The organism is Streptomyces yokosukanensis (assembly GCF_001514035.1).
GTDB classification, from domain to species: domain Bacteria; phylum Actinomycetota; class Actinomycetes; order Streptomycetales; family Streptomycetaceae; genus Streptomyces; species Streptomyces yokosukanensis.
This window is the reverse complement of record NZ_KQ948226.1, coordinates 1-56300: the sequence shown is the minus strand read 5'-3', so window position 1 is coordinate 56300 and position 56300 is coordinate 1. Positions and strand designations below refer to the sequence as shown.

51 protein-coding genes and 3 pseudogenes (1 of these 54 running past the window's edge) are annotated in these 56300 nt (G+C 72.9%); 24 read left to right on the top strand and 30 right to left on the bottom strand.

From position 1 onward, the window contains the following. Window positions 1–229, top strand: the 3' end of a protein-coding gene (locus tag AQI95_RS36900) for a glycoside hydrolase family 2 TIM barrel-domain containing protein (RefSeq protein WP_067134586.1). The gene continues 2867 nt to the left of window position 1, outside the view; only the last 229 of its 3096 coding nucleotides appear in the window; its start codon lies off the left edge, out of view; the stop codon is at window positions 227–229. Between the two features lie 21 nt (window positions 230–250). Here AQI95_RS36900 and AQI95_RS36895 read toward each other — a convergent pair whose 3' ends face one another. Continuing rightward, window positions 251–973 carry a 2OG-Fe(II) oxygenase gene (locus AQI95_RS36895; RefSeq protein ID WP_067134742.1) on the bottom strand — a complete coding sequence of 241 codons (723 nt, stop codon included), beginning with the start codon at window positions 971–973 and terminating at the stop codon, window positions 251–253. Window positions 974–984: 11 nt separating this feature from the next. Next, a complete protein-coding gene (locus AQI95_RS36890; RefSeq protein ID WP_067134583.1) occupies window positions 985–1494 on the bottom strand; it encodes a methylated-DNA--[protein]-cysteine S-methyltransferase in 510 nt (169 codons plus the stop codon). A 227-nt stretch (window positions 1495–1721) separates the two neighbouring features. On the opposite strand from AQI95_RS36890, the gene AQI95_RS36885 reads away from it, so the two are divergent. From AQI95_RS36885 to AQI95_RS36870, 4 genes are all read left to right on the top strand, one after another. Further along, entirely contained in the window at window positions 1722–1961 is a 240-nt protein-coding gene (locus AQI95_RS36885) for a hypothetical protein (protein WP_067134581.1), read from the top strand. Between the two features lie 3 nt (window positions 1962–1964). Beyond that, window positions 1965–2342 carry a toxin Doc gene (locus AQI95_RS36880; protein ID WP_067134579.1) on the top strand — a complete coding sequence of 126 codons (378 nt, stop codon included), beginning with the start codon at window positions 1965–1967 and terminating at the stop codon, window positions 2340–2342. Window positions 2343–2689: 347 nt separating this feature from the next. Then, window positions 2690–4408: an RICIN domain-containing protein gene (locus AQI95_RS36875; RefSeq protein WP_067134577.1), complete on the top strand. Its 1719-nt coding sequence runs from the start codon at window positions 2690–2692 to the stop codon at window positions 4406–4408. Between the two features lie 415 nt (window positions 4409–4823). After that, the gene (locus AQI95_RS36870; RefSeq protein WP_067134574.1) at window positions 4824–5258 is read left to right on the top strand and encodes a subtilase-type protease inhibitor; all 435 of its coding nucleotides are present in this window, start codon (window positions 4824–4826) and stop codon (window positions 5256–5258) included. Window positions 5259–5668: 410 nt separating this feature from the next. Here AQI95_RS36870 and AQI95_RS36865 read toward each other — a convergent pair whose 3' ends face one another. Continuing rightward, a complete protein-coding gene (locus AQI95_RS36865) occupies window positions 5669–7183 on the bottom strand; it encodes an MFS transporter (protein ID WP_067134572.1) in 1515 nt (504 codons plus the stop codon). Window positions 7184–7380: 197 nt separating this feature from the next. Here AQI95_RS36865 and AQI95_RS36860 point away from each other — a divergent pair, with 197 nt between their 5' ends. The 5 genes from AQI95_RS36860 (at window position 7381) to AQI95_RS36840 (ending at window position 11099) form a co-directional block, all read left to right on the top strand. Beyond that, window positions 7381–7725: an ArsR/SmtB family transcription factor gene (locus AQI95_RS36860; protein ID WP_067134569.1), complete on the top strand. Its 345-nt coding sequence runs from the start codon at window positions 7381–7383 to the stop codon at window positions 7723–7725. Between the two features lie 6 nt (window positions 7726–7731). Beyond that, window positions 7732–8259: an SRPBCC family protein gene (locus AQI95_RS36855; protein ID WP_067134568.1), complete on the top strand. Its 528-nt coding sequence runs from the start codon at window positions 7732–7734 to the stop codon at window positions 8257–8259. Between the two features lie 227 nt (window positions 8260–8486). Further along, complete coding sequence (locus AQI95_RS36850; RefSeq protein ID WP_067134566.1) at window positions 8487–9338, top strand: SDR family NAD(P)-dependent oxidoreductase; 852 nt, start codon at window positions 8487–8489, stop codon at window positions 9336–9338. 6 nt (window positions 9339–9344) lie between these two features. Then, window positions 9345–10289, top strand: coding sequence for a DMT family transporter (locus tag AQI95_RS36845; RefSeq protein ID WP_067134564.1), 945 nt, complete (start codon window positions 9345–9347; stop codon window positions 10287–10289). 66 nt (window positions 10290–10355) lie between these two features. After that, window positions 10356–11099: a polysaccharide deacetylase family protein gene (locus tag AQI95_RS36840; protein ID WP_067134562.1), complete on the top strand. Its 744-nt coding sequence runs from the start codon at window positions 10356–10358 to the stop codon at window positions 11097–11099. 32 nt (window positions 11100–11131) lie between these two features. Here AQI95_RS36840 and AQI95_RS36835 read toward each other — a convergent pair whose 3' ends face one another. Further along, window positions 11132–12178: an MGDG synthase family glycosyltransferase gene (locus AQI95_RS36835; RefSeq protein ID WP_208614363.1), complete on the bottom strand. Its 1047-nt coding sequence runs from the start codon at window positions 12176–12178 to the stop codon at window positions 11132–11134. Window positions 12179–12392: 214 nt separating this feature from the next. Between AQI95_RS36835 and AQI95_RS36830 the strand changes: the two genes are divergently transcribed. Further along, window positions 12393–13241: a ribonuclease BN gene (locus AQI95_RS36830; protein ID WP_425264946.1), complete on the top strand. Its 849-nt coding sequence runs from the start codon at window positions 12393–12395 to the stop codon at window positions 13239–13241. A 30-nt stretch (window positions 13242–13271) separates the two neighbouring features. Here the strand turns inward: AQI95_RS36830 and AQI95_RS36825 are convergent, their stop codons facing one another. The 5 genes from AQI95_RS36825 to AQI95_RS36805 form a co-directional block, all read right to left on the bottom strand. Next, a complete protein-coding gene (locus AQI95_RS36825) occupies window positions 13272–16088 on the bottom strand; it encodes an NHLP bacteriocin export ABC transporter permease/ATPase subunit (RefSeq protein WP_067134556.1) in 2817 nt (938 codons plus the stop codon). A 1-nt stretch (window position 16089) separates the two neighbouring features. Beyond that, window positions 16090–18324 (bottom strand): NHLP family bacteriocin export ABC transporter peptidase/permease/ATPase subunit, encoded by a 2235-nt coding sequence (locus tag AQI95_RS36820; protein ID WP_067134554.1) that lies wholly within the window; start codon window positions 18322–18324, stop codon window positions 16090–16092. Continuing rightward, on the bottom strand, window positions 18321–19127 hold the full coding sequence (locus AQI95_RS36815; protein WP_067134552.1) for an HlyD family efflux transporter periplasmic adaptor subunit: 807 nt from the start codon (window positions 19125–19127) through the stop codon (window positions 18321–18323). Before AQI95_RS36815 ends, AQI95_RS36820 begins: the two co-directional genes overlap by 4 nt. A 101-nt stretch (window positions 19128–19228) precedes the next feature. Continuing rightward, entirely contained in the window at window positions 19229–19444 is a 216-nt protein-coding gene (locus tag AQI95_RS36810) for a hypothetical protein (protein WP_067134550.1), read from the bottom strand. A gap of 455 nt (window positions 19445–19899) precedes the next feature. Beyond that, window positions 19900–20313 carry a PaaI family thioesterase gene (locus tag AQI95_RS36805; protein ID WP_067134548.1) on the bottom strand — a complete coding sequence of 138 codons (414 nt, stop codon included), beginning with the start codon at window positions 20311–20313 and terminating at the stop codon, window positions 19900–19902. 199 nt (window positions 20314–20512) lie between these two features. On the opposite strand from AQI95_RS36805, the gene AQI95_RS36800 reads away from it, so the two are divergent. Next, complete coding sequence (locus tag AQI95_RS36800) at window positions 20513–21955, top strand: S1 family peptidase (protein ID WP_067134546.1); 1443 nt, start codon at window positions 20513–20515, stop codon at window positions 21953–21955. A 201-nt stretch (window positions 21956–22156) separates the two neighbouring features. Here the strand turns inward: AQI95_RS36800 and AQI95_RS36795 are convergent, their stop codons facing one another. Beyond that, the gene (locus tag AQI95_RS36795; protein WP_425264950.1) at window positions 22157–24307 is read right to left on the bottom strand and encodes a SpoIIE family protein phosphatase; all 2151 of its coding nucleotides are present in this window, start codon (window positions 24305–24307) and stop codon (window positions 22157–22159) included. Between the two features lie 379 nt (window positions 24308–24686). Between AQI95_RS36795 and AQI95_RS47565 the strand changes: the two genes are divergently transcribed. Beyond that, entirely contained in the window at window positions 24687–25295 is a 609-nt protein-coding gene (locus AQI95_RS47565) for a response regulator transcription factor (protein WP_067134544.1), read from the top strand. 22 nt (window positions 25296–25317) lie between these two features. Here the strand turns inward: AQI95_RS47565 and AQI95_RS36785 are convergent, their stop codons facing one another. The 4 genes from AQI95_RS36785 to lanKC all read right to left on the bottom strand — a co-directional run bounded on the left by AQI95_RS36785 (window position 25318) and on the right by lanKC (window position 31697). Continuing rightward, a complete protein-coding gene (locus AQI95_RS36785; protein WP_159056642.1) occupies window positions 25318–27069 on the bottom strand; it encodes an ATP-binding cassette domain-containing protein in 1752 nt (583 codons plus the stop codon). Beyond that, a complete protein-coding gene (locus AQI95_RS36780) occupies window positions 27069–28826 on the bottom strand; it encodes an ABC transporter ATP-binding protein (RefSeq protein WP_067134542.1) in 1758 nt (585 codons plus the stop codon). The genes AQI95_RS36785 and AQI95_RS36780 overlap by 1 nt, the downstream gene beginning before the upstream one ends. Window positions 28827–28926: 100 nt before the next feature. Then, on the bottom strand, window positions 28927–29043 hold the full coding sequence (locus AQI95_RS36775; protein WP_067134540.1) for a SapB/AmfS family lanthipeptide: 117 nt from the start codon (window positions 29041–29043) through the stop codon (window positions 28927–28929). A gap of 50 nt (window positions 29044–29093) precedes the next feature. After that, a complete protein-coding gene (gene lanKC, locus AQI95_RS36770) occupies window positions 29094–31697 on the bottom strand; it encodes a class III lanthionine synthetase LanKC (protein WP_067134539.1) in 2604 nt (867 codons plus the stop codon). A 195-nt stretch (window positions 31698–31892) separates the two neighbouring features. On the opposite strand from lanKC, the gene AQI95_RS36765 reads away from it, so the two are divergent. The 3 genes from AQI95_RS36765 to qcrB all read left to right on the top strand — a co-directional run bounded on the left by AQI95_RS36765 (window position 31893) and on the right by qcrB (window position 36265). Further along, window positions 31893–34385, top strand: coding sequence for a SpoIIE family protein phosphatase (locus AQI95_RS36765; protein ID WP_067134537.1), 2493 nt, complete (start codon window positions 31893–31895; stop codon window positions 34383–34385). Window positions 34386–34499: 114 nt separating this feature from the next. Next, the gene (locus AQI95_RS36760) at window positions 34500–34775 is read left to right on the top strand and encodes a hypothetical protein (RefSeq protein WP_067134535.1); all 276 of its coding nucleotides are present in this window, start codon (window positions 34500–34502) and stop codon (window positions 34773–34775) included. Next, window positions 34772–36265 carry a cytochrome bc1 complex cytochrome b subunit gene (gene qcrB / locus AQI95_RS36755; RefSeq protein ID WP_079071776.1) on the top strand — a complete coding sequence of 498 codons (1494 nt, stop codon included), beginning with the start codon at window positions 34772–34774 and terminating at the stop codon, window positions 36263–36265. The genes AQI95_RS36760 and qcrB overlap by 4 nt, the downstream gene beginning before the upstream one ends. On the opposite strand, the gene ctaF is transcribed toward qcrB, so the two are convergent. Together ctaF and ctaD are read right to left on the bottom strand one after the other, a co-directional pair. Beyond that, window positions 36201–36584, bottom strand: coding sequence for an aa3-type cytochrome oxidase subunit IV (gene ctaF, locus AQI95_RS36750; protein WP_067134533.1), 384 nt, complete (start codon window positions 36582–36584; stop codon window positions 36201–36203). The two genes, qcrB and ctaF, sit on opposite strands and share 65 nt — an antisense overlap. Next, the gene (gene ctaD, locus AQI95_RS36745; protein ID WP_067134531.1) at window positions 36581–38245 is read right to left on the bottom strand and encodes an aa3-type cytochrome oxidase subunit I; all 1665 of its coding nucleotides are present in this window, start codon (window positions 38243–38245) and stop codon (window positions 36581–36583) included. The genes ctaF and ctaD overlap by 4 nt, the downstream gene beginning before the upstream one ends. Window positions 38246–38432: 187 nt before the next feature. On the opposite strand from ctaD, the gene rfbB reads away from it, so the two are divergent. Continuing rightward, window positions 38433–39404: a dTDP-glucose 4,6-dehydratase gene (gene rfbB / locus AQI95_RS36740; RefSeq protein ID WP_067134530.1), complete on the top strand. Its 972-nt coding sequence runs from the start codon at window positions 38433–38435 to the stop codon at window positions 39402–39404. A 62-nt stretch (window positions 39405–39466) separates the two neighbouring features. Here rfbB and AQI95_RS36735 read toward each other — a convergent pair whose 3' ends face one another. Genes AQI95_RS36735 through AQI95_RS36725 form a run of 3 tightly spaced genes read right to left on the bottom strand, consistent with a single transcriptional unit; the run spans window position 39467 to window position 41905 of the window. After that, the gene (locus AQI95_RS36735) at window positions 39467–40057 is read right to left on the bottom strand and encodes a hydrolase (RefSeq protein WP_067134528.1); all 591 of its coding nucleotides are present in this window, start codon (window positions 40055–40057) and stop codon (window positions 39467–39469) included. Window positions 40058–40064: 7 nt separating this feature from the next. After that, the gene (locus tag AQI95_RS36730) at window positions 40065–41471 is read right to left on the bottom strand and encodes an MFS transporter (RefSeq protein ID WP_067134526.1); all 1407 of its coding nucleotides are present in this window, start codon (window positions 41469–41471) and stop codon (window positions 40065–40067) included. After that, complete coding sequence (locus AQI95_RS36725; protein ID WP_067134524.1) at window positions 41468–41905, bottom strand: MarR family winged helix-turn-helix transcriptional regulator; 438 nt, start codon at window positions 41903–41905, stop codon at window positions 41468–41470. Before AQI95_RS36725 ends, AQI95_RS36730 begins: the two co-directional genes overlap by 4 nt. Before the next feature lie 144 nt (window positions 41906–42049). Between AQI95_RS36725 and AQI95_RS36720 the strand changes: the two genes are divergently transcribed. Continuing rightward, window positions 42050–42538 (top strand): metallophosphoesterase family protein, encoded by a 489-nt coding sequence (locus AQI95_RS36720; protein WP_425264949.1) that lies wholly within the window; start codon window positions 42050–42052, stop codon window positions 42536–42538. A gap of 120 nt (window positions 42539–42658) precedes the next feature. Here the strand turns inward: AQI95_RS36720 and AQI95_RS36715 are convergent, their stop codons facing one another. After that, on the bottom strand, window positions 42659–43762 hold the full coding sequence (locus AQI95_RS36715) for an XdhC family protein (protein WP_067134521.1): 1104 nt from the start codon (window positions 43760–43762) through the stop codon (window positions 42659–42661). A 24-nt stretch (window positions 43763–43786) separates the two neighbouring features. Continuing rightward, a pseudogene (locus tag AQI95_RS36710) lies at window positions 43787–44047 on the bottom strand (AAA family ATPase); the annotation flags it as partial. A gap of 266 nt (window positions 44048–44313) precedes the next feature. Between AQI95_RS36710 and AQI95_RS36705 the strand changes: the two are divergent. Next, the gene (locus AQI95_RS36705; protein ID WP_341849496.1) at window positions 44314–44994 is read left to right on the top strand and encodes a serine/threonine-protein kinase; all 681 of its coding nucleotides are present in this window, start codon (window positions 44314–44316) and stop codon (window positions 44992–44994) included. Here AQI95_RS36705 and AQI95_RS49330 read toward each other — a convergent pair. Beyond that, window positions 44964–45080 (bottom strand): annotated as a pseudogene (locus AQI95_RS49330) (IS5/IS1182 family transposase); the annotation flags it as partial. The gene AQI95_RS36705 and the pseudogene AQI95_RS49330 overlap by 31 nt on opposite strands. 89 nt (window positions 45081–45169) lie before the next feature. After that, the gene (locus AQI95_RS36700; RefSeq protein ID WP_159056641.1) at window positions 45170–46252 is read right to left on the bottom strand and encodes an SDR family NAD(P)-dependent oxidoreductase; all 1083 of its coding nucleotides are present in this window, start codon (window positions 46250–46252) and stop codon (window positions 45170–45172) included. Between the two features lie 134 nt (window positions 46253–46386). Between AQI95_RS36700 and AQI95_RS36695 the strand changes: the two genes are divergently transcribed. Continuing rightward, window positions 46387–46845, top strand: a complete 459-nt coding sequence (locus AQI95_RS36695) for a MarR family winged helix-turn-helix transcriptional regulator (RefSeq protein ID WP_067134513.1) — start codon at window positions 46387–46389, stop codon at window positions 46843–46845. A gap of 115 nt (window positions 46846–46960) precedes the next feature. Here the strand turns inward: AQI95_RS36695 and AQI95_RS36690 are convergent, their stop codons facing one another. Both AQI95_RS36690 and AQI95_RS36685 read right to left on the bottom strand, forming a co-directional pair. Then, complete coding sequence (locus AQI95_RS36690; protein ID WP_079071774.1) at window positions 46961–47407, bottom strand: GlcG/HbpS family heme-binding protein; 447 nt, start codon at window positions 47405–47407, stop codon at window positions 46961–46963. A gap of 24 nt (window positions 47408–47431) precedes the next feature. Then, window positions 47432–48400, bottom strand: coding sequence for an NADP-dependent oxidoreductase (locus AQI95_RS36685; protein ID WP_067134509.1), 969 nt, complete (start codon window positions 48398–48400; stop codon window positions 47432–47434). Window positions 48401–48564: 164 nt separating this feature from the next. On the opposite strand from AQI95_RS36685, the gene AQI95_RS36680 reads away from it, so the two are divergent. Beyond that, window positions 48565–48942 (top strand): winged helix-turn-helix transcriptional regulator, encoded by a 378-nt coding sequence (locus AQI95_RS36680; protein ID WP_067134506.1) that lies wholly within the window; start codon window positions 48565–48567, stop codon window positions 48940–48942. Between the two features lie 210 nt (window positions 48943–49152). Here AQI95_RS36680 and AQI95_RS50230 read toward each other — a convergent pair whose 3' ends face one another. Next, window positions 49153–49254 carry a hypothetical protein gene (locus AQI95_RS50230; RefSeq protein ID WP_341849493.1) on the bottom strand — a complete coding sequence of 34 codons (102 nt, stop codon included), beginning with the start codon at window positions 49252–49254 and terminating at the stop codon, window positions 49153–49155. Between AQI95_RS50230 and AQI95_RS48485 the strand changes: the two genes are divergently transcribed. The 3 genes and pseudogenes from AQI95_RS48485 to AQI95_RS50435 form a co-directional block, all read left to right on the top strand. Then, the gene (locus AQI95_RS48485) at window positions 49231–49482 is read left to right on the top strand and encodes a hypothetical protein (protein WP_067134504.1); all 252 of its coding nucleotides are present in this window, start codon (window positions 49231–49233) and stop codon (window positions 49480–49482) included. The two genes, AQI95_RS50230 and AQI95_RS48485, sit on opposite strands and share 24 nt — an antisense overlap. 243 nt (window positions 49483–49725) lie before the next feature. Next, window positions 49726–50493: a dienelactone hydrolase family protein gene (locus AQI95_RS36670; RefSeq protein WP_067134502.1), complete on the top strand. Its 768-nt coding sequence runs from the start codon at window positions 49726–49728 to the stop codon at window positions 50491–50493. 90 nt (window positions 50494–50583) lie between these two features. Beyond that, window positions 50584–50880: pseudogene (locus tag AQI95_RS50435) on the top strand (TetR-like C-terminal domain-containing protein); the annotation flags it as partial. A 329-nt stretch (window positions 50881–51209) separates the two neighbouring features. Here the strand turns inward: AQI95_RS50435 and AQI95_RS36665 are convergent. The 4 genes from AQI95_RS36665 to AQI95_RS36650 form a co-directional block, all read right to left on the bottom strand. Further along, on the bottom strand, window positions 51210–52427 hold the full coding sequence (locus tag AQI95_RS36665; RefSeq protein WP_067134501.1) for an FAD-dependent oxidoreductase: 1218 nt from the start codon (window positions 52425–52427) through the stop codon (window positions 51210–51212). Window positions 52428–52667: 240 nt separating this feature from the next. Continuing rightward, the gene (locus tag AQI95_RS36660; protein WP_067134497.1) at window positions 52668–53882 is read right to left on the bottom strand and encodes an FAD-dependent oxidoreductase; all 1215 of its coding nucleotides are present in this window, start codon (window positions 53880–53882) and stop codon (window positions 52668–52670) included. Between the two features lie 500 nt (window positions 53883–54382). Continuing rightward, window positions 54383–55372: an MBL fold metallo-hydrolase gene (locus tag AQI95_RS36655; RefSeq protein ID WP_208614357.1), complete on the bottom strand. Its 990-nt coding sequence runs from the start codon at window positions 55370–55372 to the stop codon at window positions 54383–54385. 192 nt (window positions 55373–55564) lie between these two features. Continuing rightward, the gene (locus AQI95_RS36650; RefSeq protein ID WP_107121860.1) at window positions 55565–56095 is read right to left on the bottom strand and encodes a carbonic anhydrase; all 531 of its coding nucleotides are present in this window, start codon (window positions 56093–56095) and stop codon (window positions 55565–55567) included. Window positions 56096–56300: the final 205 nt, after the last annotated feature.

Genomic DNA, 56300 nt, shown 5'->3' with positions numbered 1-56300 from the left:
CACGGTGGACGGCGTCCACGCGCTGCCCGCGCAGGTCGAGGTGGCGGTCTGGGACGGCCGCACCCATGTGCCGGTGACGGGCGCGCAGACGGACTGGGCCACGGTGTCCGACAGCCCGACGGTGATCACCTTCGACGCGGTGCGCGGCTCCCGGCTGCGGCTGACCCTGACCAGCGCCTTCCCCGGCGAGGCGAAGGGGGCGGTCCGGATCAGCCGGCTGGAGACGTAGCACCGGCGCCGGGAGGACCGCTCACGCGGCGTCGTGGAACACCAGCCCCAGGGTCCGCCGTCGCCCGGAGCGTACGGTGCTCACCCCGTGCCGCATCGCCCCGGCCGACCAGCCGCGACGGGTGCGCACGGGGCGCTCCCGGGTGGTGAACACCAGGCCGTGTCCCTGCCGCAGGATGCTCGCCGTGCCCCGGGACTGGGCGCGCGGACGCTGTTCGACCATGAGGAACTCACCGCCGGTGTAGTCGGTGCCGTACGCGTCCAGGGCGATCACCACCTGCAACGGAAAGACGAGTTCGCCGAAGACGTCCCGGTGCAGGGCGTTCCAGTCGCCCGGCCCGTAGCCGAGCAGGATCTGCGCCGAGCGGTCCTGACCGGCGGCATGACAGCGCTCCAGCCATTCCTCCAGCGAGTCGGGCCAGGGCGCCGGGCGGTCCAGGCGGGCCGCCCACTCCCGGGCGACCGGCAGCAGCCGGGGGTAGAGCGCGGCACGCAGCGCGGCGACCGGCGCGGGCAGATCGTGCGTGAAGTACCGGTACTCGCCGGAGCCGAACCGGTGCCGGCCGAGGTCGACCGTCGTACGGAACAGCTCCGGCTTGTCGTAGAGCGCGGCCAGATCGGCGCACTCGGCGGGGGAGAGCAGCGCGCCGGTGGGCGCGCTGCCGTGCTCGTCCAGCTCCGCCGCGAGCGCGGCCCAGTCCATACGGGCCGTGCGGCGGTCGGCCTCGGCCGGGGTGAACGTCATGACGGCCGCCCTCACATCAGGGCCGGCTGCAGCGCGCCCTCGTGCGTGAGGAGCCACAGCTTGCGCTCCACCCCGCCCGCGTACCCGCGCATCGAGCCGTCCGCGCCGATCACCCGGTGGCAGGGGCGGACGAGCAGCAGGGGGTTGTCGCCGAGGGCCCGGCCCACCGCGCGCAGGTCGGCGCGCGGCAGGTCCAGCCGGCTGGCCAGCTCGCCGTACGTGGTGGTCGTGCCGTGGTGGACGTTCTCCAGGGCCTGCCACACCGCCCGCTGGAACGGGGTGCCGGTGGTGTCGAGCGGCAGCTCGAAACGGGTCCGGCGGCCCGCGAAGTAGGCGTCCAGCTGCCGGTGCGCCTCGGCGAACGGCCCGTCGTCGAGGTCCTCCTGACGGACGGCGGGCACGCCGCGCTGCCCGGGCATGCTGAGCGAGGTGAGCGTGAGCCCGGACGGCCCGGCCGTTCCGGTGAGCAGCAGGTCGCCCAGCGGGCTCGGGTGGACGGTGTGGACCGTACGTGTGCGCATCGGGGTGCTCCTTCTGTCCCGCGGCCGACCCCACCTCACGTGCTGTCTTCCGCGTCTTCCGCGTCTTCCGCGTCTTCCGCTTCTTCCGTGCTGTCGAGTCTGCTGCGTGCGGCGCCGGGTCACCGGCGGGAATCGGACATGGCTCTCGGACCCCTCAGGTACCGGGGAAAAGGGCACTTGACCTGGCGATATTTACGGGTAAGTACCCGCGCGGTACCGTGAGAGGCATGCCAGCTCTCAATGTGGAGTTCAGCGATCGGGAACTCGAGGACCTCCGGCAGATCGCCAAGGAGCGCGGTACGTCGATGAAGGCCCTCGTGCGCGAGGCCGCCGCCGCCGACATAGCCCGGCACCGGGCCCTTCAGGAGGGCGCCGCAGCCTTCCGGCAGTTCTTCGCCACGCACGCCGAGGAGTTCGCGGCGGCCTTTCCCGACGACGAACCCCCCGCGAAGGACGAGGCCGCCTGACGCATGCCCTCCGTCATCCACATCGACGTCCCCTGGCTGCTCCAGCGCCACGAGGAGGTCCTGCCCGACCAGCCCGCGGTCGACGACTTCTCCGCGCTGGTCGCCGCCGTCGCCCGGCACCGCGTCGATCCGCCCCGCCTCGGCGTGGACTCCGACCCCGCCTGGCGGGCCGCCGCCCTGCTGCACACCCTGGCCCTGCTCAAGCCGCTGCCCGCGGCCAACGCCCGTTTCGCCTGCGCGACCGCCGTGGCCTACATGTTCGTCAGCGGTGTCGGCATCGACCCGCCCTACGGCGCCCTCGTCGACCTCACCCGCGACCTGATCTCCGGCAAGACCGATGTGTACGGCGCGGCCGACCGGCTGCGCTCCTGGCAGATCTGAGCCGCCCCCGGATCAGGGCGCACGGGGCCGCCGGCCGAGAGCGAAGCGTGCGGACCCCCGCCGCTGTGTGCGTACGCTTCGCGCGGAGCGCATGAAATGCCGAATGCGGCCGCATGCGAGCAGGGCGGGAACCCGCTTTCTGACTTTCTTTCAATAGCGCCGATGTCGTGCGGGCGCCTTGTTGCTCGTGTGGAAGTTGTGCAAGGGTTGCAATGCCCGTGCGGGGGGTAAAATCCCGGGTTCTTACGGCAGTTGCGGAACTTCACCGGCCGAACGCCGGTCCATTCCCCTCCCCGCGCGCCGCAGAGGTACGCATCGACGCAATACGCACCAAAGGAATCCGCTCTGTGCCCACCCCCCACCCCCCTCGCCCTCCCTATCCGCCGCCCGGCGGCGATCCCGGGGAGCCCGACGAATCGCTCGCCGGCCCGCTGCGGGCCGGATCCGACGCGGAGGCCTCCCGGTCCGCCGCCCTGCTCATGGCCCGGCACTGGCAGCCGGCGCAGGACTACGCGGTGGTCTGCCTGGCCCTTTCCGGGCCGCTCGCGCACATGGTCACCGCCACCGCCTTCCACCAGGTCCTCGGTCGGCTCGCGCTCGGCGAAGCAGCCGAGGCGCTGCGGCCCCGGCTGCTCGTGGCAGTCCGGGACACGGTCGTCAACTGGTCCGGCGCCGACCACGTCACCGCCGTACTGCCCGGACTCGCGAAACCGGCCGGCGGTCGCGGCATGCGCGCGGCGAAGACCCTGATACCGGAAAACCGATCCCTCTCCGACCGCTCATTTCACGCCCTTCCCCGACTGGAACAGGCACTGCTCTGGCACATCGAGGTCGAGGCAGAACCGATAACCGTTCCCGCCGGGCTGCTTGGTGTCGACGTCGACAGCGCGGCGGTCGCGCTGGAACAGGCGCGGGAGAAATTCCGGGAGGGCCTGGTGCGCGCCCACCGGGAACTCGCGCCCGGCAAGGAATGCCGTTACTACAACCGTCTGCTCGACGCGCCGATCCGCCGCGGCGGCTCCGGCGCCCTGCTGCCCGACGTCCAGCAGCATCTGTCGGCCTGCTCCTACTGCCGGCATGCCGCCGAGCAACTGGGCCACGCGGACGCCGCGTTGGGCGTGCTGCTCGCCGAGGCGGTGCTCGGCTGGGGCGCCCGCCGCTACCTCGACTCCCGCCCCGGCCGCCGCCCGGGAGCCGCTCGTGGCGGCTCCCGGCGCTCCGGCGGACGTCGGCGCGGCGGCGACAAGCCGGGCCTGTTCGACCGCGCCGTCCTGCCCGGAGTGCGACGACGCGGGGCCGACCGGTCCCGGGCGCGGACCCCGGGGACCCGCGGCCGGCGGCGCGGAGCGGACGAGCCCGGACCGCTCGCCCGGATCCCCGGCACCGCCTGGTCCTCCAGGACGCTGCTCACCGGAGTCGGCGTGGCCTCGGCCGCACTGCTCGCGACCGTCCTCGCGATCAGCCTGTGGCCGGAGGGCGGCGACGGCACCGACCCGGTCGCCTCCACCGGCGCCGGCCCCGGCTCCACCGGCCGGTCCGTGCCCCCCTCCGCCACGGCTCCCGGCACCGCGGCGCTGCCCGCCACCGGCCGCTCCGGCCGACTGCGCAACGCGGCCGCCGACCTGTGCCTCGACGTCAAGGGCACCCCGGACGCCGGGGTGGGCGCGGTCCTCGCCGTCTGCTCCTCGGCACGCACCCAGCAGTGGACGTACGAGGCCGACGGGCTGCTGCGCAGTGCGGCCGACTCCGGTCTGTGCCTGGACTCGCACGCCGACGCGGGCGTGGTGATCCTCGGCACCTGCGCCGACGCCGGTTCGAAGCGGGCCGACGACGTGCGCTACGACCTCACCGTGCAGGGCGAGTTGCTGCCCCGCTGGGACCGCACCCTCGCCGTCGCCACCTCCGCGGGGGCCGCGGGGGCCGACCTCGTCGTCAAGGTCCGGGACGGCTCCGCCGGGCAGCGCTGGGCGACCGACGCGTCCTCGGCGACCCCCGGATCCCTCTCGATCGCCGGCCCGGACGGCCCCGCCGCCCGCCCGGCGAGGCGGTCGGCGAAGAACACCTGAGGCGCCGCCGGCCGTGTCGACGGGGATCCGGGCGGCCGGTCGGCGGGAACCGTCCCCAATGGGGAGGAATCGACCGCCGGCCGAGCCCCGCGCGACCTCGTCGCGGTGATCATTTCATGAACACAATGAGTCATGAGGGGGCTTGAAGGGGTCACAGCCGGAATGTTTCAGGACGATTAACGAAGCGCTGATTTTCGGCCATCTGGCGGAGTCGAGAGGGCGGAACCCGCGTAGTTCCTGGGTCACGGTGTGTGGATTCCGTGACTTCACGCCACTGCTTCAACACGAAAGGTTACCGAAATCCATGTGTGCGATGTGAGTTTCGACGGCGGACTCGGCAGAGTGGCGCTCGCCGCTCCGGTCCCGACCGGGCCCGGGGCGGCACCACGACTGTTTGAGCGGAAGGATGCACACAATGCGGAACACCGCGCGCTGGGCAGCGGCCCTCGGCCTGACGGCCGCCGCCGTCTGCGGACCCCTGACCGGGGCCGCCGTCGCTGCACCGGGCGCCGCCCCGTCGTCGCTCTACGCCCCCTCGGCGCTGGTTCTCACCACCGGCCACGGCGGCGACGCGACCACGGCCACTCCGGAGCGCGCCGTCACCCTGAGCTGCGCGCCCACGGCCTCCGGCACCCACCCGGCGGCGTCCCAGGCCTGCGCCGAACTACGCGGGATCGGCGGCGACTTCACCGCCTTGAAGCCCGCCGGCGGGGTGTGGTGCAACAAGCTGTACGACCCGGTCGTCGTCACCGTGCAGGGCGTCTGGCAGGGCAAGCGCGTCTCCTACGAGAGCACCTTCGGCAACTCGTGCGAGCGGGACTCCATGGGCGGCGGCGTCTTCGCCTTCTAGAGACTGCGGGATCGCAGAGGTCTCCGCGTGTACAGGATCAGGTCCGCAACTGGGGAGTGCGGCCCCTGGAACGGGGTACCTGCGATCTCGCGCCGGGACCGACGGGCGGAGTGGGGCCGCCCGCCGGCTTCCGGGCACACAGCCGCTCCCCGGGGGGCCCGTGGGGGGCCTTCCGGGGAGCGGCGAAAAACAACCGGTTTCATGCGGTGTCCATGGCCTTGGGCCGGTGACTCGTGTCGTGTCCGAGGAACCGGCGACCGTGCGCACGGGTACGGAGAGCGACACATGGAGGGTCCGACGGCCCTCCTCGGAGGCTCTCCGGGGAACGTGCCGGGGCGGCGCCGCGACGACAGGCCGAGGGGCCGCCGTCTCCCTGCTGACGGCGGCTCCTCGGGTTCGGTTTCCGGCTGTCACATGTGGACGACCGGAGCGGCATCCGCGTCCTGCGCCGGCACTCCGCGCCGGTAGAGCAGGAAGGCGATCAGCGTGCCGGCGGCGAAGAGGACCGCCGACCACCAGAAGGCGGTCGTGTAGCTCTCCATCGTCGCCTGGGCCTGCACCGCCTTGCTGGTGGCGTCGCGGCCGGAGAGGTAGTCGGTGGCGGCGCTCGCGGCGAGGGTGTTCAGCAGCGCCGTGCCGATCGAACCGCCCACCTGCTGCATGGCGTTGACGGTCGCGGAGGCCACGCCCGCGTCCTCGGCCGCGACCCCGCCGGTGGCCAGCTGCATGGCCGGCGGCATGACCATGCCGAGACCGACGCCGATCACGATCAGCTGGGGCAGCACCGCGCTCACGTAGTGCGAGCCGAGGCCGATGCCGGTCAGCCAGGCCATGCCGGCCGTGGCGATCGCGAAGCCCAGCGGGATGACCGCCTTGGGACCGATCCGGGGCAGCAGGACCGTGGTGCCGACCTGCGCGGTCACCATCAGCGCGCCGACCATCGGCAGGAACGCCACACCGGTCCTGGTGGGGCTGAAGCCGAGGTTGAGCTGCAGGTAGTAGGTCAGGAAGAGGAACACGCCGAACATGCCCGCGCCGGTGATCAGCACCGCGAGGTAGGAGGCCGCGCGGTTGCGGTCGAGCAGGATGCGCAGCGGCAGCAGCGGGTGCGAGGCCCGGGTCTGCCATACCGCGAAGGCTGCCAGCAGCACACCGCCCGCGATCAGGAAGCCCCAGGTCAGCGGCGAATTCCAGTGGTGGGTCTCGGCGTTGGAGAAGCCGTAGACGAGGGCGAACAGACCGGTGGCGACGAGGACCGTGCCCGGCACGTCCAGCTTGGCGTCGGCCGCGTCGCGGTGGTTGCCGAGCAGGATCCAGCCGCCCGCGAAGGCGACGACCGCGATGGCCACGTTCACGTACAGGGTCCAGCGCCAGTCGAGCGCGTCGGTCAGCACACCGCCGAGCAGCAGGCCCACGGCGCCGCCGGCGCCGGCGATCGCGCCGTACACGCTGAAGGCGCGGGCCCGTTCCCGGGCGTCGGTGAACGTGGTGTTGAGCAGCGACAGCGCGGCGGGCGCGAGGAGCGCGCCGAAGGCGCCCTGCAGGGCACGCGCGAGGACCAGCATGGTGAAGCCGTTCGCGGCGCCGCCGAGCGCGGAGGCCGCGGCGAAGCCGACGACGCCGACGAGGAAGGCGGGCTTGCGGCCGAACAGGTCGGCTATCCGGCCGCCGAGCAGCAGCAGGGAGGCGAAGGCGAGGGCGTACGCCGTCACGATCCACTGCCGGTTCCCGTTGGAGAAGCCGAGGTCCGTCTGGGCCGAGGGCAGTGCGATGTTCACGATCGTGGCGTCGAGGACGACCATCAGCTGGGCGACGGCGACGACCGCGAGGATCCACCAGCGCTTCGGCGAGGCCGCGCTCTGCTCCTTCGCGTCGATCGCGACGGCGTCGGCTCGGGAGCCGTCGGCCAGGGTCTTCTGGGACATGAACCACTCCAGGGAAGTCGTTCGGGTGCGGAAGTAAACGGCACGTAAACGAAACTGTTTCGTACACATTGAGGTTAGAGCACTCTCAGCGAAACGGCAACGTTTCGATGGGTTTTCGGGCCGAATGCGTCTCGTAATGTCTGTCGAGCGACTCGTATTCCTTGACGGGTATATGTCTGTCGAGGCATATTGCCTGCATGTCCGATGCCGCGCTCTGGTCCGCCCTCGCCGACCCCCACCGGCGGGCGATCGTCGCGCTCCTGCTGGAACGCCCCCGGCCCGTCGGGGAGATCGTCGAGGCCTGCGGACTGAGCCAGCCGAGCACGTCCAAGCATCTGAAGGTGCTCAGGGAGGCGGGCCTGGTCCGGGTCAGACAGGACGCGCAGCGTCGCGTCTACGCCCTCGACCCGGCACCGATCGCCGCCCTCGACGCCTGGCTGGAGCCCTACCGCAGCCTGTGGAGCAGCAGCCTGGACGCCCTGGGCCGGCGCCTCGACGCGACGTCGGACGACACCCGGCACCCCCCACCCGCGAAGGACTGAAGCACCATGCCCGTCGACCTCACCGGCACCTATCTGACCCTGGACGACGGCCGACCCGCCGTCCGGTTCAGCCGCACCTACGACCACCCGGTGGACCGCGTCTGGACGTTCGTCACCGATCCCGACGAACTGGAGCAGTGGTTCCCGTTCCGCGCCGAGATGGAGCTGCGTCCCGGTGGCACCGTCCGCTTCACCGGCGACCCGAACATGCCCGACTTCACCGGCCGGATGCTCGCCGTCGACCCGCCCCGCCACCTGTCCTTCGAGTGGGGCGGCGACGAACTCCACTTCGACCTGGAAGCCGTCGGCGAACAGCGCACCCGGTTCACGCTCACCAACGTCCTCGGCGGGACGAACACCGCCGCCCGCAACGGTGCCGGCTGGGAGGTGTGCCTCGCCGCCCTCGACGCCAAGGCGCGCGGCGAACGCTTCGAGGGCGCGCACGCCGGGCCGACCGCGCCCTGGAAGCAGTTCTACGACGGTTACCTCGACGCCGGAGTCCCCTCCGGCGCACCCGTCCCCGGCATGGACTGACGGCCCGACCGGGGGGATGGGCGGCCTCGTCCCGGTACCTCGCATCCCATCGTCGTCCCGGACGCACCACCCGGCGACTCGGGCCCCACCCGTCCCCGTGTGGCGGGCGTTCGTCGGGGGCTCCGCCGTGCACGCTGTTCGAGTGTGTGGCGCCCTGGATACACAGCCAAGGGTCGGCCCCTTCCGTTCGCGAGCCCGTGCCCCCACGTCGCAGTGAGGTCGTGACCATGTCCCACGCCCCGCCCCCCGCAGGACCGTCGAACCGCACCGGGCCGGTCGCGACCTCCGGTCCGGCGGGCTCCGTCCTCCCCTCGGCCGGGAGCCACGCGGGCCGGGGCGGCACCGCCCTCGTGACGGGCGCCTCCTCGGGCATCGGCGCCGCCGTCGCACGCCGGCTGGCCGCCGAGGAGGGCTGGCGGCTGCTGCTGAACGGACGCGACGCCGCCCGCCTGGAGCAGGTGGCCGCCCCGCTCGACGCCCTCGCCCTGACGGCGGATCTGACCCGGCCGGGCGCCGACCGGCTGCTGACCGAGCTGGTCCTCGACCACGCGGGCCGCCTCGACCTGCTGGTGGCGAGCGCCGGCGTGGGCTGGGCCGGCGACTTCACCGGTATGCCCCACGCCCGTATCGACGAGATCGTCGCCGTCGACCTGCTGGCCACCCTGCACCTCGTGCGCGCCCTGCTGCCCCATATGGTCGCGGCCGGGTCGGGGCGCATCGTGCTCATCGGATCCGTCGCGGGCAGCGTCGGCGTGCGCGGCGAGGCCGTGTACTCGGCCGCCAAGGCAGGCCTGGCCGCCTTCGCCGACGCCCTGCGCTACGAACTGCGCCGCACCGGAGTGGGCGTCAGCCATGTGATCCCCGGCGCCGTCGACACACCGTTCTTCGCCCGGCGGGGCGCCCCCTACGCCCGGACCTGGCCGCGGCCGGTGCCGCCCGAGCGGGTGGCCGACGCCGTCTGGACGGCCGTCCTGCGCGGCCAGGACGAGGTGTACGTCCCCGGCTGGCTGCGTTTTCCGGCCCGGGTCCGCGGTGTCGCGCCGGGGCTCTACCGGCGGCTCGCCGCCCGCTTCGGGTGAATGCCCATGACCGCCGTCACGGTGCTGCTCGCCCTGCTCGCTGCCTTCACCAACGCCTCCGCGTCCGTGCTCCAGCGCCGCGCCGCCGTACAGGAGCCGTACGAGGACGGCGAGCCCGGCGGGGCGGGCTCCGCCGTGCGCCGGCTCGGCCGGTTGCTGCGGCGCCCCTACTGGCTGGCGGGGGCGGCGCTGCTGGGTGTCTCCGGACTGCTGCAGGCGGGGGCGCTGGCCGTCGGCAGCCTGTCCCTGGTCCAGCCCCTGCTCGCCACCGAACTGCTGTTCACCCTGGTCGTGGGCGGGGTGGTCTTCCGGCGCCGTCCCGGCCTGCGCACCTGGCTGGCCTTCGCCGCTCTGGCCGCGGGACTGGCCTTCTTCCTGCTGGCCGCCGCCCCGGGCGCGGGCCGCCCGACCGCGCCGCCCCGGGCCTGGCTGCTGGGTGGCGGCGGGGCGCTCGGCGCGGTCGTGCTCCTCGTGGCCGTCGCCCGCCCGACGAAGGGCGCGCCGCGCGCCGCACTGCTCGGCCTGGCCTCCGCCGTCTGCTTCGCCACCACCGCCGCGCTGCTCAAGGAGGCCGTGGGGCGGCTGGAGCGGGGACCCGCGGCGATGTTCGCGCACTGGTCGCCGTACGCCACGGTGGGCGCCGGACTCATCGCCTTCCTGCTGCTGCAGAGCGCGTTCGGCGCGGGTTCGCTCACCGCCTCCCAGCCGGCCCTCACCCTCGGCGACGCGCTCACCAGCGTCGTCCTCGGCTGGGTGCTGTTCGCCGAGACCGTCCACCTCGGGCTGCGGATGCTGCCGGAGGCGATCGGTGTCGCGCTGATCGGGGCGGGCAGCGTCGGGCTGGCCCGGGCGCCGGCCGTCGGACGGGCGTGGGACGCGTCCGCGCGGGACGGCACCGGCACGGGGAGAGCAGGACACCCGGACCGGGTACAGCACCGGAAGCCACCGTGAGCAGCCAGGTAGATCAGGTAGCCAGATGGATCACGTAGCCAGGTAGATCAGGAAGGCAGGTCAGCGATGTCCCCGAAGTCCGGTCGTCCCTGGCGGACGGCGGCCGTCCTCGCGCCGGTCGCCGTCGCCGCCGCACACATCGCGCCGGCGGCCACCTGGCTGCCGGGCGTACGGCTGCCGCTGTTCCCGCGGCTCGCCGGCCTCGGCGGGGGCCGGCACATCGCGCTGACCTTCGACGACGGCCCGGACCCCGAGTCCACGCCGCACTTCCTCGACGCGCTGGACGAACTCGGCGTACGGGCGACCTTCTTCCTGCTCGGAGAGCACATGGTGCGCCATTCCGCGATGGTCCGGGAGACCGCCCGGCGCGGCCACGAGCTCGCGGTGCACGGCTGGACCCACGAGCGCCCCTGGCGCCCCGCACCCGCCCGCGACGCCGAGCAGATCACCCGGACCGTCCGCGCCCTGCGGGACATCTCCGGGCACCGGCCGCACTGGTACCGCCCGCCCTACGGCATCCTCACCTCCGGACGCTGGCTGGCCGCCCGGCGTGCCGGGCTGCGGCCGGTGCTGTGGTCGGCGTGGGGCAGGGACTGGACGGCCGACGCCACCCCGGCCTCCGTACGGGCCCGGATCGCGGCGGACCTGCGCGGCGGCGGCACCGTCCTGCTGCACGACTCCGACCGGCTCGCGGCCCCCGGCTGCTGGCGCGCGGCCCTCGGCGCACTGCCCGGTCTGGTACGGGACTGCCGGGAGGCCGGCCTCTCGGTCGGTCCCCTGCGCGACCACGGCCTGACGCCCCAGGGATGACGGCACGGGGACGGCACGGGGGTGCGCCCCCGTCACAACCGGGCCACGTACGCCATCGGGTCGCCCCGGAACAGCCTGCGCCCCCGGGCCACCCGTTCCGCCCGCTCGCTTCCGCCCTCCGTGAGCCTGCCGAGGGCCGCGAGCAGCCCGGGCCCGTCCGGGGCCGGTGCCGAGACCCCGAGATCGGCCATCCGCCGCACCCCGTCCAGCCCGTGGCCGGGCAGCGGCCGGTACCCGATCACGGGCAGCCCGACGGCCAGGGCCTGTACGGAGGTCTGGCCGGCCGCGTTGTCCACCAGGGCGTACGCGGCCGACAGCAGACCGGGCATGTCCTCGACCCAGTCCAGGGCGAGCGCCCCGGACACCCGCGACACCCGCTCCCGCAGCTGGGCGTTGCGACCGCACAGCACCACCGGCAGCCAGCCGGCCCCCGTCAGCAGCCGGGCGGTGGCGTCCGGGCGGGACGCGGCACCCCAGGCGCCCGCGGACAGCAGGACCGGCGGCCGACCGGGAGCCTGCCCGGCGAAGCGCTCCCGCCACCGGTCCGCCCCGGGCGCCGGCGAGCGGAACGCGGGCGCCACCGCGGGGCCCGTCGTCACGGCCGGTGCGCCGAGCGCCGTCCGCACCTCGGCCGCCGCCGAGTCCGTGAGACACAGGTAGCGGTCGTTGCCCGGGTGCAGCCACTGCCGGTGCACGGCGAAGTCGACGAGGAAGACGGCGCTCGGCACCCGCAGCCGGCCTCGCGCCCGGAGATCGCCGGTGAGCTGTGCGGCCAGATGGAAGACGGACACCACCACATCGGCCTCCAGCCGCTGGACGAGGTCCATGAGCCGGCCGGCGGCGAGCCGGGCCAGCGGCACCCCGCTCGGACGCGGCCCGCCGCCACCGCGCAGGAACGCGGCGTACACAGCGCCGTACGCCCAGGGGACGTGCCGTACCGACGCCTGGTACGAGCGGCGCAGCCCGTCGCCCAGGCCGCAGGGCAGCAGCCCCAGGACGTCGGCCACGTGCGGTTCGGCGCCGGAAGCCGCCGCCCGGCGCGCCAGTTCGGCCGCCACGGTGTCATGACCGGCCCCCATGCTCGCGCTGAGGATCAGCGGGCGCCGTCGGCCGCGCGGCGTGGAGGGCACCTCGGCAGGAGTACGCACGGGTTCCGATTCTCCGGTGCGCGCGGCCGCGAACCCCCTCACCCCGCCGCCGTGTCGCCCGGCCGCCGACATCCGGGACGGCACCGGTGCGAGTTGCCCGCAGCGCCCCGGGGTGGATGAATCGGCTCAGGAGAGCGTGTGGGTGGTGAGCACGGGAGGAGCCGTGAGGTGGTGGCGGCGCGGCCTGCACCGCGCCTGGGAGTGGCTCAGGGCCGGTGCCCTGCTCGAACACGGCCGCGAGCTGGAACTGATGCACCGGGCCATGGGGTTCGCCACGCTGGCGCTGGTGACGCTCGCGCCGCTGCTGATCGTGGTCGCCGCCGCCGATCCGCTGGTGCGGGGCGGTTTCGCCTCCTGGCTCACCGACGGCATGGGCCTGTCCGGCCGCTCCGCCCATGTCCTCACCGACGTCATCAGCCCGCCGCGCAACGTCATCGGCACCACCAGCGTCTGGAGTGCCGTCCTGCTGGCCGTCTTCGGCGTGTCCTTCGGCGGCAGCGTGCAGAACGCCTACGAACGGATCTGGGGCCTGACCTCCGGCCCCTGGCACCGGGTCTGGCGGCAGGCGACCTGGCTGGTGGTGCTCACCGCCTACCTCTACCAGGAGGTGGCGACCAAGGAGGCGCTGCACGGGGGGCAGCGGATCGCGCTGTCCACGGTGAGCGGCATCGTCTTCTTCTGGTGGGGGCAGCGCTTCCTGCTGGGCGGCCAGATCCGCTGGCGCGCCCTGCTGCCGGGCGCGCTCGCCACCATGGTCGGCCTGGTCGGTCTGCGCGCCTTCTCCCATCTGGTCTTCACCCCGCTCATCGTCACCAACGCGCTCAGCTACGGCGCGGTCGGCACCGTGCTCGTGGTCGAGTCCTGGCTCATCGGCGTCGGGTTCGTCATCTACGGCGGCGCCCTGTTCGGCCGCTGGTTCACCGAACACCACTGGACGCCCGGCCACCACGACCGAGCAGACACGGCGCACCGGCCGGGCCGGGGGAAGTACTGAGCATGCCCGGCCCGCCCGCCGCGCCGGATGCTACGTCAGCTGCCGGCGCACCAGCTCGTGCAGACGGCCCGTGGTGTCGGCGAGCAGCTCGGCCGGGCTGCCCTGCTGGACGACCTTGCCGTCCTCCATCACGACCACCCGGTCGGCGTCCAGGACCGTCGACAGGCGGTGCGCGATGACGACGCGGGTGGCGTTCAGCTTGCGGGTGCTGTCGATGACGATGCGCTGGGTGTCGTTGTCCAGGGCGCTGGTGGCCTCGTCGAAGAACAGGATGCGCGGGCGCCGGATCAGGGCCTGGGCGATCATCAGGCGCTGCCGCTGACCGCCGGAGATCGCGCCGCCCGCGGCCACGATCGTGTGCAGGCCCATCGGCATCCGTTTGATGTCCTCCGCGAGCCCCGCCATCTCCGCCGCCGCCATCGCCTCCTCCGGCGTGTACGGCTCGGTGCCGCAGATGACGTCCAGGATGGAGCCGGTGAAGGGCTGCGCGTGCTGCAGCACGACCCCGCACTGGCGCCGGACGGCCGACTGGTCCAGTGCCGCGAGGTCCTGGCCGTCGTACAGGACGCTGCCGGAGACGGCCCTGTCGAAGCCGATGAGCAGCCTCAGCAGCGTGGACTTGCCGCAGCCGCTCGGCCCGACGACCGCCACGAACTCACCGGGCCGCACGGCGAAGGACACGTCGTCCAGGACGAGCGGGCCGTCGTCGGTGTACCGGAACGACAGCCGCCGGGCCTCCAGCGCACCCGTCAGCGGACCCGGCCGGGTGCTCGCCTCCCGCACCTCGGGCGTCGCCTCGAAGACCGGCTTGATCTCCTCGAACAGCGGCAGGGCGGCCACCGCGGAGACGAAGGAGCCGGTCAGCTGGGTGACCGACGTCAGCACCATCGTCACCGAGGTGTTGAAGGTGAGGAAGTCCGCCGCCGACATCGCGCCCTTCGCCGGGCCCGCCAGCAGCATGAACATCAACAGCGTGCACACCGGCAGATAGATCCCGCCGAGCACCGTCGTGAGGTTCTTGATCCGGCCGGCCTTCTGCTGCAGCTCCCGGCTGCGCGCGAACTCCCGCGCCCAGGCCGCGTAGGCGTAGTTCTCGGCCGCCGCCACCCGCAGCTTGGGCAGTCCGCGCAGGGTCTGGAAGGCCTGGTTGTTCAGCTTGTTGCCGAGCACCGTCAGCTTCCGCTGCCAGCGCACCTGCCACAGCCCGAGCCCCAGGAAGACGGCCGCGATGACGACGAGCATGCCGATCGCCGCCGTGGCCATCGTCGGGCTGTACCAGAACAGCAGGCCCAGGTTCATCGCACCGACCGTCACGGACTGCGCGACGACCGGGCCGACCCCCGCCAGCAGCCGGCGCATCGCGCTGATACCCATGGCGGCGCTGGCGAGTTCACCGGTGGAGCGCTGGGTGAAGAACCGGGTGGGCAGCCTGAGCAGCCGGTCCCAGACGGCGGGCTGCAGCGCGGCCTCCATCCTGCCCTCCAGACGCAGGATGGACAGGTTCTCCAGCAGCGTGAACGCCGCCGCCACCACCCCGCTCACCATCACGGCCAGACACACCTGGACGATCAGGCCCTCCTGCGCCCTCGGCACGTACTCGCCGAGCACCTTGCCCGTGGCGATCGGCACCAGCGCGCCGATCGCCACCGTCACCAGGCCCGCGACCAGCAGGCCGAGCAGATCGCCCCGGGTGCCGCGCAGGCTGAACCGCAGCAGGCCGAGCGGCGAGAGCGCCTTGTCGGGCAGCGGCCGGTAGAACATCACCGCGCGCGGCTCGAACTCCTCCGCGTTCGCCTTCTCGATCGGTGTCTCGCGTCCGGTGCCCGGATGGACGGCCACGTACCCGCCGCGCCGCCACAGCAGCGCGACCGGCGCCCCGGACAGCGCCCGGTGCCCGACCAGGGGGCCCACGTTCTCCCGCCACCAGCGGCCCTGCAGCCGTACGGCCCGGGTGCGCACCCGGGAGGCGAGCGCCACCCGTTCGATCGGGTCGAGGCGTTCGCTCTCGGTGCCGCTCTGCGCGGGCTGCGCCAGGGTGATGCCGGCCGCCTCGGCGACCAGTTTGCAGGCCGCGTACCCGGCATCCGCGTCGGCGGCCGTGGTGCGGCGGGCCGAGCGCTTGCCGATGGAGGCGAGCAGCGTCCGGTCGGCCTGGGCGCGGACCTCCTCACCGGCCTTGATCCCGGCCGCCGTACGGGTCTCGTGGGTGCGCTCCAGCTGCTCGATCCAGCGGTCCAGGGCGGTCAGCAGCCGGTACTGCTGGTCGACCATGGACTGCCACAGCGCCGGGTCCATCAGCAGGTCGGCGGCGGCCTCCGCGCCGTACAGCGAGCCGTACTGGACGCTGCCCGGCGGCACCTGCATCCAGAACACGTCGTCGTCCGTGGGCGTCGCCGCGCGCTCCTCGGCCATCGGCGCCTGGAACAGGACGGACAGGCCGCGCCCGACGCCGAGCGCGACCGCGTACTCCAGCGGGCTGGTGGCGGGCGGCACGTACTGGGGGTTGCCGTACTCGTCGTACGACCACGTCTGGGTGTTCGCGGGCTGGTACAGCTCGCGCAGGCTGATGCGGTGCACCACGCAGTCCCGGACCGGGCGGGCCACCAGGGTGTGCTGGGGTCCGGCGACCGGGCCGAGCAGCAGCGCGCCCGCCTCCAGCCGGCCCAGATGGTGCCAGTGGCCCTGCTGGACGGCGTCCACCGCGAACAGGTCCAGGGCACCGGCCGCGACCACCCACAGCACTTGCGGGCCTTCGAGGTCGAGGCGGTTGAAGCCCGCGCAGTCGATACGCGTGCCCATGGACCCCAGCGCACCGAGAACGAGGTCGCCTTCGCCGACGGTCGTCATCTCATCGCTCCCTGACCAGCGCGGCGTACGTGCCGCCGTGCGCCACCAGCTCCTCGTGCCGCCCGCGCTCGACGACCGCGCCGTGCTGGAGCACCACGATCTCGTCGCTGTCGCGGACCGTGCTCAGCCGGTGCGCGATCACCACACAGGCGCAGCCGCGCCGGCGCAGGTTGTCCATCACGACCAGCTCGGTCTCCGCGTCCAGCGCGCTGGTCACCTCGTCCAGCACCAGGATGCTCGGCCGGCGCACCAACGCCCGTGCGATCTCCAGGCGCTGGCGCTGGCCGCCGGAGAAGTTGTGGCCGTCCTGCTCGACCTTGCTGTGGATGCCGCCGGGCCGGCGCATCACCACCTCGTACAGGGCCGCGTCCTTCAGCGCCTCCACCACGGCCTCGTCCGGGACCGACGGATCCCACAGCGCCACGTTGTCGCGGACCGAGCCCTCGAAGAGGAACACGTCCTGGTCGACGAAGGAGACGGAGGCGGCAAGAGCCCCTCGCGGGATGTCCTCCAGGCGGCGGCCGTCGATGCGGATCACCCCGTCCCACGGTGCGTACAGGCCCGAGATCAGCCGGGACACGGTCGACTTGCCGCTGCCGGAGCCGCCGACCAGCGCCACCTGCTGCCCGGGGCCCACGGTCAGGTCGAAGCCGGTCAGCAGCGGCTGGTCCAGCGGGCTGTACCCGAAGGTGACGTTCTCCAGCTCGACATGCCCGTGCAGCCGGCGCGTGGAGTCGCCGCCGCCGGGGCGCGCGTAGAGCGGGTCGGCCTGGAAGTTCTCGACGTCCTTCAGCCGGGCCACGTCGGCCGCGAAGTCCTGGATGCGGCCCGCCACGCCGTTGAGCCGGGTCAGCGGGGCGGTGAAGCGGGTGACCAGCGCCTGGAAGGCGACCAGCAGACCCACCGAGATATGTCCCTCGACCGCGCGCAGGCCGCCGATCCACAGGATCAGCGCGCTGTTGAACGTCGCGAGCGTCGGCGCGACCACCCCGAGCCAGGCGCTCGGCACGCCGAGCCGCTGCTGCTCCTCCAGGGTGGCGGCGTGCTGACCGGCCCACTTGCGGAAGTAGCCGTCCTCACCGCCGGTCGCCTTCATCGTCTCGATCAGCTGAAGGCCCGTGTACGAGGTGTTGGTCAGCCGTGCCGTGTCCGCGCGCAGCTTCGCCGTACGGGTCGCGCGCAGTCGTACGACCAGCCGCATGGCGACGATGTTGAGCAGGGCGACGCCGATGCCGACGAAGGTCAGCTGCGGGTCGTAGGTGTAGAGCAGCACGGCGTAGAGCACGACGACGATCGCGTCCACGCCCGCCGCCGCGAGGTCGCGGGCCAGGGTCTCGGCGACCTGGTCGTTGGACTGCAGGCGCTGCACCAGGTCGGCGGGTGAGCGCTGGGAGAAGAAGGTGACCGGCAGCCGCAGCAGATGGCGCAGGAAGCGGGCGCTGGACAGGGTGGAGGAGATGATCCGGCCGTGCAGCAGATTGGCCTGCTGCAGCCAGGTCAGCACCAGCGTGAGCAGCACACAGGTGGCCATCGAGGCGAAGAGCACGCCCAGCAGGGAGGTCTGGCCGCCGATGAGGAACATGTCGATGTAGGTGCGGCTGAGCGCGGGCACGGCCGCGCCGACCGCGACCAGCAGCAGGCTGGCCAGGACGGCGGCGGGCAGGGTACCGGCGGTGCCGCGCAGCCGGGCCGGCATCGCGCCGAGCACCCCGGGTCTGCGCCCGCCCTTGGTGAAGCCGTCGCCCGGCTCCATCACCAGCACCACACCGGTGAAGCTGCCGTCGAACTCCTCCATCGGCACGAACCGGCGGCCCTTGGCGGGGTCGTTGATGTAGACCCCGCGCCGGCCGAAGCGGCGTCCCATGCCGTCGTAGACGACGTAGTGGTTGAACTCCCAGAACAGGATGGCCGGCGCCCGCACCTCGGCGAGGGCGGCCAGGTCCATCTGCATGCCCTTGGCGGTCAGGCCGTAGCTGCGCGCCGCCTTCAGCAGGTTGGAGGCGCGTGAGCCGTCGCGGGAGACACCGCAGGCGATCCTCAGCTCCTCCAGCGGGATGTGCCGGCCGTAGTGGCCGAGGACCATGCCGAGGGAGGCGGCGCCGCACTCGACGGCCTCCATCTGCAGCACGGTGGGCGTACGGACCGTGCCGCCACGGGGTTTGGGGACCGGCCGCTTGGCGGGGGCGGCGCGTCTGCGGCCGTGGGTACCCCGGGTGCCTTCGGTCTGAACGGTCACGGGAGCAGCCAATCGACGGGATGCTGGTCGGCCAGCTTGATCGAGCCGGAGGCGAGCGTCATGGAGTCGAGCCGGAACGGCGGCCCGTCGGTGGTGGACCAGCGGTAGCCGCTCTTCGTGCGCTGTGCGGTGTCGAGGGCGACGAGCACGGCCACCGGGCGGCCCTTGCGGGTGAACTGCTCGCCGAGCTGGCTGTCGCCGAGGAACGCGGAGATCGACTGGGCGGACTGCGCGGAGCGGTCCACCGACTTCACCTGCCCGCGCAGCACGCCGTACGTCTGTGTCGGCACCGAGGAGACGGTGAGGTCGACGGAGGCGTGCGCAGGGATGGCGGCGGCGTTCTCGGCTGGCACGTACACGGTCGCGTACAGCGGGTCGGAGGCGTGTGCGACCTTCTCCACGGCGGCGACGTTCGTGCCGGTCTGGATGATCTGTCCGATCGTGGCGGCGAGCGCCGTGACGCGGCCCGCGGCGACCGTGCGGACGACCGAATCGCCCTGAGCCGTACGGACCTTGAGCACGGGTGCGTCGGCCGGCAGTCGTTCGCCCTGCCGGGCGAGGACGGCCGTGACCTGGCCGGAGACCGGGCTCTGGAGCAGATAGCTGCCCTGCCCGTGTGTGAGGATGGCCGGTGCGCCCACCGTGGAGGCGACCGAACCGGTCACCGCCCAGACGGAGGCCGCCGCCATGACGACGACGGTGATGCCGAGGGCGAGCCAGCCCTGGGGGCGGGCCAGCCGTACCGGCAGGTCCAGCTCTTCCGGTGACTGGAGCTTGGCGAGGGCCTGTTGGCGGAACTGCACGGAACTTCCCTCACCTGTGGGAGAGACGCTGGTGTTTCAGGGCATCCGAGAGTCCCGGAGCCGGGCTGCGGCTCCGGGACTTCCGTTGCGACGAGGTGCGATCAGAGACCGGCGACCAGGTCGGTGACCGGCTGAACGTTCAGGCCGGTGACGCCCTCGACGGTGCCGATGGCGGTGTTGACCAGACCGGAAACCGGGGCGATGCCGTTGACGGCGCCGGTCACGGTGTTGAGGGCGTTCACGGACAGACCGCCGGAGACGTTGTCCAGCTCGGCGTCCGAGATCTCGACGGTCTCAACCTGGGGGGTGGAGTTCATGATGGAACTTCCCTTCCTATACGGATATTTCACAAGGGGGGAGCGGCCCCCTCTGGGGACAGACGGACGGCCGCGACCGCGGGCGCCGGGCCCCCGTCTCCGGAAGCCCGCCGCGACCCCCGCGGTGCGATGGATCAAAGCACGCAGCGGGCGCGGGCTTCCAATCAAACAGGGCTCTCACCAGGGCACTTGAGTCACGCGGGGGTTCATCCGTGCAGGCGTGCGCACGCCACGTCGGCGACTCCTTCACAGTCCGCACGGCATCGGTGCGTCCGGCCTCTTGTCCGCGGGGCGGCGAATCCGGCACTCCACGCCAAAGGAGTGCCGGGGGGCGCGCGGATGTGCAGATCCCAAGGCGTCAGTGACTTGGTTGAGTATTCAATGTGTAGATTCCCTGAAGCATGGATTCCGCATCATGGTCGGAACGGACCGTTACTGATCGGTAGCGGACCGTGTCAGCCCAGAATCGCGTAGACCGTGCTCGCCCGTGCCGCGAGCGCCCCCGAGTCGGCGTCGCTCAGGGTGATGTCCGCAAAGGCCGTCCGGCGGCCCAGTTTCGTCAGGACCGCTTCGATCCGGACATCCGAACCGGTCACCGCCCGCTGGAACGACGTCGACTGCTGAACCGTCGTCATGGGCACGAAACCGCCCCGCGCGCCGGACACCGCGATCACCGTCGCCGTGTCGGCGGCGGCCATCAGCGCCTGCCCCGACAATCCCCCGCCCTCCCGGGCCAGCCGCTGCGACCAGGGCAGTAGCAGCACCGCCCGGTCCTCGCCCACCGCCTCGACGCGCAGCCCGAGATCGAGCACCCAGGGGGCGAAGCAGTCGGAGAGGATCTTGTCGGCTTCCGCGGGGGTCATCGTCATATGGGGGATTGTTCCCGGCTGCCCCGCGGGACACGCGTGGCGTGGCCGATTCGCCCGCCCGGTACGGCCGTTGCGAAACGGAATTGAACACACCGTCCGGCGGGTGCGTACGTACGGCCAACCAGGCGCCCCGATACGAACTGCCCGTCAGCGGCAGGCCCCCCGTCCCAGGAGGTCGAGAAGTTTGAGTCACAAGCGAATGCCCAAGCGCAAGGCAGCGATAGCGGTGGGCGGTGTCGCGGCGCTCGGAGCGGCGGCCCTCCTGCTGCCGAACGCCAACGCCTCACAGGACAAGAACGACGCGAACGCTGCGGCGACCGGCAGCGCCAGGACGCTGAAGGCCACCCAGGCCTCCGGCGTCGCAGCCCAGGTCCAGAAGATCCTCGGTGACGCCTTCGCCGGGTCGTACTACGACAGTGCCAAGCAGCAACTCGTCGTCAATGTGGTCAGCGGCGACCACAATGTGATCGCCCAGGCGAAGAACGCGGGCGCTGTCGTGCGCCAGGTGAAGAACAGCACCCGCGCCCTCAAGGCCGCGGCCGGGACGCTGAAGACCAAGGCGACGATCCCCGGCACCTCCTGGGCCGTCGACCCGCGCACCAACAAGGTCCTCGTCACCGCCGACTCCACCGTCACCGGCGCCAAGTGGAACAGACTGCAGTCGACCGTTCAGGGCCTCGGCACCGGCATGGCGACCCTGAAGAAGTCCGCCGGCAGCTTCAAGACCTTCGTCTCGGGCGGCGACGCCATCTTCTCCCAGACCCAGCAGGGCGGCGTGCGCTGCTCCCTCGGCTTCAACGTCACCGCCTCCGACGGCAGCCCCGCCTTCCTGACGGCCGGTCACTGCGGGGTCGCCGCCAAGGACTGGTCCGACTCCCAGAACGGCCAGCCCATCGCCACCGTCGACCAGGCCAAGTTCCCCGGCAACGACTTCTCGCTCGTCAAGTACACCGACCCCAACACCCAGGCGCCCAGCGAGGTCAACGCCGGCAACGGCCAGACCGTGCAGATCACCCAGGCCGCCGACGCCACCGTCGGAGAGACCGTGTTCCGCATGGGCTCCACCACCGGGCTGCACAACGGCCAGGTCACCGGCCTCGACGCCACCGTCAACTTCCAGAGCGAGACCAACCCCGGCGGCACCGACACCGTCAACGGCCTCATCCAGACCAACGTCTGCGCCGAGGCCGGCGACAGCGGCGGCTCCCTGTTCACCCAGGACGGCGGCGCCGTCGGCCTCACCTCCGGCGGCAGCGGCGACTGCACCAGCGGCGGAGAGACCTTCTTCCAGCCGGTCACCGCCGCCCTCCAGGCCACCGGCGCGACCCTCGGCAACGGAGGCAACGGAGGCAACGGAGGCAACGGAGGCAACGGAGGCAACGGCGGCAACGGCGGCAACGCGGGCAACGGCGGCAACGCGGGCAACGGAGGCAACGCGGGCAACGGCGCGGGCGACCAGTCGGGATCCGCCGACCCGTCGGCCTCGGCGGGCGACCAGTCCGGCGCGGGCGGCGACCAGATCGGCGGCTCCGCCGACCCGTCCGCCTCGGCCGGTGACCCGTCCGGCAGCGGATCCGGCGCGAGCGACCCGTCCGGCACCGGCTCCGCCGGCGACGGTTCGTCGCTGACCGGCTCGCACTGACCGCTCGGCGCGGAGCGCCGCGATGCGCCGCCGCCGGACCGCGGCGCCGTCGTGGCCGCTCCCGCCCGCGCGACTCCCCGACCGGCCTCTCCCGCGGGGCCGGTCGGCGGCGGGGAACGGTCCGGCCCCCCTGGCGGGAGGGCCGGACCGTCTCACCCCCGGTACCCAGCAGTCTCTCCCCGGGCCCGTTGGCGAAGCCCGTCAGGTGCGCTCACGCGCCCGCAGCAGCAGTACCGCCACGTCGTCCGTCCGCTCCCGGGCCGCCGCGCTCTGCCGGACGACCTCGTCCGCCAGCTGCTCCAGCGGCTGGTCGCCGATCTCCGACAGCAGCCCGCCGAGGCTGACCAGCGCGTCCTCGATGTCGATGGTCGGCGCCTCCACCAGGCCGTCGGTGTACAGCACGAGCACCGATCCGGGCGCGAGGGACACCTCGGTCGTCGGATACACCGCGGCCGCGTCGATCCCGAGCAGCGGGCCGCCGGCCAGGTCCAGCACCCGCACCCGTCCGTCCGGCCGTCTCAGCAGCGGCGGCGGATGCCCCGCCCGCGACATGACGGCTCGCCCGCGCGCCGGGTCCAGCCGCAGATACAGACAGCTCGCGAACAACTCGGTGCCGAGGTCGATCAGCAGCCGGTTGGTGCTGCTCATGACCTCGTGCGGGGCCTGCCCGACCGTGGTGTACGCCCGGACCCCGGTGCGGATCTGCCCCATCAGGCCCGCCGCGGTCACGTTGTGCCCCTGGACGTCCCCGATCACCGCCGCCGTCAGCGGCAGGGTCGGCACCAGGTCGTAGAAGTCGCCGCCGATGTCCATGCCGTGGGTGGCCGGCAGATAGCGGGCGGCCGCCTCGATGCCGGGCGGCGGCGCCAGCGAGTGCGGCAGCAGGGCCTGCTGGAGCCCGTGCGCGAGCCGGTGCTTGGCGTCGTAGAGCTGGGCCCGCTCCAGCGCCTGTGCGATCAGCCCGCCCAGGGAGGTCAGCACGGCCCGCTCGTCGGCCGGGAACACATGCCGTTCGGTGTAGGCCAGCACACAGGTGCCCACCGGCCGCCCGGACGCGATCAACGGCAGATACGCCCAGGCCGCGAAGCCGTCCGGAGTCTCCTCACGGCCCGGATACAGCCGCTCCAGTTCCTCCTGCGAGTCGAAGAACGCCGGCACCCCGCTGTTCAGCACATGGGTGCCCGGCGTCCGCTCGCTCAGCGGCAGCCCGTGGAACCGCTCCACGGTGTGCGGATCGGAGTACCCGCGGTGCCCCAGCACATGCAGCCGCCCGCCCTGCGTGCCGAGGATCGCCAGCGCCCGGCTGCCGACCGCCGCGGCCACCTCGTCCCAGACCAGCTGCACCACGTCCTGCACCCCGACCGCCTCGGTCAGCGCGCCCGCGAGGCCGAGCACCTGCGAGATCGTCACCAACCGGGACGGGGACACGTCCGTCTGCGGCGCCTCGTGGGCGATCTCCGCCACCGCCTTGACCCGGCTGATCCGCATGCTGAGCCCGGTCGTGCTCGGATACATCCGGAACGACAGCCACTCGCCGGGCGGGCGCAGCGCCACGAACGACGTCACCCGCTGGCTGAGCAGCGCCCCCCGGTAGCGGTCCTCGTACATCGGGTCGTTCAGCCAGGGCACCGACACCCACGGCGGTGTGCCGAGCAGCTCCCCGGTCGATCGGCCGAGCAGCTCGGCCGCGGCCCCGTTGACGAACGCGATCCGGCCGTGCAGATCCAGCGACACCAGCCCGTACGGCAGCCGGGACACCATCCGCGCCGCCTCCACCGAGCCCAGCGTTTCCGCCACGCCCGCCACCGGCGTCGCCACCATGTCGCCCTCGTCGGTCAGCGGTCCGTCCTCCGCCGCGGCCCGCTCCAGCCGCAGCGCGAGCCGCTCGCAGGCCGCCCACAGATGGTCGCGTTCCCCGTCGGACAGCTTCGGCGGATGGGCCCCGGGCCAGGTCACGAACACCGCGCCGTAGACCCGCTCCTGCGTCGCCACGGGCAGCGCGGCCAGCGCGAACGGGTACGGCAGCACCACCGCGATACGCGGATAGCAGCGGGCCATGTCCTCCTCGCCGCCCACCCACACCAGCCGCCGCTCGCGCGCCGCGTCGGCGACCGGGATCGGCGCGCTCAGCCCGACCCGCTCCCACGGCGCCGCGAACGCCCGGGGCATGCCCGCGTGCACTGCCATCTCCAGGACCGATTCGTCGGGCCTGAGCAGATACACGGCGCCCGAGTGCGCGCGCACCTCCTGCATCATCGAGACCAGCGCAAGCGACAGCACCGGCAGGGTTGCGGGTACCTCGTCGCCCGCCGGTGGCGGCTCCGGCCCGGGCCCGTCGGACACGGCGACCACCTCCTCGCGCGGCAGCGTCGCGCCTCCTGGGGACAAGATTCCCTCGCGGGAGCGCGCCGCGCACGGCGAGCGGGCTCGGCCCGGGCGCACGACCCCTCCCGAGGGGACACCTCCCGGTACCCCCGTCCGCCCGCGCCCATGCCCGTGGAACGGAAGCGCGGGTGGCGTACGGGCGCGTCGTGTGCGCCCCCGCGCACCCTGATGGCCGGATCTCCGCGCCCGCAGACGGTGACCGCGCCCAAGAATGGGCACGCGCTTTCCGCGCCCGGGTCAGGGTGCGGGACACGGCGGGCCGCGAGGGGCGACCAGGGCGCGGAACGCCGAAGCGCGAGTGACGACGAGGAACGGGCGTGGGGGGACCATGCGAGGGGGCGGGGCAGTGATCCGGGTGCTTCTGGTGCACGACGCGTGTCTGGTGCGATCGATCTTGGCCGAGTGGCTGCGCAGGGAACCGGGGCTGGACGTGGACGACACGCCCTGGCGCGACGCCGACGCACGGGTGCGGTCGTTCTGCCCCGACGTGTGCGCGGCGGACCTCGACTGGGCCGACGGCCAAGGGGTGCCGCCGCTCGGCGAGCTGTGCCCGCCGGGTACCGGCGGCAGACCGCCGGCGCTCGTGGTGCTGGCCCAGGCGAACCGGCCGGGGCTGCTGAAGCGCGCCGCCGAGGCGGGGGCGCTCGGCTTCGTCGACAAGGCCGGCTCGCCGGACCGGCTGGTGGGCGCCATCCGGTCCGGTGCCAGGAGGGAACGTTTCATCGATGCGTCACTGGGCTTCGGGTTCCTCAAGGCCGCCCAGATGCCGCTGACCAGACGCGAGCTGAGCGTGCTGTCCCTGGCGGCTGCCGGCGCGTCGATCGGGGAGATCGCCGGCAGTCTGCACCTGTCCCACGGCACGGTCCGCAACTACATGGCGTCGATCACCCGCAAGACCGGCGCGCGCAACCGCGTCGACGCGATTCGCATATCGCGGGGCGAGGGGTGGGTGTGAGTGAGGCGAGGTGTGGGTGTGACTAACGGGGCACCGGTGCCGGACGGGCCGTCCAGGCGCCGGCCAGGTCCCGGTACAGCGCCGAGGCGCGCAGCAGCTCCGCGTGGGTGCCGCAGGTGGTGCGCGCGCCGTCCATGACGAGGATCCGGGCGGCGCGGCGGGCGGAGCTGATCCGATGTGCGACGACGATCAGCGTGCCGCCCGGACGCGCCGCGAAGGCCCGCTCGGCGCGCGCTTCCGCCTGCGGGTCGAGATGGCAGGTCGCCTCGTCCAGCAGCGCCAGCGGGGCGGTGCAGAGGTAGGCGCGGGTCAGTGCGATGAGCTGTCGCTCACCTGCGGACAGCTCCGCCGGGGCGACCGTGGCGCCGGGGCCGCCCAGCTTCTCCAGCAGCGGGGTCAGCCCGACCGCGTCGGCGGCGGCCAGGAGTTCTCCCTCCGGAACGGGACGGTCGCGCAGGAGCGCCAGATTCTCGGCCAGGGTGCCTGTGTGGACGTACGCCTCCTGCGGGATGAGCACGGTGGCCCGCGGCGCCGCTGCCTCCGGCGGCCGTACGGGACGCCCGTACGACCGAACCGAGCCGCGCACCGGTGTGAGCAGGCCGGCGACGAGGCCGGTGAGCGTCGACTTGCCGATGCCGCTCGGGCCTACGACGGCCAGGTGGCCGCCTTCGGGGAGGGTGAGGTCGAAGTCGTCGAGGACGGGTTCGCCGGCGGGTCCGTAGGCGAAGGTGACACCGGCGAGGGAGAGGGCGGGTGAGGGCTGGGGCCGTCGTCCCGGCTCGCGCTCGGTGGTCCGTGCGCCCGAGGGGACCTCGGAGGCAGAGGGGAGGGGGGTCGCCGTCTCAGGGCCCTCGGGGCGTCGAACAGTCAGTCGGCGGAGTACGACCGTCAGACGGGAGCCGCTGGTGCCGAGGCCGTGGACGAGGTTGTTCAGGGCCGGGAGCAGGGACTGTGTGACGTAGGCGAGCGCGCCGACGAGGGCGCCCGGGGTGACGCCGTGGCGGAGCAGCCAGGGCGCGGTGACCAGCAGCAGGACCGCCGGCAGTTCGCCGCCCACCGCCAGGGCGGCCACCCGGGCGGTGCCCAGGCGGGCCAGGGCGCGCGCGGTGCGCAGTTCCGCCTCGATGCGTTCCCCTACGGTGTCGGCGACACGCTCCTCGGCGCCGGACGCGGTGACGTCCCGCAGTGCCGGAACCACCGCGCCCAGCTCCTGGGCCAGCGCCTCGTCGGCGGCGAGGAACGCCTCCTGCCGCCGGGCCAGCGCTCGCAGCGTCGCGGCGAACAGGGCCACCCCGGCGAGCAGCGGGGGCACGACGACCGCGAGCAGCAGCGGGGCCAGCGAACACAGACCGATCAGGGCGCCGACGGCGGTGAACAGGAACGAACGGGTCACCATCACCACACCGGCGAGCGTGTCCCGGGCGATCTCCACCTGCTGGGTGAGGCCGGACAGCGCCCCCGCGTCCGCCTCCCGCACCCCGCGCGCGACCACCGCCCGCACCAGCCGGTCCCGGACCGGCTCGACCAGCGCGGCGACCACGCCGTACACCCTCCCGGTCCCGTACGCCGCGGCGCACACGGCGAGCCCCGCGGCCCCCAGCCACAGCAGGCCGGTTCGCGCGTTCCCGGCCAGAAAGCCGGTGTCCAGGGCCCGCGCGAGGGCGTATCCGACGACGAAGGTCTGCCCCGCCTCCAGCACGGACCACGCACCGAGCCGGACCAGCACCCGCCACCGCGCCCGCAGAAACCGGCCCGCCCGCCCGCGCACGTGCATCAGCTCCGCGCCTCCGTCCCGGCCTCGTCCCCGACGCCGGCGTCCGCTGCGGCGTCGCCCGCGAACACCGCCCGGTACTCCGCCTCCCGCCACAGCTCCCGGTGTGTCCCGACCGCCCTGACCCGGCCGGCGTCCAGCCAGGCGACCCGGTCCGCGCGGGCCGCGGTCGTCGCGCGGTGGGCGATCAGCAGGCGGGTACGGCCCGCGTCGGCGGCCAGCAAGGTCTCGGTGATCCGGTGCTCGGTGACCGTGTCGAGGCTGGACAGGGCGTCGTCGAGGATCAGCAGCCGGCCGCCGTGGGCGAAGGCGCGGGCGAGGCCGAGGCGCTGGGACTCGCCGCCGGAGCGGGGCGCGTCGGCGGTGCGGGTGGCGTAACCGTCGGGAAGGCGCCGCACGAAGTCGTCGGCGTGGGCGCGGCGGGCGGCGGCCCGTACGGCGTCCGGCGTGGCAGCCGTGCGTCCGAAGGCGATGGTGTCCTCGATGGTCGTGCCCGGCAGGGCGGGGCGCTCGAAGGCGTAGGCGACGGCGTCGCGCAGCTCGCCGTGGGCGAGGTCGCGCAGCCGGACGCCGTCGAGGAGCACTTCGCCCGCGTCGGGGTCGGCGAGCCGGCCGGCGATCTGTGCGAGCAGGGACTTGCCGGCGCCGGAACGGCCCACGACCGCAAGGGTGGTGCCGCCCGGCACGGTCAGGTCGACCGCGTCCAGGACGGTACGTCCGCCCCGGAGCGCGCCGACCGCCCGCAGCTCCAGCCGGCCGTTGCCGGGCGGCAGCCCGCCGGTGCCGTGGCCGGGGGCGGGCTCGGCCAGCACCTCGGCGAGCCGGCCGGTGGCCGCGCGGGCCCGGCCGAGTACGGCCAGCTGCCCGACGAGCACGCCGACGCCCGTGGCGAGCACCGCGTACCGGGAGGCGGCCAGCACCTCGCCCACCGACAGCCGGTGCCGGGCCAGCAGCAGCCCGGCCACCGCCAGCACACCCAGGTTCAGCAGCGGTGCCACGGTGACCGCCCGCGCCGCGGCCCGGCCCTGCACCCGCCACATGCGGTGCCCGGCACGCGACAGTTCGGGCAGCGGGGCCAGGATCCGGGCCGTCTCGCGGTCCTCGGCGCCCGCGGCCCGGATCGTACGGAAGCCGCCGACCGCCTCCGCGAGCGCGCCGGCGATCCGGCCCTGCACCCGCTGGTAGTCGGCCACGCACGCCGAGGTGTCCCGGGCGAAGGCGCGCAGCAGCAGGGCCAGTACCGGCGCTCCCGCGAGGAGCACGGCCGCCAGCCACGGGTCGATGAGGCCGAGCGCCACCACACCCCCGACGGGCCCGGCGAGGGCGGCGAGCAGCGCGGCCAGCGCGCCCGGCGCCGTCCCGGCCTGCGCGGCGTTGCCGATCAGCCGCGCCACCAGGTCGCCGGCGCCGAACCGGGCCTCGGCGCGCGGGCCCAGCGCCAGGACATGTCCGGTGAGCCGGCCGCGCAGCCATGCGGTGGCCTGTGCGTCGCAGACGCCGCCGAGCACGCTCGCGCAGCCGTCCAGCAGGGCCAGCAGCAGGACGACACCGGCACAGCCGCCGACCCAGCGGGCGACCGGGGCGCCGGCCAGCAGCAGGTCCAGGGTGTGGCCGAGCAGTGCGGGCAGCAGCAGCCCGGCAGCCGTGGCGGCCGTGCTCACGGCGCACAGCGCGGCACAGCGGGCGCCGCCCTGGCGCAGCACCGCGCGTGAGAGGGTACGGCCGGGCGCCGAAGCGGCGCTGTCGTGGCGGGAGTTCATCGGCGGGGGCCTCGCTCGGGTCGGACCGGAACGGGAAGGCTCCGGACGGCCCCTCCCGCACGGGAGGGAGCCGTCCGGAGCCGTTGACTCAGCGGCCCGGTCAGAGACAGAGCAGGACGCTCGCCGCGGAGACGCAGGAGAGCAGGCTCAGCGTGCTCGCGCCGCCGCCGCCGTTGTGCTCGTCGGACTCGAGGGTCTGCAGGTCGAGAAGTGCCATGGTGGTGGTCCTTTCCCTTGGTTCGGGGACGGGGTGGTGTCACGACTCCGTCAGAGCGCGGAGCCGCGTGTGGAGGCCGCCGGTGGCGGCGGGAGGAAGGGCAGGTGTGCCGTGCGGGCGCCGTCGCGGGCCGCGGCGAGTGCGAGCAGACAGCCCGCCGTGCCGGTGGCGAGGTCCATGGAGAGGCGCATCATCTGGTGCCCGGGGAAGGCCAGTTGGCCCTGGTAGTCCATCGCGAACCAGCCGAGCCCCGCGATCTGCTGCTCCAGCCGCTGCGGACCCGCTTCCGGCGCCGAGCTGCGGGCGAGGTGCAGGATCATTCCGGCGCGACCCTGGAAGAGGCCGGGCTGGGCGTAGAAACGGGAGGTGGCGGCGGTCAGGATGGCTGCTCGGGCGCGCTCGAACTCGACGTGCCGCGAGTGCGCCAGATGATCGTCGAGGACCAGGCCGATCCCTACGCTGCCGTCGCCGAGGTAGGGCAGCGTCCGCCAGCCCTCGTCCACCTCCAGGCCGCCGCCCGCCTTCTGGGTGACACAGCAGTCCAGATCCCGGCGCAGCGCCACGCCCGCCGCCTGCAGGCAGCGGCCGTCACCGGTCTGCTCGTACCGCCGCAGCAGGAACAGCGCGGGCCCGCTCGCGCCGCGCAGCAGTCCGGCGCGCCGGCGCGGGGTGTCCGGGACCGGTTCGGCCAGCCGCCGTAGGAGGATGTCGGCGGCCTCGGCGGCGTGTTGGCGCAGGGCGGCCTCGCCGGTCGTGTCCGCGAGCCGGTCCAGGACCAGGCCGAGCCCGGCGAGTCCGCCGTACAGGTCGGCGGCGAGGTTGCGCCAGTTCTCCCGCAGGACGCCGTCGATCAGGTCCAACGCCCGCTGCCGGTGGCCGAGTCGCTCGAGCACCAGGGCGACGCCCGCGAGACCGTCGTACAGGCCGAGCGGGGTGCCGGGCGGGGGCGGTGCGGTGCGGTCCAGCAGCCAGCGCTCGCCCTCGTCGTAGCGGCCGCCCCCGGACGCGTGGAGCGCGTAGAGCACGCCGGCCGCGCCGTGCGCGAGCCCGAGTCCGCCTCCGTCGGAGAACTGGGCGATGTCACCCGGGAAGAGCCGGTCGGTGCGTTCCGGGGTGGCGGAGGCGAGGATCGCCTTCACCATCGAGTCCCGGCTGTAGGGCCAGTCACCGGGGACCACCGGCGGGGCCGGGCGGCTGCGCCGTCCGCCCGAGGCGTCCCGGGTGATCTCCGCGACCGCCTCGTCCAGGAAGGCGCGCGGTACGTCCGGGAACTGCTCGGCGATCACCTCGGCGAGATGCGCGGCCTTGCCGCGGTCCACCACGAACAGCGTGGTCACCGGCAGGAACAGGGCGAGCCTCAGACAGGCCAGGGCATAGCGGTCGACGTCGGTGCCGCGGCGGTCCGGCGGGGCGAAGAAGCCGGGGTGGGCGACGGTCTGCCGGGCATGCTCCTCGGCGGGAGCGGCGGCCTCGAAGTCGATGAGGAAGACCGACTCCTCGTCCTCGGCCACCATGATGTTGAACACGTGCAGGTCGTTGAAGACGAGCCCGCGCGCGTGCACCGCCGCCACCGCCCGCTCCACCGCCGCGTTGATCCGCAGCGCCCACGCCGTGTACGCGGCGATCCGCGCCGGGTCCGGGTCGGGCGTGAGCAGCGGATGCCGTTCGGCGAAGAAGGAGTTGAGCGTACGGCCCGCCAGGTGGTCCATGACCAGGAACCGGTGGTCGCCGAGGGTGAACCAGTCCCGCACCTCGGGCACCGCACCGGTCCCGGCGACCCGCTCCAGCGCCGCCTTCTCGCGTTCCAGCCGGGCCACCGCGTCCGCGCCGTCGGCGGCGAGCCCCGCGTGCGGCCGTGCCTCCTTCAGCACCACCCGCCGCCCGTCCCGGGTGTCGGTACCGGCGTACACCCCGCCGCCGTTGGAGAAGTGCAGCGCCTTGTCGATGCGGTACGGCAGGTCACCGACCGTCGTGGTGTTGCGGGCCTGGAGGTGCGGCCGCAGGAACTCCGGCAGCGTCACCCAGGCCGGCACCTGGAAGGACGGGGCCCGCCGGTCCGGCACCAGCCGGCCTTCGCCGTCGGTGACCGCGGGGACCAGCGAACCGCGCTCGTCGACGACGTACCGGCGGGCGAAGGCGCCGTAGCGGACATAGAGCGGACCGTCGTGCCAGCGCAGGTCGGTGAGGATGTACGGACCCTCGAAACCCTGCAGCAGCGCGCCCAGTTCACTCAGCGTCCGGTGCAGCTGCGCCTCGTCCGCGGGGTAGACCGTGACGAACTTGCCGCTGGTGTCGCGGCCCGCGTACTTGGCGTTGCGCAGGTGCAACAGGTGCGGACCCGGCACGAACTTGAAGGGGATGCGGCGCGGCACGCAGTAGTCCCACACGAGGGCGGCGATCCGTTCCGCGTTCGCGGCGGTCGCCGAGGAGTGGATCTTCCAGCCCTGAGCCGGCGCGTCGAGCGGCGCGCCGTCGGCGGCCGTCGGGGTCAGCGTCAGCCAGTCCCCGGAACGTGCCGCGTGCCAGTTCGCCGGGACGGTGCGACACGCCGTCGCGAACAGCGGTGCCGGATCCCCGCCCGCCCCCGCGAGCCGGTCCGGCGTGTCGTAGAAGTGTCCGTCGGCGAGCGCGTACACCTCGTACCGCTTGTCCATGCGCCTCCGCCCCTCGTCGTGTGACCGGAGAAGACACTGACAGGAGCCGGAAGGTCGCGGACAGTCACGTCTGTCACGAGGGCACCGTGCGGAACGCACGAGTCAAGATGCGTTCGGCGCCTTTCGAACGAACCGGACGTCCCGGAGCATCCGGAGGGTCCACAGGGGCTGCGCGGCAGGCCCGTACGCGCTGTAATGGCGAACGTGGTCAGTGAGGGCGCTGCGGTCAGCGGAACGCGAACGGCGCCGGAGCGTGCCGAAGCCGCCCTGGACACCCTCACCGCGGCACCCGCCACGCCGGACCGGCTGCGCCGGGTCCTCGAACAGGCGCTGGTGTTGGCCGGGGCCGCCTTCGTCGGGGTGTACACGCCGGGCGACGACCCGTCCCAGCTGCTCCTCGCCGAGTCGGCGGGCCTGCCGCGCACCCTGTACGGGCTCCGCGACGGCTATCCGGCGACCGGCGGCTCCCCGGTCGCCGAGACGCACCGCACCGGCCACCCGGTCCGGCTCGGCCCCGCGGAACTGGCCGACTGCCCCGAGGCCCGGCGCACCCCGTCCCCGGACTTCTCCGTGGCCGTGCTCCCGCTCGGCCCGGCGGGCGCCGGCTGCCTGCTGGCCGTCACCGAGCGCCCCGGCGGCTTCGGCCCCGACGACCGCGCCTGCCTGGAGCTGATCGCCCGCGCGGTCGCCGTCCCCGTCCCGGCCGCTCTCGCGGGCGACGGCGGTGAGCTGCCACCGGACGCCTTCAGCCTGGCCATGGACAGCGGCCGGGTCGAGGTCGGCGACGACATCCTGCGGCTGTTCGGGCTCGGCCGGGACGCCTTCGACGGCCGTGTCGAGACCCTGCTCGGGCGCACGGTGCCGGAAGACCTGCCCGCGCTGATGTCCGTCGTCGAGGCCGACCACATGTCCATCGGCGACCGCGAGCTGGAGTTCCGCATCCTGCAGCCCTCCGGCCCGCCCACCTGGCTGCGGCTGCGCGGCCGGCTGCTGCCCGGCGGCGAGGGCCGTGCCGCCCGGCTCGTCGGCACCGTCGCCGACGCCTCCACCCTGCGCTCCGACGTCACCGACGTGGCCCGGGTGCAGCGCCTGGCCGCCGCGCTCGCCACCGCGGGCACCGTCAAGGACGTCGGCAAAGCCGTCGTCGCCGCGCTGCGCGGGCCGCTGCAGGCCGACCGGATCGCGCTCGCCGAACTGGAGAACGACCGGCTGGTCGTCACCGTCCTCGACCCGCCCGGCCCCGAGGCCTGGCCCGAGCTGTGGCGCAGCGAATGGCGCACCGAATGGCCGGACGCGCCGGTGCGCGCGATGCCCACGCTGGCCGCCGCGCTGCGCGAGGGCCGCGCCCGGATCTGGCCGGCCGGCAGCCCGCTGGAACCCGCCCTCGCCGAGGTCGGCCCCGGCGGCCTCGCCGTGCTGCCGCTGCCCGCCGGCGGCCGCATGGCCGGCGCCTGTCTGATCGGCTGGGACCGCCCGCACGACTTCGGCGCCGACGAACGCGCCCTCCTCACCGCCTGCGCGGGCCTCACCGGCCAGGCCCTGCTGCGTGCCCACGCCTTCGACGCCGAGCACGAACTCGTCGGCATGCTCCAGCGCACCCTGTTGCCGCGCCGGCTGCCCCGGCTGCCCGGTGCGGTCGCCGTCGCCCGGTACCTGCCGACCACGGCGGGCCTGGAGGTCGGCGGCGACTGGTACGACGTGATCCCGCTCGCCGACCATCACGTCGCCCTCGTCATCGGCGATGTGCAGGGCCACAACGCGGGCGCCGCCACGCTGATGGGCCAGATGCGCACCGCGCTGCGCGCCTACGCCGCCGAGGGCCACGCGCCGGACGTGGTCGTGGCGCACGCCAACCGGCTGCTGCTGGAGATGGAGACCGACCTGTTCGCCACCTGCACCTATGTCGACGTCGACATCGAGCAGGGCACCGCCTGGGTGGTGCGGGCCGGACATCTGCAGCCCGTGCTGCGCCACCCGGACGGCACCACGGAGATCGTCCGGGCCGAGGGCGGGCCCCCGCTCGGTGTGCTCGGCCAGGCCGACTTCCCGATGACCCCGCTGCGGCTGCTGCCCGGCACGGTGATCGCGCTGACCACCGACGGGCTGGTGGAGTCGCCGGACGCCGACATCGACGTCGGCATGGACCGGTTCGCCGCCGAGCTGGCCGCCGCCGACCCCGCGCACCTCGGGCTGGCCGCCGACGCGCTGCTCACCGGTGCCCGTCGCGCCGACGACGTCGCCCTGCTGCTGATGCGCTACGACGGCATGGCCGTACGCCCGCTGCGCGAGAGCTGGACGGTGTGGCGGGTACCCGAGGCGGTCCGGCACGCCCGCCGCTTCACCCGGCGCACCCTGCGCGGCTGGGACGTCCCGCAGGACACCCTCGACACGGCACTGCTCGTGGTCTCCGAACTCGTCACCAACGCCCTCGTGCACACCGACGGCCAGGTCCGCCTCGACATGAGCCTGATCAACCACCGGCTGCGGCTCGCCGTCGCCGACTCCTCCCCGCGCAGCCCCGTCAAGCCCCCCAGCATCGGCTGGGAGGCCACGGGCGGCCGGGGCATCCTCCTGGTGGAGGCGGTGTCGGCGGCCTGGGGCACGCTCCCGGTCAGCGGCGGCAAACAGGTGTGGGCGGACCTCGCGCTCGCCGAACGGCCGCCCCGCGGCTCCGCCCCGGACGGCTGACCGGCCACGGCCGGTCCCGCGGGGGGCGGCTGACGGCCACTCGGGTGCGTTCGCGGGGGCGTTTCGGCAGGTCGGAAGGGCATGTCAGGGCGGCGGTACCTAGGGTCGATCGGTGTGCCGAACACCTTCGAAGAACTCGTGCAGAAGCAGCGCGCGGCGGACGCGGCCCACACCACGGTCGAGGAACTGCGGGAAGCCTACGGCCCGCCGGCCGAGCGGGGCATGACCGGCGCCCAGTCGGGCACCTACGAGACCGCGCTGCGCGCCTGGCGGGACCTGGAACGGGACGTGCAGACCGCACTGAGCGACTACGCGAAGGAGACCGGCCGGCCGCGCCCCGAGGTCGAGGCCGAGGTGGCCCGCGCGGCGGCGGAGCCCGAGGACGCATGAATCGTGCCGGCCGCCGTGCCGAGCGGCTGGTGGACGCGGCGGACGCCCGGCTGCCCGCGCTCGAGGGCGGCGCACTGCTGCGCAAGGCGTTCCCCGACCACTGGTCCTTCCTGCTCGGCGAACTGGCCCTCTACAGCCTGCTGGTGCTGATCCTGACCGGGGTCTGGCTGACCCTGTTCTTCCAGCCGGAGATGCGCGAGGTCGTCTACGCGGGCCCCTACGCGCCACTGCGCGGCGTGCGCATGTCGGCCGCCTTCGACTCCACCCTGCACATCAGCTTCGACGTGCGCGGCGGACTGCTGATGCGGCAGACCCATCACTGGGCCGCGCTGGTCTTCGTCGCCGCGATCGGCGTACACCTGCTGCGGATCTTCTTCACCGGCGCCTTCCGCCGGCCCCGCGAGCTGAACTGGGTGATCGGTCTGACCCTGTTCGTGGTCTCGCTCGCCGAGGGCTTCGCCGGCTACTCGCTCCCCGACGACCTGCTCTCCGGCACCGGGCTGCGGATCGCGCAGGGCATCATGCTGTCGATCCCGGTGGTCGGCACGTACGCGGCCTTCTTCGTGTTCGGCGGCCAGTATCCGGGCCACGACATCGTCACCCGCCTGTACCCGGCACACGTCCTGCTGCTTCCGGGGGCCCTGATCGCCCTGGTCGCCGTGCACCTGATCCTGGTGGTGCACCTCAAGCACACCCAGTGGCGCGGTCCGGGCCGCACCCAGCGCAACGCCGTCGGCAAGCCGTTCTTCCCGCAGTTCACCGCCTCCTCCGGCGGCCTGGCCGTCATCGCCACCGGCCTGCTGGTGCTCCTCGCCGGCCTCGCCCAGGTCAACCCGGTCTGGAACTACGGCCCCTACCGCCCCGACCAGGCCTCCACCGGCTCCCAGCCGGACTGGTACGTCGGCTTCCTGGAGGGCGCGCTGCGGCTGGTCCCGGCGTGGGAGACGAACGTCGCGGGCCACACCCTCATGTGGAACGTGCTGCTCCCCGCGATCGTCCTGCCGGGCCTGCTGTTCGCCGTGCTGTACGCCTACCCGTTCGTGGAGCAGCGCCTGACGGGGGAGTGGCGCACCGAGTGGCACCTGTGCGACCGCCCCCGCGAGCGGCCCGTGCGCACCGGCCTCGGCGTGGCGGGCACGGTCTTCTACGGCGTGCTGCTGCTGGCCGGCGGCAACGACGTCGTCGCCCAGACCTTCCGCATCTCCGTCAACGGCCTTACCTGGGTGCTGCGCGTCGCCCTGATCGCGGCCCCCCTCCTCGCCTTCCTGGTGACCCGGTGGCTGTGCCGGGCCCTGACGGCGGCCGAGAGCGAGCGGCTGGCCGACGGCGTGCCCACGGGAGAGATCCGGCAGAGCGTCACCGGCGGCTACGAGAGCGACCACGAGCCCGTCGCGGCGTTCCGGCCGGGCGCCCCGCGCAGGGCGCTCATCGGTGCGCGTACTGGAACACCATCCCGTACACCCCGCGCGCCAGAACGCCCAGACCGATGAGGAACAGCCACAGTCCGAAGACCACCCCGGTCGCCGTCACCGCGAAACCGAGCGCGACGACGATCGGCCACGGGCTCTCGTCGGGGAAGAACGCCACCGGCCCGGCCGCGTCCGCCACCTCCGCGTCGGCGCGGTCCTGCGCCCGCGTTCCCCGGCGCACGTACTGGATCAGGCAGAAGAACGCGACCAGTGCGGCCATCGCGCACGCGACGACCAGCGCGACCGTGCCCGTCGCGTCCTGCGACCACACCCCGTACAGCGCCGCGGACCCGCCGAAGAACACCGCGACCCCGCCGAACAGCATCGCCTCCGCCCTCACCGGACGCCCTCCTCGTCGGCCCGGCGCACGATCTCCGGGTGGTGCAGGTCGAAGGCGGGCGACTCCGAGCGCACCCGGGGCAGCGCCAGGAAGTTGTGCCGCGGCGGGGGACAGGACGTCGCCCACTCCAGGCTCCGCCCCCACCCCCATGGGTCGTCCGAGGCGACCCGCACTCCCGTGGCGGCGGTGCGCCAGACGTTGTACAGGAACGGCAGGGTGGAGACGCCCAGGAGGAACGCGCCCGCCGAGGACAGGCTGTTGAGCAGGGTGAAGCCGTCCTCGGGCAGATAGTCCGCGTACCGGCGCGGCATGCCGGCCTCGCCGAGCCAGTGCTGCACCAGGAAGGTCAGCTGGAACGCCGGGAACAGCAGCCAGAAGTGCAGCTTGCCGAGCCGCTCGTCCAGCATCTTCCCGGTGAACTTCGGCCACCAGAAGTAGAACCCGGCGAACATCGCGAACACCACGGTGCCGAACAGCACATAGTGCAGATGGGCCACGATGAAGTAGGTGTCCGTCAGATGGAAGTCCAGCGGCGGCGAGGCGATCAGCACTCCGCTCAGCCCGCCGAGCAGGAAGGACACCAGGAATCCCAGCGACCACAGCATCGGCGTCTCGAACGACACGGAGCCGTGGACCATCGTCCCGATCCAGGCGAAGAACTTGATGCCGGTGGGCACGGCGATCAGGAACGACATGACGGAGAAGAACGGCAGCAGCACCGCGCCGGTGGCGAACATGTGGTGCGCCCACACCACCGCCGACAGCATGGTGATCGCGATCGTGGCCCCGACCATCGGCAGATAGCCGAACAGCGGCTTGCGGGAGAACACCGGGAGGATCTCCGAGACGATCCCGAAGAACGGCAGCGCCACGATGTACACCTCCGGATGCCCGAAGAACCAGAACAGGTGCTGCCACAGCAGCGCGCCGCCGTTCGCCGCGTCGAAGACGTGCGCCCCGAACTTCCGGTCCGCCTCCAGCACCAGCAGCGCCGCCGTGAGCACCGGGAACGCGGGCAGGATCAGGACCGAGGTGAACAGCACGTTCCAGGTGAAGATCGGCATCCGGAACATCGTCATGCCCGGTGCGCGCAGGGACAGGATCGTGGCCACGAAGTTCACCGCGGTCAGCGTCGTCGACACACCCGAGACCACCAGCCCCATCACCCACAGGTCACCGCCCGCGCCGGGGGAGAAGTAGGCGCTGTTCAGCGGCGCGTAGGCGAACCAGCCGAAGGCCGCCGCCCCGCCGGGCACCAGGAAACCGGAGACCACCATCAGGCCGCCGAACAGATACATCCAGTACGACATCGCGTTCAGCCGCGGGAAGGCCAGGTCGGGCGCGCCGATCTGCAGCGGCATCACGGCGTTGGCGAAACCGGCGAACATCGGGGTCGCGAACAGCAGCATCATGATCGTGCCGTGGATCGTGAAGAACTGGTCGTAGCCCTGCTCGCTCAGGAACTGCAGGCCCGGCCGGGCCAGTTCCGCGCGCATGGCGAGGGCGAGCAGCCCGGCGAACAGGAAGAAGCAGAACGCGGTGACCATGTAGAGCCGGCCGATCACCTTGTGGTCGGCGGTGGCGATCCAGCGCAGCAGGGTGCGGCCGGGGCGCGGTGCGGGCGCCGTGTACCGCGCGACAACCTCATCGATTTCCGACATTTCCGATAGTTCCGTCATCGCGCGTCACGCTACCCGGGACTCCCTCCCGACAAACTCCCGCGGGCGGCGCAGCCGTGCCGTCGTGACGCTCCCCGCACAGGGGCAGAGGCCGGATCCGGCCGGTCGCGGTTAGGGTGGCGGCCCGCCGACTCGTCCCCGCAGACCACAGCAAGGTGCACGTCCGTCCATGAAACTCCTCGTCACCGGCGCCGCCGGGTTCATCGGCTCCCGCTACGTCCGTACGCTCCTCGCCGACGACTCGCCCGAGGCGCCCCGCGTCACCGTGCTGGACAGGCTCACCTATGCCGGCACGCTCACCAACCTCCCCTTCGGCCACCCCCGTCTCGACTTCGTGCACGGCGACATCTGTGACACCGGCCTGGTGGACAAGCTGATGGCCGACACCGACCAGGTCGTGCACTTCGCCGCCGAGTCGCACGTCGACCGGTCGATACAGGGCGCGGGGGAGTTCGTGCGCACCAACGTGCTCGGCACCCAGACCCTGCTGGACGCGGCCCTCCGGCACGGCGTCGGGCCGTTCGTGCACATCTCCACGGACGAGGTCTACGGCTCCCTCGACACCGGCTCCTGGCCGGAGACCCACCCGCTGGCCCCCAGCTCGCCGTACTCCGCCTCCAAGGCCTCCGCGGACCTGCTGGCCCTCGCCCACCACCGCACCCACGGCCTGGACGTCCGGGTCACTCGCTGCTCCAACAACTACGGCCCGCACCAGTTCCCCGAGAAGATCGTCCCGCTCTTCGTCACGCACCTGCTCGACGGCCTGAAGGTGCCGCTCTACGGCGACGGGCGCAACGTCCGCGACTGGCTGCACGTCGACGACCACTGCCACGCCATCGACCTCGTGCGCACCGGGGGACGTCCCGGCGAGGTCTACAACATCGGCGGCGGCACCGAGCTGAGCAACAGGGAGCTGACGGGACTGCTCCTCGACGCGTGCGGGGCGGGCTGGGACCGCGTGGCCCACGTCCCCGACCGCAAGGGCCACGACCTGCGCTACTCGGTGGACTGGAGCAAGGCCCGCGACGAACTCGGCTACCGCCCGCGCCGCGACTTCACCACCGGGCTCGCCGAGACCGTCGCCTGGTACCGGGACCACCGCGCCTGGTGGGAGCCGCTGAAGGAGCGGAGCGTGCGCTGAGCCGGCCCCTCGCGCCGGACGTACGGGAATCCCGCGGCAAGGAGCCGGCTCGGCCGGTCGGGTCAGGCGGTGGCGTGGGTCTTGGCGAGCAGCTCCAGGATCTCGGCCGTCGTACCGCTCTCGCCGAGGCGCGGGAAGATCCGCTCGACGCTGTTCGCGTGCGCCTCGGCGGAGGCGTCGGCCATCGCGTCGGTGGCCAGGGTGACGTGGTAGCCGTGGGCGTAGGCGTCGCGCGCGGTGGACTCCACGCCGATGCTGGTCGCGACACCGGTCAGCACGATCTGCGTGATGCCGCGGCGGCGCAGCTGGACCTCCAGGTCGGTGCCGTGGAAGGCGCTCCAGTTGTGCTTGGTGACGTGGATGTCGCCGGCGTGGCCGGACAGTTCGTCGACGATGACGTCCCAGCCCTCGGGGAAGGCGAGGCCGCGGACCTGCTGCTCGGTGCGGCCGGGCAGGACGTCCCCGCCGTCGGCGGCGAAGGAGACGCGGACCAGGACCACGGGCAGGTTCCGGGCGCGGAAGGCGTCCGCGAGTTCGGCCGTGCGCGCGACGACCTCGGGGCCGGTGTACGGCTGGGTCGGCATCGCCGTGATGCCGTTCTGCAGGTCGATCGCGACGAGGGCGGTACGGGGGTCGAGCGTGGTGAGCGACATGAGTCGGTCAGGCCTTTCCAGGGGTGGTGACGGACGAGGGGGTGAGCCGGCCGAGGGAACGGTCCGGCAGGGTCGTCGCCAGCAACAGGACGCAGCCGGCGAGCATGAACAGGGCCAGGCCGTGCAGCCCGGCCGTGTCGGCGCGGTGCGGGTAGAACGCCGCGGTGGCGGCGGACGAGCCCAGCGCGCCGAGGTACATGAAGGTCCGCAGCAGCCCGGCCGAGGAGGCGATCCGCTCCGGATCCGCCTGCCGGTACAGGGCGTTCTGCGTGGCCAGGCCGATGAGGCCCTGCGGGATGCCGAGCAGGGCACCGATCGCGAGCAGCAGCCACAGCGCGCTGTCGGCGCGCACGACGAGCAGTAGCGCGCAGCCCACGATCTGGAGCACTGAGCCGACGAGCAGTTTGGCGCGCACCGCCTCCCGACGTCCGGTGAGCGTCGACACGATCAGCGCGGTCGCCGACAGCGGCAGCAGCGCGAGGCCGGCGGTGGAGGCGCCGAGCCCGCGCCCCTGCTCCAGCCACTGCGTGTAGCCGTACATGAAGGCGTAGGAGGTGGTGTAGGCGAGGAGTTGGCGCAGGTAGGTGGTGAGCAGCGGGCCGTTGCCGCCGAGGACGCGCAGATCGACGAAGGGGTCCGGCACCCGCAGCTCGCGCACCGTGAATCCGGCGGCCGCGGCGGCGGACAGCAACGGCAGGTACCAGCGGTCGGCGCTCGGGTGCATCAGGAACAGCATCAACGCGACCAGTACCAGCGCGAACAGGGCCATGCCGGGCACGTCGACGCTGCGCCGCCGGGTCTCGGACCGGGGCAGCCGCAGCGCGCCGAGCACCAGACAGGCCGCCGAGAGCGGCACGTTGACGGTGAAGACGGCACGCCAGCCGCCCAGGCCGATCAGCAGTCCGCCGAGCGCGGGCCCGACGACGGCCACCGTCTGGTTGGCGACGGCCAGCGCGGCCAGCACGCCCGCGGGGCTGTCCTGCCCGGTGCGTTCGGCCTCGCTGCGGGTCAGCCGCATGGCCGCCGGGTACGCCGCCGACGTCCCGAGACCGAGCAGGACGCGGGCCGCGATCAGCGCGCCCAGCGAGGGGGCGAGGGCGCCGAGCACGCCGGCGATGCCGACCAGGGCCGTACCGGCGAGGTAGAGCCTGCGCGGGCCGTACATGTCCACCAGACGGCCGATGACGGGCTGCCCGACCGCCGTGGCCAGGTAGAGCGCCGAGACCAGCCAGGCGGTCTCGGCGGGTGGGGCTCCGAAGGCGACGCCGATCGGCACGAGAGCCACGGCGATCATCGAGGAGTTGATCGGATTGAGGACCGATCCGAGGACCATCGGCGGGACGAGCCGGCGGTCGAATCCGGTCGGAGCGGGCCGGGTGGCCCGCGCGGCGCGTGCGGTGAGCCTCGGTATCACGTCTGCGACAGCCGTTGCATCAGCTCCAGTGCCCTCAGGACGGTCTCCCGCTCCTCCTCGGTGTAGCGGTCCTGGAAGGCGCGGGCCAGCCACTCCTCACGCACCTGCCGGTTGCCCTCGATGCGCGCCCGGCCCGCGTCGGTCAGCGTCACCAGCTGGCGGCGGCCGTCGTCCGGGTCGGGGGCGCGCCGGATCAGACCGTGCTGGTCCAGCGCGGCCAGTGTGGTCGCCATCGACTGCGGGCGCACGCCCTCGGCGGCGGCGAGCGCGCTGGCCGTGGCGGCCCCGTGCTTGCCGACCAGGGTGAGCGCCGACTCCTGCGACGGGCTGAGGTCGGTGTCCTGCGCGACCTCGCGGATACGACGCCGCAGCCGGCTGAAGACCACGCGCAGATCGCGCGCGGCGCGGGCGGCGGAATCGGAGATGTCAGCCATGCGGCCAGCGTAGGGCCGACAGCCGTGACTGTCCAGCTGGAACTGTTCAGTTTCACCTGATTAATATGTCCGGATGACGCGCCGACCGCCTTCCGCCGCCGGTCGTCCGCCGCCTCGGGTTACGTTGGCCCTGTGCGCGTGCTGATGGTGGCCGACACCCACCTCCCGAAGCGTGCCGCGCGGCTCCCGGACCAGCTGCTGGCCGAACTCCCGCACGCGGACGTCGTGTTCCACGCCGGCGACTGGGTGGACACCGCCACTCTGGACCTCCTGGAGAGCCGAAGCCGGCGGCTCGTCGCGGTCCACGGCAACAACGACGGCCCGCGGCTGCGGGCGCGACTGCCCGAAGTGGCGTACGCCGAGCTGGGCGGCCTGCGCTTCGGCGTCGTGCACGAGACCGGCCCCGCCCAGGGCCGCGAGGCCCGCTGCGCCGCCCGCTTCCCCGACCTCGACGTGCTGGTCTTCGGCCACAGCCACATCCCCTGGGACACCACCGCCCCGACCGGCCTGCGCCTGCTCAATCCCGGTTCCCCGACCGACCGCCGCCGCCAGCCCCGCTGCACCTATATGACGGCGACCGTCGCCGACGGAGTACTGAGCGAGGTGACCCTGCACCGTCTGCCGCAGCGGTAGGGACATGTGGCAGACAGGGTGCGACCCCTTCGATGTCGAGGCGCGCGTGCGAGGCGTCGTCGGCCGGGACGGGACGGTGGACTCGTGGTGCAGCTCCCCGACGTGCCCGACCCGAAGGCGTCAGGCGGCACGCGGGTGGATCGCTCCGGCGGTGGTGGTCAAGGGCGCGCCGCTGCCGCCCCAGCGCAGGGCGACGATCTCGGCGGCCACGGAGACGGCGACCTCCTCGGGGGTACGGGCCCCGAGGTCGAGTCCGAGCGGCGAGCGCAGCCGGGACAGCTCGGCCGTGGTCAGACCGGCTTCGGCCAACTGCTCGCGTCGCTCGTCGTGGGTGCGCCGGCTGCCCATCGCCCCGATGTAGGCGGCCGGGCGGCGCAGGGCCTCCTGGAGCAGCGGCACGTCGAACTTCGGGTCGTGGGTGAGCACGCAGATCACCGTGCGGTCGTCGGTCGCCGTGGCGGCGAGATAGCGGTGCGGCCAGTCGACCACGACCTCGGCGCCCGCCGGGAAGCGCTTGGGGGTCGCGAAGACCGGTCGGGCGTCGCACACGGTGACCCGGTAGCCGAGGAAGTCGCCGATCCGGGCCACCGCGGCCGCGTAGTCGATCGCACCGAAGACCAGCATGCGCGGCGGCGGCGCGAACGACTGCAGGAACACGGTGACGGCGTCCTCGCGGCGCTCGCCGCGCGGCCCGTAGTGCCGCTGGGCCGAGGCACCGAGGGCGAGTTCGCCGCGCGCGTCGGCGGTGACGGCGGCATCGAGGCCGCTCGTGCCGAGCGTGCCCGCCGCCCGGCCCGGCCAGACCGTGAGCGTGGCGCCGCGCGGCGCGGGCCCGTCCACCACCGTGGCCACGGTCACCGGCTCGCCCGCGGCGACCGACGCGGCGACCGCGCCGAACGCCGGGTCCGAGGCGGGGGTCACCGGCCGTACCAGCAGGGTGATCTCACCGCCGCAGGTGAGCCCGACCGCGAACGCGTCCTCGTCGCTGTAGCCGAATGTCGCAAGGCGCGCCTCGCCGCTCGCCACGACCTCCTGCGCCAGCTCGAACACCGCCCCCTCGACACAGCCCCCGGAGACGCTGCCCACGACCTCGTCGTCCGGTCCGACCGCCATCGCGGCACCGGGCCCGCGCGGCGCGCTGCGGCTGACCGCCACGACCGTGGCCAGACCGAACGGAACCCCGGCCGCGTGCCAGCGTGCCAGCGTCGGCAGAATCTCACGCACGATCCGCTCCTCTCACCCGATCCGCAGCTCGCTCTCCAGCCGGTCCGCGTCCGTGACCCCGGCCGCCTCGGCGGCCCTGAGGCGCGGCAGCCGGCGCGGGAAGTCCCAGTCGTACAGGGCCGATGAGGCGTCGATGCCCCCATGGCACCGCAGCCGGATCAACGGCGCGCCGAGCGCGTCGGCGAAGGCGGAGGCGGGCGCGGTCCCGCCCAGCGCTTCGCCGACGAGATGCCCCGCCCCGTCCCACCGGCGGTCGACCTCGCGTGCGACGGCCTGGTCGGTCATGCCGAGACCTCCTCACCGACCTGGTGCGTCCACGTTCACCGAGATGTGGATCATGTGCCCTTCTGGCCGTCCGGGAGAGGGAGCCGGCCACCCGAGGTGATCGAATCAGCCATCTGGCGTGATGTAGGTCACCCTACGGCCGTGCTCCGGTCGCGGCGAGCGCTGTGAGCGGCTTCTGCCGAGCGTTGATCCATCGCCGCTCGACGTCGCCCTCTGCTGCACTGCGCGATACCCGTCGTCACTCATGAGGGGACCAGTGATGCGCGCTGATCGCCGATCGGTATCTGCTCCAAGACGTCCTCGGCCGAGGCGGCATGGGCACGGTCTGGCGTGCCCACGACCGACTGCCGGACCGGCCGGTGGCCGCCAAGGAACTGCACATCCTCACCCATGACGACGCGGATCACCGCACACGGCTGCACCGGCCGATCCGAGAGGCGCGCGCGGTCGCCCGGGTGCCGCACCCGCACGTGGTGGGCGTCCACGATCTGGTCGAGTCCGAGGACCGGCTGTGGATCGTCATGGAACTCGTCGAGGGGCCCTCGCCGGCGCACCGCATCACCGAGACCGGGCCGCTCACACCGCAGCACACCGCCGCGCTGGGCCTGCTGTTGCTCGACGCGTTGGAAGCCGTGCACGCGGCCGGCGCTCTGCATCGCGACGTCAAACCCGCCAACGTCCTGCTGCGCCGCGACGACGACGCCGTCCTCACCGACTTCGGCATCGCGGCCCTCGATGACGGTGACGGTCTCACCGTCACCGGCGAACTGGTCGGCTCCCTGGAGTTCATGGTGCCGGAGCGGGTGACGGGATCGCAGGCCGGACCGGCCTCCTGCCTCTGGTCTGTGGGCGCGCCCCCTGCCACGGTCTGCGGCGGCCGATCCCCGTTCCGCAGACCGGCGGGACCCGCGACGCTGATCCGGCGTCGGTGGCAGCCCGGAGGGTGAGCCGGATCGGATACCGGGCTCTGTGGCCACAAGGAGGCGAATTGGCCGCACGGCGGTTCGGTCAGCCGAGAAGGCGGCGCAGGCACCGAATCTCCGGTGTTCGCAGAGCGTCGCAACTCCGTGATCACGGAACCTGTGCTGTCCCGGTCTGCCGGCCGCCCATCTACGTGGCCTCTTACGCGTCGTTGCCGACCTCCTCGATGAGAGCGGAGCGGGAGACCGGTTCGAAGAGAGTCGGTGGCGCGGGGGGCGTGGCAAGGAGGGCGCCTATCCTCGGAATCTGGTCCGCCACGGCCGCGCTGTGGGCCCTGAACGCCTCGATCGAGGTGAACATCTGGATGACCAGCAGCGGTCCGTCGGCATCACCGCGCGCGCGGTGTACCGAGTAGTGCAGGCAGCCCGGTTCGGCGCGGATCTGCGGGGCGAGTCCGGTCAGCACCTCGACGAGGTCCGCGCGGCGTCCCTTTGCGGGCGCCATCGTGGACACGGCGACGACCGTGCCGGTCCCGGCGGGCCGGCCGGCCCGGAGCAGTGCCAGTGCCTCGTGCACCTCGGCCTGGCTGCGCAGCCGGATCTCCCGGCCACCCGTCGCAACTGCGCCCGAGGCCGCGACGGCTATGGCACCGACCTGGTCGGCACTCACCCAGTCCGGATCGCCGGACTCGACGAGACGGGTCCTGACCGGACCGAGAACCAGGGCGAAGACCCGCTGCTGTCCGTCGAGTTCGGCTTCCAGGACCTGCCGCATCATCAGTAGGGCGGCTTGCTCCATGCTGACCAGGCCGCTGCCCGGCACCGGTGTGGACGACGAAGCCCCGACGATCAGCGTGTAGGCCCCGCGGGTCTTCAGCCGGGGCAGGAAGGCTCGTACGACGGCCATGTGCGCGGCCGCGAGCCCGACGAAGGCGCTCTGCCAGTCGTTCTCGTCGATCTCCCAAAGTCGCTTGCCGGACCACCATCCACCGATCGGGGCCACCACGTCATCGACGCCGCCGAGCCTGCGCTCCATCTCGTCGGCAAGCTGCTCCGCACCGGTGAAGGTCGTGTAGTCGTGCACCACCAGGTGCAGGCGGTCCGTCGCCGAGTCACCGAGCAGGCGCCGGAACTCCTCCGCCCGTTCCTGCGTGCGGGTCGGGACGACGACGTCCGCACCGGCCGCGAGGTAGCCGCGGACGACACCTTCGCCCACAGCGCCAGTGCCGCCCGGAACCACGACCCGGCGACCGGACAGATCAGGAAGTGCAGTGCTGCTGTGCATGAGATCACTCCTAGGGAGCGGTGCGGGGCAGGCGACCGTGCGTCGCCCACCCCGCCATCGTGTTGGCCAGGCCAACGTTGGCTCACCCAACATAGCCGATGCGTGTTGGGATGGCCAACAGTTAGAGTGGGGAAATGGCTGACACGGATCACGCGTTCCAACCCCCGGCCCGGCTGCGTGGGCTCGCCAGCTGGCAGGCGAACAAGGTGTCGACGCTCGGCGCCCGGCTGACCGCGCAACGCATGCCCTTGAGCGCCCGCGCCGACTTCGCCGTCCTGGCAGCGCTGGAGGAGTACGGTGCGCTCAGCCAGGCCGAGATCGGTCGCCGCCTCGGCCTCGACCGCAATGACGTCAGCGGCATCCTCAACCGCCTCGAAAGCGACCGCCAGGTCGACCGCCAGGCCGACCCCGCCAATCGGCGCCGCAACCTTGTCACTGTCACCGCCGCTGGAAGGCGGCATCTCGAAGAACTCCAGCAGCACGCCGATGCCGTCCAGGCCGAGCTGCTCGCCGGCCTCGACACCGCGGAACGGCGACAGCTCCAGTCCCTGCTCGCCAAGCTGCTCGACAGCCACAAGCCGCAACCGGCGTAGGCCCGGAACTCCCGGCCCGGACGTTCCGACGTCGGAGGCGTCGGGTTCGGCCTGGACGCGGGTTGCTGCGGTCAGCCGGCCTTGTGCCGACTTCGCCGGTCGGGAGGAGGAGCGGTCAGTGAGCGGGCACCTCGAAACCAAGGGCGGTCAGGGCCTGCTCGGCGGCCTGCTGGTCCTGCTCGTAGCTGCCGCCGGAGATGCCGAGGCCGCCGACGCACCGGCCGTTGTCGATGATCGGGTAGCCGCCGCCGACCGCCATGAGACGCGGGTGACCGGCCAGCGGCGCGACGCGCGCGTTCGCCAGGTAGTCGTTCCACGTGTGGGTGGGGATGTGGAAGGAGGCAGCGGTCCACGCCTTGTCGAGGGCGACCTCGGCGGTGAGGAAGGGGGCGGCGTCGGCCCGGTCGAACGCCTTCGGATGCCCGCCCGCGTCGGTGACGGCGACGGCCGCCGCGAAGCCGATCCGCGCTGCGGCGGTGTGCACCGCCGCGATGAGTGCGCCGGCGGCTGCCTGGGTGATCGAGGAGGCGGGGGACGACATCTGGAGCCTGTCAGTGTTCATGGACTTCCCTTTGCTGATGCGCGGTCAGTTGTCGACGGTGAGGACGAGCTTGCCGCGGGTGCGGCCGGACTCGCCGCGGGCGTGGGCCGCATCGGCCCGCTCCAGCGGGAAGGTGTCCTCCACCTCGACGGCGACGTGGCCGGCGTCGATCAGGTCGGCGATCGTCGTCAGGGCCGCACCGTCCGGCTCGACCAGGAACGGGGTGACTCGCACGCCGGCCGTCTCGGCGGCCTGTGCCAGCTCCGGGGAGACGCCCGCCGGGATCGCGACCAGCAGGCCGCCGGGGCGCAACACCTTCAGCGAGCGGGTGCTGGTGCTGTCGTGTGCGTCGCCCACCAGGTCGATGACGACGTCGACGTCGGCGGTGGCGTCCTCGAAGCGGGTGGTGGTGTAGTCGATGGTCTCGTAGGCGCCGAGCTCTTCGAGCCAGGTGTGGCGGGCGGCACTGGCGGTGGCGATCACGTGGGCGCCCAGGTGCCTGGCGAACTGGACGGCGAAGTGGCCGACCCCACCGGCGGCGGCGGTGACGAGGACGCGCTGGCCGGCTCGCACGTGGGCGGTGTCGACCAGGGCCTGCCAGGCGGTCAGCGCCGCCAGTGGCACGGCGGCGGCGTGCACGTGGTCGAGGGCGGCGGGCTTGCGGGCGAACTGCCGGGCCGGTGCGGTCACGTACTCGGCGTAGGCGTTCGCCACACGCGGGAACCACGGCATGCCGTACACCTCGTCGCCGGCCTTCAGCGTGGTCACACCGAAGCCGACCTCCTCCACCACACCGGACACGTCCCAGCCGAGGGTGAACGGCGGCTCACCCAGCAGCCCGGCCATGCCGGTGCCACCGCGGGTCTTCCAGTCCACCGGGTTGATCCCGGCCGCGTGCACCCGCACCAGCACCTCGGTGGGCAGCGGCACCGGGCGTGCCACCTGCTGGACCCGCAGCACCTGCGGACCGCCGAAACCGTCCTGGACCACTGCGCGCATCATGTCTGCGGACATGCGTCATCTCCTGAGAAGGCATCCTGAAAAGGCATCCTGAAAAGGGCGTCTTGCGGGGGCCGGTGGCGGCCCCTGCCGACGTCGACGAAGCTATCCCCACGGATATAGTTACCTTCAAGGTCTAGTACTTCCCATTGGGAAGTTACCTGGTGAGGAGAGCGAGCATGACGACCACCTGCCCCAGCGGCCAGCACGCGCACCACGACGTCTACGCCGCGCAGTGCCCCTGCCGCGCCCTGCTCGACCTTCTCGCCAACAAGTGGTCCGCCCTGGCCATCGGCGCCCTCGAGGACGGACCGCAGCGGTTCGGAGAGCTGCAGCGCAAACTCCAGGGCGTCAGCCCCAAGGTGCTCACCCAGACGCTGCGCCGCCTGGAAGACTTCGGCATCCTCGACCGCACGGTCTACCCCGCCGTCCCCCTGCACGTCGAGTACTCCCTCACCCCCCTCGGCCAGAGCGCCGCGATCCCGCTCAACGCGCTCCGCGCCTGGGTCGAGGACAACATCGACAACGCCCTCACCCCTGAGCCGGCCGTGCGGTGACCCGGGCAGGACGCGGATCTGAGAGGGCATCAACACCTGACCCGGCGGCGTGGAACACCCGCTGGCCGGCCAGGAACCGCAACGCGGCCGATGCCGCCAACCGTGCGTGACGGATACCCGGCGCGAACTCGCCACCTTTTCGCGCAGGCCGACACGAGTACTTGAATGGTTGCTTCGGCAACTTCGTTGTGACCGTCGGCCGAAGCTGCCTCAGCGTGCTGCGGGGCGGTCGGCCCCCAACGCTCGTCGCGTGGCAGCGGCGAGGGCCGTGCGGGCATCCGGGGCGGCGTGGGCGGTGCGCCAGGCAATCACCTGGTCGGGGCGGACCAGCAGGGCGCCGTGGTCGCTGATGCCGCAGGTCTCGGGAAGAACGCCACCTGCATCTCGCCGTACCTGACCGAACACATCAACCGGTTCGGCGAGTACAGCACCCACGAACTCGGCATCCAGCCCGAGGCGTACGACCCGAAACTCGACGTCGACTTCACCCCGCTGCGCGAGCAGGACCTGACCGCCGCCGGTCTCGGCCAGGCTGCCTGAGCCGTGAGGGAACTAGCTGGTGACGCCCTTCACGGAAGCGGGCCGGCATACCCCAGAATCCTGCTGCGAGGGTCAGCCTCCAACACCGTGGCCCGGGCAGGTGATCCGATAGCGCTGCTGTGGGGGCGGGGTTTGTGACGGTTCTTGTGGGCCCTCGCCGTATTTCAGAGGGATACCCGCGCTGCTCTGCCAGCGGCAGAACACCGGCCGGACCGGGCCCGACGATCACTACAGTCCAGTCTCATGACGACGATTACGACGCGTACGGTCGAGTATCCGGCCGACGGTTTGACGATGATCGGGCACCTCGCGCTCCCGGCCGGTGTCGACCGCCGGCCCGCGGTGCTGCTCGGACCAGAGGGCATGGGGCTCAGCGACGTCGAGCGCCGCCGGGCCGATGCTCTCGCCGAGCTGGGATATGTAGCGCTGGCCTTCGACCTTCATGGCGGGCGCTATTTGGGCGACCCCGAGGAGATGCTGGCCCGTTGCCTGCCGCTGCTCGCTGATCCCGAGCGGATGCGAGGCATCGGCCATGCGGCGCTCGATGTGTTGCGCACCGAACCGCGGACCGACCCCGACCGGATCGCCGCCTTCGGCTATGGCACGGGGGGTGCCGTCGGGCTGGAACTCGGGCGCGGCGGCGTCAGCCTGCGCGCGATCGGGACAGTCAACGCACTGACCACGGGCCGACCGGGCGAGGCGGCGCGCATTCGCTGCCCGGTGTGGGCCGGGGTCGGGTCGGAAGACCCGATCATGCCGCCCGCGCAACGGAACGCGTTCACCGCTGAGATGCAGGCTGCGGGCGTCGACTGGCGCCTCACGGTCTACGGCGGCGCCTTGCACGCCTTCCACCACCCGCCGGTCGACCACACCGTGCGTCCCGGCGTCGGCTACCACCCACGGCACGCGCAGCGCGCCTGGCGCGACGTCGTCGACCTGCTCGCCGAGTGCCTGCCCGTGACGGAGGATCTGGGGCATGACCCAGGTAAGCATGCTGGCCCCGGGCACTGACAGTCCACTCCCCTCAAGTCCGTACAGCAGAAACGCATTCGGGCGGTTGCTCGATCGCGGAGACGTATTCACAACTACCGCAGCAAATGCATGGTCGCCGCCGGCGCCACCCTGATCAACAAACCGCGGCCCTCGCCGGCCGGCACCGACACCTGCGGCGACCTCGCGCTCCTGCTGCAGGCCTTGGCCGAGCGCGTCGCCGACCGACGGGCCAGCAGCATGCTGCGCGCCCTCAACGCCGAGGCCGCGACCTTCCCCAGGCTGCACAGCCGCTACTGCGAGGAGATCGTCGCTCCCCGCCGGGAAGCCATGAACCGTGTCCTACGACGCGGCGTGCAACGAGGCGAGATCCGCCCCGACGCCGACCCCGACCTGATCTCCGACCTCCTCGTCTCCCCCCCGGCTCCTCGCCCGCATGGCATCGGGCAGTACCGACCAGCTGGACCCGGAACAGGTGAGCCTGCGGATCGTCGACCTCGTCCTCGACGGTGCGGCGCCCGCGCCGAGCTGACGGAAGACGAGCGGACTGGGACACGGTCCCGACACGCCGTCACGGCCCCCAAGGCGCAGCCCGTGACGTCACCCGTCAGGCAGCACCCGCACCGGATCCCCGGCGCCGTCCTCGTTGACACGAGCCTCCCCGATTTCCACAGCGACAGCGAGACCGCCGGCTCGTGTCCGCGAACGCCTACCGCAAGCAGCAGTTGGCGGCGGGCTCAAGCGGGCAGCGGACGGTGCCCGATGACTCGTTCGCCCATGAGCGCGGATGCGCGTACGGCGTCGAATCCGTAGGCGCGCATGGCGTTCTCGTAGTCGCCGACAGCGGACCGCAGGGGTTTGTGGCCGCGGGCCGCGGCGAGCAGTTCGGCGCCGAGGATCTGGGCGTCCCTCAGCGCGGTGTTGGCCCCGAGGCCGAGGGCTGGGCTCATCGCGTGGACGGCGTCGCCCATGACTGTCACGTTCGTCGGCTGCCAGGCAGCGGCGGGGACGTGGCTGCGCAGGGTCAGCGGTTGTACGGTGGCGACGTCCCACAGGCCGATGAGCGTGGTCACGTCGGGGTGCCAGGAGGAGACCCGGTCCAGGGCGTACTTCTTCAGTGCGGCGGGGTCTGTCGTGTACAGGTCGGCGTCCGAGGGCATCCGGGAGGTCGTCGCGCTGAAGATGCCCAGGGCGAAGTCCTTTGCGGCCTCGTCCCGGAACGCCTGGTCCCGGTCGCGGACCAGTGGGGTGTGGGGGTTGCCGCGCTCCAGCGGGGCGAAGGTGACCACGTCGTGGTGCGGGCCGTTGATCAACGTGAACGTCGAGTAGAGCTTTCGCGGGATCTGGACCTTGGTGCGGTCGGTGAGGGGGATCTTCGCGGCGATGTGTCGTGCCCCCAGGTCGACGGCATTGTGGTCGGGCAGACGCCTGGCCCGCACGGCGGAGTTGATGCCGTCCGCGCCGACGAGCACGTCGGCGTCGGCGCGGAGCCCATCGGCGAGGTGCACGGTGACGCCGGCGTCCGCGTCGTGGTGGTAGCCGGTGACCCAGGCGCCGAAGCGCACCACGTCCTCCAGCCCGGTGTACAGGATCCTGCGCAGGGTCGAGCGGTCCACCACGAGGTGTTCGGGGAGGTCCGAGGCCGGGGTGCCGACTCCGCGCGAAGCGCTGAGGTCCCGGGCCGGGCCCGGGGCGAGCTGCTCGTCGAACAGCAGGGCGTCCTGGCGGGGGATGCCTGCGGTGGCCACGAACAGTTCACCGAGTCGCGGGTGCAGCACGCTGCTCAGGGCGGTGGTTCCGGTGGAGTTGACGTGCAGCCGGTAGCCCGGGTTGCGGCTGGTCAGATCGGGATCGCGTTCGTAGACGGTCACGTCCAGGCCGTGGCCGTGAAGGTGGTGGGCCAATGCCAGTCCGGCGAGCCCGGCGCCGGCGATGGCGACACGGAGAGCGGGCACGGCAGTTCCTCCTCGAAGGTGTGCTGGGTACGCGTTCCGGTGACCGCGTGGACCCCGGCCGCGGCGACGCGCCGGACGCCGGGTGCGCGGGCAGCCGGTCTGTTCTGCGGTGGTGTCGCGGACGCTCGGGGTTCACCCCTGGGCCCGGCGTCCCCCGGTGGCGGAGCCAGGGCCTGGGCCCCGCCACCGGTTCGCGCGGTTCGGCGTGCGGTCGGGCGCCGGACCGGCCTGCGCCTGCGCCTATGCCTGTGGGGCGGGCAGCGGGTCCTGGCCCACCAGGCGGTGTCCACGGGCGGCCGAGTCGCGCACGGCGTCGAAGCCGTACCCGAGCATCTCCTCCTCGTAGGCATGCAGGGCCTCGGAGAGAGGCCGACCGCCGGCAGACTGGACGAGGCGGTCGGTCAGGACGCGGGCGTCGCGCAGTGCGGTGTTCGCGCCGACGCCGATGGCGGGACTCATGACGTGGATGGCATCGCCGAGCAGGGTGACCGCGGTGGTCTCCCAGGCGGCGACGGGCACACTGGTGCGCACCGAGACCGGAAAGACCGAGGTGGAGTCCTGGCGGGCCACGGTCTCGATCAGCTGCGGGTGCCAGCCTTCTACCAGGGACAACGTCAGCGCCTGCAGTTCCGCGCCGGTCATGGCGAACAGCTCCGCGTCGCTGCAGGGGAACTGCTCCCGGCGAGCGCCGAAGACGCACGCGAGGTAGTCGCTGTCGTCGCTGAGTCCGACGCCGGGGGCCAGCCGGGCTGTCACCTGGTCCATCGGTTCGCGGTACTGCACGGGGGCGAGTCCGACGAAGCGCCGTTGCGGGCCGACCACGGTGGTCCACAGCCCGAGCAGTTCGGGCGGGAGCAGGGATCGGGCCTCGTCGCCGGCGAAGGGGACCTTGCCGTAGAGCAGCCGCAGTCCGGCGTCGACGACCCGGGCCTTGGGCAGGTACTGCTCGCGGACCGCCGAGTTGACCCCGTCGGCACCGATCAGCACGTCGCCGGAGGCACTGGTGCCGTCAGCGAAGTGCGCGGTCACCGAGCCCGAGGCGTCGACGTCGTAGCGGGTGAGCCGGGCGCCGTAGTGCACTGCTTTGTCCAGGCCGGAAAGCAGGATCTGGCGCAGCGTCATCCGGTTGACCGCCAGGTTCCCGTCGCCGGGCAGGCCTGGGACGGGCGGCAGTTCCTGGGCGTGCAGCAGGTTCAGCTGGTGGTCGAAGGTGTCCATCCGCGACCCGGGGGTTCCGGCGGTGGCGGCGAAGACCTCGTACGTCGGCGGCGTCAGCAACGCCTTGAGAGCGGTGATGCCGTCGGGGTTGATCCGGATGCGGTAGCCCTGGTTGCGGAACGCCGGGCCGGGGTCCTTCTCGTAGACGGCGACGCTGAGCCCCGCCCGGTGGAGCCCCTGAGCGAGGGCCAGGCCACCCAGCCCGCCCCCGGCGATGACGACATGCAGATCCGACACAGTCGTGTCCCTTCTCGATCATGAAACGAAAAGGGACGCACAGGGTGTGCCTCAACGGGCACTGTACGAGCGACTGTTCGCCATCCGGACTACCTACCGGACCGTGACTTTCGTACGTCCGTCAAAAACGCTAGCACAGGTTCCCCGATGAGCCCCAGGGCGTATCGACACCCGCCGGCCCACCGCGAAGCAGGCGGCGAGCTCAGCCGTCCGACCGCGGGTGGTCGAGTGGACGGCCCCGCCCGCGGCCGGAAACGGGTCAGGTCCGGAGGCCGGTGTCGGCGCGGCGGGCGCCCCGCACGTGATCACCACGGCCAGGACGTGCGTTGCGTGAGGTGGCAACTACCGCCTGACCACGGCCGGGCGCGAACTGGAGCGGACCGTTCATGGCGTCTGCCACTGGAAGGCCGACCGGCTCCTGCCTGTTCGCCCGCCAGTTCGCGTACCGCCGGCGCCGCACTTCCTGCTGCACCGGTCGAGCCGGGACTGCTGAGCCGGGATCAGGCATCGCCGGCCTGTGGGGCGCTGAGTGTGTAGGTGGTTCCGACGCTGGTCTGCACCCACGCGTCCGGGAGGGCTGCGGCGAGGGTGTGCTGGGCTCGCCACCCGGTGCAGTGACCGGGGACGATCAGCTCGGGTGCGAGTTCGGTGAGCGCGGCCACCGTCGGGCCGATGACCGGCTCGAAGGCGGGGCCGCTCAGGTGGAAGCCGCCGATGAGAGCCAGCAGTCTGCTGACTCCGGTCAGCCGCATGGCGTGCCGGATGATGTTGACCACTCCGGCGTGGCCGCACCCGGTGATGACGACAAGCCCCCGGCCGCGCACGTTGACGACGAGTGCCTGGTCGTCGATGACGACGGGGTCGTGTCGCCAGTCGTTCCCGTCCCAGGCTTGGTGTGCCTGCGGCATGCCGTGCTCGAACTCGGTGACGCGGTCCACCTCGCCGGTGATCAGGATGCCACCGGCCAGCAGCGACGGCTGCCGCCGCTCGATCACCTCGAACCCTTCGCGTTCCAGTGCACCCCGTGACAGCGTGGGCATCTCCAGACCCTGGCCTGCGGACAGTGCCAGGCGACGGCGGGTCCAGACCGCGGGGTGGACGGTCAGCGGAAGGCCGGAGCGCCCGCGCAGCCGGGCCAGGCCGTCGAAGCCGCCCGCGTGGTCGAAGTGTCCGTGGCTGAGCACGACGCCTTGCAGGTCGCCGACATCGATGCCGAGACGCTCGGCGTTCACCGCCAGTCCGTCCGGCGACGCGCCGGTATCGAACAGCAGCGTGCTGCTCGCGTTCCCGCTGCGGACGGTGACCAGGGCGGAGAAGCCGTGCTCGGCACGCAGCCCCGCGAAGGCCTCGCCGCCGGCGAACTGCCGCGCGGCGGTCCGCCCGGCGCCCGGCGACGCCCGGGTGACGCCTTCGGCGGAGGCCAGCAGGGCGTCGAAGGTGTTGTCGACCATCGTCGTGACCCTGACCTCGTCGACCTCGGGCAGCGTCACCGGGTCGACAGCCGGTCCTTCCGCGAGGCGAGGCGCTGACCATGCCGCCTCGGCCGCCGAGTGCCCGTGATCGTCACACATGCTGGAAAGCGCCTCTCCGCCGATACGACCGGTCAGGGCAGCAGATCCCGGTACAAGCCGCAGGCCCACGGCACTCGCGCCGGCCGGACCGGCCGCGCGCGCCGCGCGGTGTCATGCTTCCACTCGCGCGGGCGGGACGACGACGTCGATGAGCCCGGTGGCCACGTCGTACACGAGCCCTGAGACGAAGACTCCGGTCGGAAGCTTCTGCTTGAGGACGTCGACGTCGACGCGGACGGCGGCGACCGGGTCGGTGACCGCCTCGGCTGGCAGGTCTCCGGCCGGAACTTCGAAGTAACCGGCCAGCAGCTCGGGGAACGCGGCCAGGTCCGTGATCCCGCAGTCGGTGTGGTGCAGGACCGCATAGTGGACGTCACCCGGGCGCGGGCCGCCCGTACGGGCCTGGACGACTTTCGAGAGCATCTCCAGCGTCCGGAGTGTCTCGGGCGTGACCCGCCCTCCGACGTTGCGGATCACCGCTGCCTCGCCGAGCTTGAGCCCGAGCACGTCGGACGGGTCGACACGAGGGTCGACGCATCCGATGACCGCCAGACTGCCACTGGGCATCAGTTTGAGGTCGGCGAATGATCCGCCGTCTGCGAACCCGGCGTTCCGCTTGGTCAGCTCGTCCGTGTCGATCACTGTGACGGTAACCCCTTGTCGCTCTGAGCCTGGACCCCGGTGACGCCGACGGTGACCTCCGGGTGCCCCCAATCCTGGCCTGCCGCCGCCTCCCGTACCACTCGACTTTGCGGCACATCGTGATCACCCAGGTCGACGCCTTGCGTGATCCGACACGGCGCGTCGGCGCCGAGGCGCGAGTCGGGTCCTGCGAGGCCGACGTGCC

Bases quoted from the DNA above. Each gene is read 5' to 3' on its own strand.
- AQI95_RS36895 (WP_067134742.1), bottom strand. From the start codon at position 973: ATGACGTTCACCCCGGCCGAGGCCGACCGCCGCACGGCCCGTATGGAC.
- AQI95_RS36890 (WP_067134583.1), bottom strand. From the start codon at position 1,494: ATGCGCACACGTACGGTCCACACCGTCCACCCGAGCCCGCTGGGCGAC.
- AQI95_RS36885 (WP_067134581.1), top strand. From the start codon at position 1,722: ATGCCAGCTCTCAATGTGGAGTTCAGCGATCGGGAACTCGAGGACCTC.
- AQI95_RS36880 (WP_067134579.1), top strand. From the start codon at position 1,965: ATGCCCTCCGTCATCCACATCGACGTCCCCTGGCTGCTCCAGCGCCAC.
- AQI95_RS36870 (WP_067134574.1), top strand. From the start codon at position 4,824: ATGCGGAACACCGCGCGCTGGGCAGCGGCCCTCGGCCTGACGGCCGCC.
- AQI95_RS36865 (WP_067134572.1), bottom strand. From the start codon at position 7,183: ATGTCCCAGAAGACCCTGGCCGACGGCTCCCGAGCCGACGCCGTCGCG.
- AQI95_RS36860 (WP_067134569.1), top strand. From the start codon at position 7,381: ATGTCCGATGCCGCGCTCTGGTCCGCCCTCGCCGACCCCCACCGGCGG.
- AQI95_RS36855 (WP_067134568.1), top strand. From the start codon at position 7,732: ATGCCCGTCGACCTCACCGGCACCTATCTGACCCTGGACGACGGCCGA.
- AQI95_RS36850 (WP_067134566.1), top strand. From the start codon at position 8,487: ATGTCCCACGCCCCGCCCCCCGCAGGACCGTCGAACCGCACCGGGCCG.
- AQI95_RS36845 (WP_067134564.1), top strand. From the start codon at position 9,345: ATGACCGCCGTCACGGTGCTGCTCGCCCTGCTCGCTGCCTTCACCAAC.
- AQI95_RS36840 (WP_067134562.1), top strand. From the start codon at position 10,356: ATGTCCCCGAAGTCCGGTCGTCCCTGGCGGACGGCGGCCGTCCTCGCG.
- AQI95_RS36835 (WP_208614363.1), bottom strand. From the start codon at position 12,178: ATGGGGGCCGGTCATGACACCGTGGCGGCCGAACTGGCGCGCCGGGCG.
- AQI95_RS36825 (WP_067134556.1), bottom strand. From the start codon at position 16,088: ATGACGACCGTCGGCGAAGGCGACCTCGTTCTCGGTGCGCTGGGGTCC.
- AQI95_RS36810 (WP_067134550.1), bottom strand. From the start codon at position 19,444: ATGAACTCCACCCCCCAGGTTGAGACCGTCGAGATCTCGGACGCCGAG.
- AQI95_RS36805 (WP_067134548.1), bottom strand. From the start codon at position 20,313: ATGACGATGACCCCCGCGGAAGCCGACAAGATCCTCTCCGACTGCTTC.
- AQI95_RS36800 (WP_067134546.1), top strand. From the start codon at position 20,513: ATGCCCAAGCGCAAGGCAGCGATAGCGGTGGGCGGTGTCGCGGCGCTC.
- AQI95_RS36785 (WP_159056642.1), bottom strand. From the start codon at position 27,069: ATGCACGTGCGCGGGCGGGCGGGCCGGTTTCTGCGGGCGCGGTGGCGG.
- AQI95_RS36780 (WP_067134542.1), bottom strand. From the start codon at position 28,826: ATGAACTCCCGCCACGACAGCGCCGCTTCGGCGCCCGGCCGTACCCTC.
- AQI95_RS36775 (WP_067134540.1), bottom strand. From the start codon at position 29,043: ATGGCACTTCTCGACCTGCAGACCCTCGAGTCCGACGAGCACAACGGC.
- lanKC (WP_067134539.1), bottom strand. From the start codon at position 31,697: ATGGACAAGCGGTACGAGGTGTACGCGCTCGCCGACGGACACTTCTAC.
- AQI95_RS36765 (WP_067134537.1), top strand. From the start codon at position 31,893: ATGGCGAACGTGGTCAGTGAGGGCGCTGCGGTCAGCGGAACGCGAACG.
- qcrB (WP_079071776.1), top strand. From the start codon at position 34,772: ATGAATCGTGCCGGCCGCCGTGCCGAGCGGCTGGTGGACGCGGCGGAC.
- ctaD (WP_067134531.1), bottom strand. From the start codon at position 38,245: ATGTCGGAAATCGATGAGGTTGTCGCGCGGTACACGGCGCCCGCACCG.
- rfbB (WP_067134530.1), top strand. From the start codon at position 38,433: ATGAAACTCCTCGTCACCGGCGCCGCCGGGTTCATCGGCTCCCGCTAC.
- AQI95_RS36735 (WP_067134528.1), bottom strand. From the start codon at position 40,057: ATGTCGCTCACCACGCTCGACCCCCGTACCGCCCTCGTCGCGATCGAC.
- AQI95_RS36725 (WP_067134524.1), bottom strand. From the start codon at position 41,905: ATGGCTGACATCTCCGATTCCGCCGCCCGCGCCGCGCGCGATCTGCGC.
- AQI95_RS36720 (WP_425264949.1), top strand. From the start codon at position 42,050: ATGGTGGCCGACACCCACCTCCCGAAGCGTGCCGCGCGGCTCCCGGAC.
- AQI95_RS36700 (WP_159056641.1), bottom strand. From the start codon at position 46,252: ATGCACAGCAGCACTGCACTTCCTGATCTGTCCGGTCGCCGGGTCGTG.
- AQI95_RS36695 (WP_067134513.1), top strand. From the start codon at position 46,387: ATGGCTGACACGGATCACGCGTTCCAACCCCCGGCCCGGCTGCGTGGG.
- AQI95_RS36690 (WP_079071774.1), bottom strand. From the start codon at position 47,407: ATGAACACTGACAGGCTCCAGATGTCGTCCCCCGCCTCCTCGATCACC.
- AQI95_RS36685 (WP_067134509.1), bottom strand. From the start codon at position 48,400: ATGTCCGCAGACATGATGCGCGCAGTGGTCCAGGACGGTTTCGGCGGT.
- AQI95_RS36680 (WP_067134506.1), top strand. From the start codon at position 48,565: ATGACGACCACCTGCCCCAGCGGCCAGCACGCGCACCACGACGTCTAC.
- AQI95_RS36670 (WP_067134502.1), top strand. From the start codon at position 49,726: ATGACGACGATTACGACGCGTACGGTCGAGTATCCGGCCGACGGTTTG.